Genomic DNA, 57,671 nt, shown 5'->3' on the forward strand with positions numbered 1-57,671 from the left:
TAAATATTACTTGGGCTTATTTTGACATTGGTGGTTATAAAGACGGTTACCCATACTTAAGTTACATTAATAAGTTCCACTCAAAACATGGTGACGCTTCTACTTTGGTAGTATTAAATATGCTTAACGGTATGTATTACAATCATGAAAACAATAACAAAAAAGCAGATTTATTTTTTAAAAAAGCAATAAAAATTGGTCGAGAAGGAAATGAAAAATCAGATTTATGTTTCACTTATCAAGAATATTCTAAGTTTTTATCAAAAATAGGAAAACCTAAAGAAGCCTATGACAATCTAGCTCTTTATACTACTTTAAACGAAGAACTAAATAATGAAGATAAATTACGAAAAGTAGATGTTGCTGGTCTTAATCTAGAAGTAGATCAATACAAAAGAGACATTGATAAAATAGAATCGCAGTACAAATCAAAACAACAATCTTTATTATTGGAGCAATCCCGTAACAAAAAAGTGGTTAGTATTATGGTTTCTCTATTTGTTATTAGTATCATCTTGTTTTATTTTTTCTATCAGAATACCAAACTGAAACAAAATAACAGACTAAAAGATATTCAAAGCAAAATACAACAAAACATAATCAATGCCAGTATCGACGGTCAGGAAAGTGAACGAAAGAAAATTGCTTTATTCTTACACGATAATATTAGTGCCTTATTATCTTCGGCAGGAATGCATTTAAATGTTTTTTCGACTCAAAACGAACCTGTTTCTGAAGAAATTCTTAAAACAAAATTCATTCTGCAAGAAGCTCATGATAAAGTACGTGATTTATCTCATGAACTTTTACCTACACTATTAGTTCGATTTGGCTTGTTTTATGCGCTGGAAGATTTATGCGAAAAGAATTCTAATTCGACGATACTTTTTGAGTATTCTTGTGCTATTCCATCAAAAACCCGATACAATGAAAAATTTGAAATGAGAATCTATTTCATCATTTCGGAACTTTTAAACAACATTATAAAACATAGTGAAGCTTCTCTTGCTAGTATTTCTTTAGTTGAAGAAAATGGCAACCTGATTGTCAATGTAAATGATAACGGCAAAGGATATAAAACAAATAAATTTCATATCGACGAAGGCTTTGGTCTAAACCAAATTAGAGCCAGAATAAAGAATTTAAAAGGTGAAATAGCAGTTATATCTAAAATTGATATTGGTACCTCGATTAGAATAGAAGTTCCAATAGTAAACCTGGTATAAATTAATTACGTTTCTCGATTTCTATAATTTCTAAATCTTTTATTTTATCTCCGTCTATCACAAATCGCAACATCGTGCGTACTTGATGAAAACCACTTTTACCCGCAGCTCCAGGATTCATATGCAGCAAATTATTCTTTTTATCGAACATTACTTTTAAGATATGTGAATGTCCGCAGATAAATAATTTAGGAGGATCAGAAGCCATTTCTGCTTTTATAGCAGGACTATACTTTCCGGGATAACCACCAATATGAGTAATCCAAACCGAAACATCTTCGCACATAAAACGATTGTTTAAAGGAAATTCTAATCGTGCCTTGGCATCATCAATATTTCCATAAACACAACGTAATGGTTTTACTTTTTTTATAGCATCGGTAACCGATAAATCTCCAATATCTCCCGCATGCCACACTTCATCGGCTTGGGAAACGTATTTTAAAATTGTATCATCAATATGGCTGTGCGTATCGGAAAGTAGGAGGATTTTTTTCATTAATAGGTACAAAGGTTCAAAATTGCAAAGGTACAAAGGTTTTTTTGTAGAGGCGCACCGCAGTGCGTCTTTCGTACGGTTTTCTTTTATTGTTGAACATAAAAAAATCCGATTCGCTTTCGCAAATCGGATTTAAAACTTTGTGTTAGTCGCACTGCGGTGCGTCTCTACGTTATACGATGTCTTTTACATTTCATCTCTAACGTTTTACATTTACAATAGCTACTGTTTCTTAGGATTTTTAACATCTTTAGAATCTTTGGTATCTATCATTTCCATTAGTTTTAATCCTAACAAACCACTAATAGAACCATCAGAACCACCGTTTCCGGAAATTAAAACATCAGGAATTATTTTGATGTTTCCTTTTCCAATTTCCTCGGTAACTTTATATCTGGTAAAATTATCTCCACCCATCGCGCTAACCTGAAGTTGGTACGATTCTGCAGTCGATTTACCAATTGCCATAATTTTCTCTGCTTCGGCTAAACCTGTTTTAGAAATCCTTTCCGCTTCTGCACTTGCGTTCAATTTGGTAGCCTCAGCTTGTGCTCCTGCTCTTGCTTTTGTTGCTTCGGCTTCTGCATTGGCACGCATTTTTGTAGCTTCGGCTTCGGCGTTTACATTCAGTTTTAAACTGGTTGCATCTCCTTCGGCTTTCTTCACGGTTGCATCTGCGGTACGTTGTGCAATTTCTACACTTTGCGAAGCACGCACAATTTCTTTCTGCATATCTGCAATCGCGGTTTCTTTCTCCATTCCCTGGCGTTGTTCCTGCGCCATTCTTTGAGTTTGATATGTTTTTTGCTCCTCTTCTGCTAATTTTCTATCTGTCAAAGTTTTCATCAATGAATCTGGCGGAACGATATCTCCAATCAAAGTATCAACAGCATTTACGTTATATTCATCAAGAACTAATTTAATATGATTTTTAGCCGATTCCTGACGTTCTTTTCTTGTAGACAAGAAAGAAATAACATCACTATCCTGAGCCGAGTTTCTGAAATAGTTACCAATTGTAGGCTCTAAAACCTGAGAAACTAAGTTATTCATGCTTCCAAAACGAGCAATTACTTTTGGCGCTTCGGCAGCCGGAACGTGAATAATTTGTGCCACATCCAGATTAAATGGGAAACCATCTTTTGAACGAACTGTAATCGTAGAAAGATTTTTATCTAAATCATGCGACTCACTTCTGGCATTAGCCCAGTTCAAAACCAAGTTGGTTGTTGGAACTGCTTCTAACTTAGTCGTATATTTATTTAAGGCATATTTTCCAGGTCCAAAAGGTTCCATCCAAACACCACGTTGTCCTTTTGAAACAATGTTTCCGTGTTTAAAAGTATCTCCGGTAACATCTTGACCATCTTCTCCAATATACGAAATAACAACTCCAACATATCCAATAGGCACATCGGTCATTGGGTTTTGTTCTATCAAGATTCCCCATGTATTAATATAGTACGATCCTGCCAACATTACCTGAGGCTGTAAACCACGATTTCCGCCAGTATCCAAAAACTTGTCAAAATCCTGAAAGTTATTGTGACCTTCTACAAATTTCCCCGCAATTTGTCCTTGCGGAATTGGTTCTCCGTCAAGAGCTGTTACAATACCAATCATGTTCTCATAAATCTTGATTTGGTCTGCAATTACAATTTCGAACAAGAACGTATTTATACGATACGAACCTGTGGTAATAAAAGCGGTCTGACGTCCTTTTTGTCCGCCATTGTCCAGGAAAAAAGTAGCATCCTGAAAGTTGTCACTTTCTACTTTTCGGGCTAAGATTCGACCGGTTGGAATTTCCTTTCCGTCTTTACTTAAAACGAGTCCAATTTTTCCTTCTGGAATAACTGTAAATCCAGTCATATCTATCGAATATTGCCAGATCCACATTCCCCAGTATAAACCCGGAGCAAGCGTTTTTGCCTGATAACCTGCTTCTCCTTTTGTCGCAATAATACGACCATCAGGAAGCGATTTATCGGTTCCAAACAAAACGAATTTTTTAGTCACAAGACCAATCTTATCCTCTGGAACCATCACCATCCCGAAGAAAACACGTAAAATAAATTTGTAAAAAACGATGGAGAATAAGATTAAAATTATCCACCAATAAGAAGTAATTTCATTCATAGTTTTGATATATTAGATTACAAACATAGTAGAAATACTTCCTGTTAAAATGAAATATTTTCAAAATTAACTTTTGTTAATTTTTCTTAAATAATGCTAAAAAAGCCCCTGATTAAATCGTTAGAATTGTCAATTTCTGACACGATTTTTTGCTAAACAAACTATGATTGGTATTTTTGATTTTAACAGTTTTTTGAGGAAGGTACATAGGTTCAGAGAAGCAAGGGTTCTTTAATTAGGTTCAAAGGAACAGAGATGCAAAGGTACTGAGGTACTAAGGTTTTCTGTAGAGGCGCACCGCAGTGCGTCTTCACAAGGTGTTTTTACAAAACAATATTCAATTAGAACGTAAAAACTTTGGCGGGAGACGCACTGCGGTGCGTCTCTACAATGCGTCCCTAAAAAAACCTTAGTACCTCAGTACCTTTGCATCTATGTTCCTTTGAACCTTTTTTGTACCTTTGCATCTTAGAACCTCTGCACCTTAAAATGAGATATTTTATACAATTTGCATACAACGGCACGCATTATCATGGTTGGCAATTTCAACCTAATGCGTCATCAGTTCAGGAAACTTTAAACAAAGCACTTTCTGTTTTATTAAATACTCCTATTAATTTAATGGGGGCTGGTCGTACTGATACTGGTGTTCATGCCAAAGAAATGTTTGCTCATTTTGATTATGATTCTCCTATTGTCGTTCCGAATTTGGTTCACAAACTCAATTCTTATTTACCAAAAGACATTGCTATTTATGATGTTATCTTGGTTCAGGACGAAGCCCATTGTCGTTTTGACGCAACCAAACGTACTTATGAATATCATATTAATACAGTGAAAGATCCTTTTCTGGAGGAACTGAGTTGGTATTTTCATCAATATTTAGATGTTGCTTTGATGAACGAAGCTGCTAAAATTTTGTTAAATCATACCGATTTCCAGTGCTTTTCGAAGGTGAACACTGATGTAAATACATTTGATTGTAGTATTTTTGAAGCGTATTGGAAAACCGAAGATAATAAGCTGATTTTTACCATTTCGGCCAATCGTTTTTTACGAAATATGGTTCGCGCCATTGTTGGCACTTTGATAAACATTGGTTTACACAAAATTACGCTGGATGATTTTGAAAATATCATTGCTAGTAAAAACCGAGACAAAGCTGGTTTTTCGGTTCCGGCTCACGGATTGTATTTAACTAAGGTTGTTTACGATTATTTATAGCTTTAAGCTATAGGCAGTAAGCCTAAAGTCTAAAGCCTAAAGCAAAAAAAATAAAATGAAAGCAAAAGCATTTGATACTGGCCTCTTCAAACGAATTCTTACTTATACTAAACCTTACAAATGGCGCTATAATGGTGTAATCATTTTTGCGGTTTCGCTCTCTATATTTGCCGCTCTTCGCCCCTATTTGCTTAAGCAAACGGTGGACGGATATATTAAAACGCACGACCAATTGGGTTTACTTTTTTATGTAACCTTAATGGGAATTGTGCTTTTACTGGAGGTTTTCTCGCAGTTTTATTTTGTGTATTGGGCAAACTGGTTGGGTCAGGATATTGTAAAGGATATCCGTACGAAGTTGTTTAAGCACATTTTGAGTTTTAGAATGAAATATTTTGACCTTGTCCCTGTAGGACAATTGGTTACTCGTTCGGTTTCGGACATTGAGTCAATTGCCAGAATCTTCAGCCAGGGTTTATTTATGATTATTAGCGACTTGATGAAAATGCTTGTTGTACTAATTTTTATGTTTTATATGAACTGGAAACTTACTTGGATTGTGGTTATTGCCATGCCTATTTTGGTTTACATCACTCGTATATTTCAGCGCAAAATGCAGGTTGCTTTTGAGGAAGTTCGAACTCAGATTGCCAACATGAACTCGTTTGTACAGGAGCGTGTTACGGGTATGAAGATTGTTCAACTTTTTAATCGTGAGAATGCTGAATACGAAAGTTTCAAGGAAATAAACGGTAAACATAAAAAAGCATGGATAAAAACGATCTTATATAACTCGATTTTCTTCCCGATTGCCGATATTATTTCGTCACTTACATTGGGTTGCATTGTCGTTTTTGGTGGATTTAAAATTCTGAATGGCGATAACTTTACGACTTTTGGAGATTTATTCTCCTACACGATGTTTATCGGAATGTTGTTTAATCCGTTGCGTCAGATTGCGGATAAATTTAACGAGATGCAATTAGGAATGATTGCTGCCAATCGTGTTTTTGATATTATCGATACACAAGACCATATTCAGGATACTGGAACTATCGAAGCACCTATTTTTAACGGAAGTATTGAATTTAAGGACGTTCGTTTTGGATATATTCCAGAGGAGGAAGTTATTAAAGGCATTGATTTATCGGTTGAAGCCGGACAAACTATTGCTATTGTAGGTTCGACTGGTGCTGGAAAATCGACTATTATAAACTTACTGAATCGCTTTTATGAAATTAATAGCGGAACAATCTGTATTGACGGTCATAATATAGAGAACTATACGCTGGCTTCATTACGCAAGCAAATTGCTGTAGTTTTGCAAGATGTATTCTTGTTTGCCGATACGATTTATAATAATATTACACTTAATAATCCTGAGATAACCAAGGCCCAAGTTGTGGAAGCTGCCAAAGTAATTGGTGTACATGATTTTATTATGAGCTTGCCAGATAATTATGACTTTGATGTAAAGGAACGCGGTGTAATGCTTTCTTCAGGTCAGCGCCAACTGATTGCTTTTTTGCGTTCATATGTAAGTAATCCGAGTATTTTAATATTAGATGAAGCAACTTCGTCTATAGATACCTACTCTGAAGAATTAATCCAGCGTGCTACCGAAACGATTACTAAAGGCAGAACTTCGATTGTTATTGCGCATCGATTGGCAACAATTGTAAATGCCGATAAAATTGTAGTTATGGATAAAGGTCTTATTGTAGAGCAAGGAACGCATCAGGAATTGATAAATCGTGCCGAAGGGTTTTACAAAAACTTATACGACTCGCAATTTGTGATAGCAAATTAATTTAGAACTCTGTTTTAATTACTGCTGTTTTCGTAAAATAAAGGTGATTATTTGCTTAATTTTAGCAAATTAAATCACTTTTATTTCAATCTCTGTGAAATAGCCAATGTAAATTGGCCTTGAAATAAAAATTAAACTTTTTTTTAAAATAAATCCTTAAATTCGCAATCTCTATTCATTGTTGAAAAATAGAAAATGAAATGCGTTTTTAACCGCTTTCAATTTTAAAAATAAAATAAATACTTAAAAAATGAAATACGACGTTATTGTTTTAGGAAGTGGTCCAGGCGGATATGTAACTGCCATTAGAGCATCACAATTAGGCTTTAAAGTAGCCGTAGTTGAAAAAGAAAACCTAGGTGGTGTATGCTTAAACTGGGGTTGTATTCCTACCAAAGCATTACTTAAATCGGCTCAGGTTTTTGATTATCTAAAACACGCTTCCGATTACGGATTGACTGTTTCTGAATTCGATAAAGATTTCCCTGCGGTTGTACAACGTAGCCGTGGTGTTGCGGAAGGAATGAGCAAAGGTGTTCAGTTCTTGATGAAGAAAAATAAAATTGACGTTATAGATGGTTTTGGTAAACTTAAACCAGGAAAAAAACTTGACGTTACTGATAAAGATAATAAAGTTACAGAATATAGCGCTGACCATATTATTATTGCTACTGGTGCTCGTTCTCGTGAGTTACCTAACTTACCTCAGGATGGAGTAAAAGTAATAGGATACCGTCAGGCAATGACTTTACCTACTCAGCCTAAATCGATGATTATCGTAGGTTCTGGAGCTATTGGAGTTGAGTTTGCACATTTTTATAACTCAATGGGAACTGAAGTTACTATTGTAGAATTTATGCCAAACGTTGTTCCTGTAGAAGACGAAGATATCTCTAAACAATTTGAGCGTTCTTTGAAAAAAGCTGGAATTAAAATCATGACTAACTCTTCTGTAGAGCGTATTGATACAACTGGTGCAGGTGTAAAAGCATTTGTTAAAACTGCAAAAGGTGAAGAAGTTCTTGAGGCTGACATCGTTCTTTCGGCTGTTGGAATTAAAACTAACATCGAAAACATTGGTCTTGAAGAAGTAGGTATCGCTGTAGACAGAGATAAAATCTTGGTAAATGCTTACAACCAAACTAATATCCCTGGATATTATGCTATTGGTGATGTTACTCCTGGACAAGCTTTGGCTCACGTAGCTTCTGCTGAAGGAATTAACTGTGTAGAAAAAATTGCTGGTTTACACGTAGATCCAATCGATTACGGAAACGTTCCTGGTTGTACTTACGCAACTCCAGAAATTGCATCTGTAGGTTTAACTGAAAAACAAGCTAAAGAAAAAGGATACGAATTAAAAATTGGTAAATTCCCATTCTCTGCTTCAGGAAAAGCTAAAGCTGCTGGAACTCCAGACGGTTTTGTAAAAGTAATTTTTGATGCTAAATATGGCGAATGGTTAGGATGCCACATGATTGGTGCTGGTGTTACAGATATGATTGCCGAGGCAGTTGTAGCTCGTAAACTAGAAACTACCGGACATGAAATCTTAAAATCTATTCACCCTCACCCTACAATGAGTGAGGCTGTTATGGAAGCTGTTGCTGATGCTTACGGCGAAGTAATTCACTTGTAATATTCCCTTAGTTAAGAATATAATTTCCAATCTAAAATCCGATTTGCGAAAGCAAGTCGGATTTTTTTTATGATTTACTTTTTTTAATTAATTCTAAAACCCTGCCTTAACACGTAATAAAAAAATTACTAGCACGTTCTTATTATATAATACTTAAATTTACTTAATCTAATAAAACTCAACTAAATGAAAAAGCAAATTGTAACACTGATAATGGTAGGGCTAATAATGGCAAGCTGTAAAGATAAAAATGCCGAGAAACAAGAAACAATTACGCCAGATACTGAGGTGACTCATGACGAGCATAACTCTGAAAATTCATTAGATTGGTCTGGTACTTATAAAGGTGTTATTCCATGTGCCGATTGCGAAGGAATTGAGCAGGAAATAACAATAAACGAAGACAAAACTTTTACATTAAAAGAAACCTATCTAGGTAAAACAAAAGATAATAAGTTTACCGAAACTGGAACTTTTACTTGGGATAAGGACGGAAGCATAATTACAACTATTACAAACGACAAGAGCAGAACAACATCTTACATAGTTGGAGAAAGAACGCTAACACAGCTTGATATGGACAATAAAGAGATTACTGGTCCTCTTGCTAAAAATTATATCCTAAATCAAGTAGAAGCTAAATAAGCTAGCTATTTTATAAAGAAATATTCAGAAATCCGATTTGCAAAAGCAAGTCGGATTTTTTTGTTCTTTTTACTTGGAAAAGTACAAGTTTTAATTCCGATTTTATTAATTCACAACATTCACACAAAAGCACTAAAATATTAACCTTTTAGTATAAAATGAGAGGATGATTTATGATAATAAAGTGTTATTTTCGCACCACCAAATCTAACCCTCAGTACTAATATGAAAAAGATATTCTTTATTATTACAATTACCCTATTTTCATTAAATAGTTTTTTTGCCCAAACAAAAAAAGCAGTTAGTTCACCCCCAGAAGTACAAAATGTTTTTTCGAAATCTTATGATTATGTAAATGACTTCGAAAAAATATTATCTCCAAGTCAAATAACAGCTTTAAAAAACACTTTAAAATCGTGTGAAACAAGCTCTGGTCATAAAATCATTCTTGTTACAACTCCATCCATAAAACCTTATTCTGATATTCCTGAATACTCATTAGATCTGAATACATACTTAGCCAATAACCTAAAACTAAACACATCCGTTTTAATTGTTTTTAGTAAAGAATTGAGACAGATTCAGATACAAGGTAGTGACCAAGTACGTAACACACTTAATTATGACGAAACCAAAGATATTATATCTAGCTATGCTTTACCCGAATTTAAAAAAGGTGATTTTTATAAAGGTTTAGAAGTATCTGTTTCTGAAATAATCAAAAAAATAAAATAGCGTTTTAAAAAATTCAATGCTATATAAAATCCGATTTGTGCAAACAAGTCGGATTTTTTTTATGGCGTGCCCCGCCGAAAAAAGCGGGTCAGGCTTTCGGCTTTATCTTTTGTTTTGCTCCGCCCACAAAAGGATATCGCCTCTATCCTTCACGCGAAACAATAATACAATCAAGTTTTATTTTCAAATATAAATTAATAATAAAAAAACTATATATTAGTCTCTTGATAAAAGTCCTATGTTGTTAATATAACCAATAAATCAATCAAGACTTTTGATAGAAAACACGCACCTTATAAATAGATATAACCAAATATGAATTCTAATCTTACCAAGAAGCTTAAATTAATTTTTGTTCCATTTTTAATTACGATGCTAGGCTTTTGTATTATTTATACTTTTTTAAACTGGCTGCTTTTAATCAAATTACAACTCTTTTCAGTCAAAGAAACGATAGTCAATTTTGTAATTCCATTGATGTTTCCTGTAATACCGATCATATTTTATTTACACAAGAGATTAAGCATTTTAAACCTAAAAGCGAAAAACGGAAAAACTTATACCGATTTTTATATTTTTATTCTTTGGCTTTCCATTTCGGTTCCAACAATAATTGCTCAAGATTATCTTAAAACAGCAACAGGAAAATTAACTCAGGTCGAGAATGTTTCTGCAATTTCCAAACAAGAACAAACAAAGTATTATAAAATAGACAGATTGTTCATAGACAAATCTAAGGCTTGCTCTCATACTTTATTTGAACTTAGTGGTAAAAACGATATAAATTTTAACATGTACATATATGTTGTTGTTCCTGTTTTTGATAAAAAATACGACGCATCAAACGCTACGAGTTGTAAGTATTGGTTAGGAGTAAGATATCATAATCAGGTTAGCAATAATCTTAGCCAGTCTAGAAAAGAAAGCGAATACCAAACCTTTGCAAACTTTAGCGAAACCGAATTTAATAAAACAGATTTAAATGATTTTGTATATCTGGAAAGAGTTGGTAACTCTGATAGTGGTGATGGTTATAAAGAAGCTTTAAAAAATTCTACCAAATTAAATACTACAGATTCAACCATTTTTATTGCTAGCAAAGAACCATTTGAAAATAGAAATGGAAATTCTTTTCTATGGTTTATCTGCACATTATTAGGAGGAATAGTTATATCACTAATTGCGATTTTAATTCCAAAATTTAACCCAAGAGAATTAAAGAACCTAGAAAGCGGAAAACCCCAAGAAAACAAAGATCTAAAAGAATTTTTGGAATTTATAAAACCAAGAGAAGGCTATTTTGTCACACCAATTTTAATATACCTAAATATTGCAATCTTTTTAGTAATGTTTCTATCAGGCTTAGGTTTTGTATCGTTTGGAGGTCAGGACTTATTAAATTGGGGCGCAAACTACCAACCTTATACAACCAATGGCCAATGGTGGCGACTTATTACAAGTGTATTTCTTCATGGTGGTTTTATGCATTTGTTATCGAATATGTTTGGGCTTTTATTTGTCGGATTGTTTCTAGAGCCTCTATTAGGACGAGAGAAATACCTAACAATTTACCTCATTACAGGAACTATTGCCAGTTTAGCCAGTATATGGTGGCATGACGCAACAATAAGTGTAGGTGCATCTGGTGCTATTTTTGGGCTTTATGGACTATTCCTAAGTTTGTTATTAACCAAAGTCTTCCCTCCTCAAATCAACAACGTTTTTCTAGTTACAACACTCATCTTTATAGGATATAATCTGGTAATGGGACTTACAGGAGGAATTGATAATGCAGCACATATCGGAGGACTTATCAGCGGTTTTGTAATTGGATTGATTATGAGTAATTCTTTAAAATCTGAAGAACAAAGAGTAACTAAAAGAAAGAATTGAAAAATGGAATACGGATTATAAACCTTTTTGCTAATCCTACCCTATTGATATAAATTGACAATAATCTTAAACAAACTATTATGGGTTTATTTGACTTTTTTAAAAAAGAAAACAAAGGAATTGAAAATTCTAAATTTTACTCCGAACAATTTCAACATGAAATTTGTGCGTTGGCATTATGGAAGCTTGAGGAAAACAATCTAAATCCAAATGTTGCAAAATATGAACTTAAAAAAATCGGTCTAAATGATGACCAAATTGATTATATAATAGACAAAACCAATCAATTTATAAAGAAAGAGAAAGTCACAAATACAGAGCATATAACAGGAATCGCCGAAAAGAAATTTCAAGAAGAAAGTTACCAAACAGAGATTTTAGATTTTGCTCAAAAAGCATATTTCCAAAACAAACATAGTTATGAGGCAGTAGAACAAAATCTTCTGCAGGAAGGATTAAATCATAATCAAGTAAATGAAATTATATCAAAATTAAAAAAACTAAATGCTGATATGGTTAATGCTTTTCAGCAAGATTTAGATTCAGGATTAATTTCAGAAATCAAAATAATTCCAAACGCAGAACATACAAAAGAGAATATCGAACCTGACCAAGTTGATAAATACATTGGCTTTGGAGCCTATCAGATGGACAGAGGAGATTTAGACAATGCACTAGAACTTTTTGATAAAGCAATAGCCCTAGACGAAAAAGCAACTTTAGCTTATGCCAATAAAGGGACTCTTTATTATAAAAAAGATGATAACGAAAAAGCTTTATTTTTTTACAATAAAGCTCTTCAAATAGAACCTGATAATTTAGTAATTTTAGAAAACAAAATGGATTTACTATGTGAGATTATGAATGAATCTAACGAAAGTGAGTTTATTGATACTGTAAAAACTATATTAAAAAATGATCCCGAAAATCCAAATGCATTAATTTATATAATTCAATTCTACGCAAAAGAAAATGATATTAGTAATGCATTAAAATCTATCAAAAAATTATTTTCTAATTATCATCGCGAAAGCATTGCCACACAATTATTACTAGATGTATTTGCAAGATTATCAAAAGATGAAGCCCTAAAAGAATTCGATACTTTTAAACAAGATATTAAAGAAGATGCAACATATCAATTAGACTATTGTAAGGGACTATATCTAAAAGGGATTAGAGAATATGATAAAGCTATTATATTGTTTGAGGATCTAAATAAAATTCAGGAATTCTCTTGGAACTATTATCAAATAGCAATCATGAAAAACCTGCAAAACAAGATTGATGAAAGTTTAGAGTTTTTGAAAATTACATTTGATATGGAGCCAGAACTAAAAAATGATGCGAAACAATTTCCAGAACTCCAAAATTTGTGGTCAAACGCTAAGTTTATCGAATTAGCAAAATAACACACATCACCAAAACTTAAAACCTCATCATGAAAAAACTCATTCTCCTTTTTTTCTTTGCAATCGGATTAAATTCTGCTCATGCCGAATGTGGAAGTGGCGGAATGCAATTTTTCCCTAAGAAAACAAACATAAGTTTAAATTCGATGTTTATCATACAAGGGTATTACATGAGCGAAAAAACCATCAATAGTTTCAAGAATCGAACAGTTTATCTGCAAAGTAAGAAAGGTGAATTAGTAAAACTTAATCTTGTTGAAATTCTAAAAGGTCAAATGAGTCTGACGCAAGCCGTTTTTAAACCCGCAAAGGAATTAAAACCTAATACCATTTATTTCTTAAAATACGCTAAACAAACAGAGCGTGAGACAGAAGAAATGACACAGTGGAATACTGAAACGAACCAAAATGAAAAAGTTTACTGGAAAACAACAAACAAAAATTCATCTGAATTATTAAATCCTGATCTGAAGATTAAATATCAAAAAACAGAAGTTAGAGAATATGGTTGTGGTCCTGCTGCAAATGCAATATTCAATGTTACCAATAAATCTGATTCTGAAATCTGGTACAAAACAGAAATGGTTGACCTTAATACAAACCAAAAAATTGTGTTTTATATCATAGAATGGGATGGAAAACTTAATGTAGGACATGGAATGTGTTCCGGAGCATTTACTTTTACCAAACTTGGAAAATATAAAGTCCGATTCACTCCAATGAATACGGATGGAAAGTCATTAAATACAACAAAGTGGATAAATTTTGAAAGTCCATTTAGGAATGATAAAAGCAGTTCTTAAAGAAAAACAATCAACCCGAAAAACCAGATTTGTAACAAATTATAAAAAATAGTGTCTATATAATAAAACCAATTATTAACAACCAAAAATAAATTTATGAAATCAAGAACTATTTGCTTAATCGGATTACTGCTTTTTGTTAGTAGTTATATCATGTTTTCACAAGGTTCTAAATTTGCTTATTTTCAAAAACCTATAGATTTTGCACACTGGTTTAATTTAATTGGAGCTGTATTGTTACTTTCTTTTAATGACGTATTCCCTAAGAATAAACTTAATTCAGTAGCTTCTTTTCTAACCATTTTAGGAGTTATAGGTCACGTTGGGCTTTGTACTATTGACTTCATAATGTGGAGTTTTGGAGATGACGAAATCTCAAAAACGGAATTAAGTAATCAGATAAGTAATACGCCATCTATTTTATATCCTTTTGTTATTATTGGTCCATCTTTACTTTTTATAGGATTAGCGGCGCATGCCTTAAATTTTATTAAAACTCATACCTTTAGTGCCTTAATGGTTATAATTGGAGCACCCGCAGTAGGTATTTCTTTCTTTGTATTAAAAAACGGATCGTATATGGTACTAAGTTGTATTCTTTTTGCTTTGGGATTGTTTTCATTGCTTTATAGAAATGATGACAGAACAATATTGACTGAATAGAAAACCACATTTCCTAAATTCATATACTACAACAGCACATTACTAATCTTCTTAAAAATGAAAAAACTTCTAATCCTTACCCTCTTATTATTAGAAACTGGAGTAGCCTTTTCTCAAATAAAAACGGAGAACTATCTTAAAAAACTCAGTGAGCAACATCAATTTGTAAAGATGGATAGCTTAAATAATAAAATTAGGACTAAAGATTATTATTTTTATAAAGCACTGTTTGCCAACGTATGTAATAAACCTGATTTATCAAACTTATATTTAGATAGCTTAAATAAAAGCCAAATCACCAAAGAATTCAGGTATTATAAATTAAAAAATGACAATTATATAAAGCTGTTTGATTATGCAAATGCTTTTAAAACATCTGGTATTTTAACCTCTACATTTTCAGAAAAATTCACAAAAGAAGAACGGGATGATGAACTGAATACAAGACGTATTTGGGAAGTTTTGAAGTTACAAAAACCTCAAATAATCGATTCCTTTTCTAATCTTTCAGTGGCAACAAAAAAAGATAAAGCAGGTTTAATTACCACTAATGTTTTAGCAAATACTATAGATACTGATTTTGTTTTTGATACTGGAGCCGGAATTAGTTGCATTACCGAAAGTTTAGCAAAGAAACTAGGCTTTATCATCTTACCAGATAACAACATCGAAGTTATGAGTTTTACTGGCGTTAAAAACAAAGTGCTTATGGGCATTGCACCAGTTTTAAATATCGGAGATATAAAAATTCATAACGCCGTCTTTTTGGTTTATCCTGATTCAGCATTTACATTTGCGAATGGTAAATATGTAATAAATGGTATCATCGGATTTCCTATTATTAAAGAATTAGGAACAGTTACAATTGAAGAAAATAGCCTTACTTTTTCTAAAAACAAAACGATCCAGAGCAACGACAAAAACTTATTCATAGATGAACTTCGTGCCATTGTAATGCTAAATTTTAAAGGTAAAACACTTCCTTTTAATTTTGATAGTGGTGCAAAAACAAGTTCATTTAATAAATCTTTCTACGAATTATTTAAAACTTATTTAGATAAAAATAGTACTCTAATTTCTGCAAAAACAGCCAGTGCAGGCGGACAAGAAATTACTTCAGAACTTTTGGAACTAAAAGATCAACAAATTCTATTAGGAAAAAATCAAATAAACGTACCTAAATTGCAAGTCGATAAATCTGATTATGGTGTTTATGGAAAAGTAAATTACGGCAATATCGGACAAGATATAATTGGTCAATTTAAGAAAGTCACCATTAGTTTTGATCATAATTATCTCAAATTAGAAAATTAATAATCTCCGTTAAAGCCTAAAACCTGGAAAACCATACAAAGTAAAATAACTATTAACAACATTATATCTTCGATAAAATTCCCTTTTTAAATTCGTATTTTCGTTTTAACAGAAAATGTTCAATTATTAATTTCTATTCACCGTAAATCAAAAACTCTAGATCTATGACCAACTTACCGAGTTTTAAAATTCAACCTCTTGGAGAAATTTCAAACGAATTTTTAAAAATCAATATTTCTACATTTAGTGATGCAACTCATTTTGTAGCAAATTTAAATTATGGGAGGAATCAGAATAAAAATGATTTAAAAACTGTATTTATTGACAATTGTGGAACTTGCAGTACAAAGCATGCATTACTAAAAAAACTTGCTGATGAAAATGGATTTAGCCAAGTAAAATTAATTCTTGGAATTTTTAAAATGAATTCTAAAAATACCGTTGCGATTTCTGAAACATTACAGAAAAACAATCTTGATTTTATTCCAGAAGCTCATAATTATTTAAAATTCGAGAATCAAATTTTCGACTTCACAAACCCTAACTCAAAGTCATCAGATTTTGAAAGCGACTTAATTATAGAAATTGAAATGCTCCCAAACCAAATTTCAAATTATAAAGTTGAATTTCACAAAAAGCAACTACAGGAATGGCTCAACAAAAATGAAGAAATAAAATTAGAATTAGAAGACATTTGGAAAATTCGCGAACAATGCATTCTTGATTTAATCAACCATAAGAACTAAAATAATTAACTTAGATTCTATAAAATTAAGTACTAATAAAATCTCTATTTAATTCGTATTTTCGTTAGGTAAAAAAACATTTCTATTTAAATACTAAATCCTACGAAAACATGAATGACACTTGGACTGAAAGATGGAATGACAGATATAGCGCAGATGAGTTTGCTTATGGCGAACAACCAAATAACTATTTAAGAGAACAATTAGAAAAAGGTAATCCCGGAACAATTCTTTTTCCTGCCGAAGGCGAAGGGCGCAATGCCATTTTTGCAGCCAAACTCGGTTGGACAGTTTCGGCATTTGATATAAGCATAGAAGGAAAAAACAAAGCCTTACGACTTGCCGAAGCAAATAATGTAACTATCGACTACCAAGTTGGCGAGTTACAAACATTAAATTATACTCCAGAACAATTTGATACAATTGCATTAATTTATGCGCATTTTCCTGGCGACATTAAATCTTCATACCACAAAACACTTAGTACGTTTTTACGAAAAGGTGGCTTGTTAATTTTTGAAGCTTTTAGCAAGAAACATATCGAATACAACTCTAAGAACGAAAAAATTGGTGGACCAAAAGAATTGGATATGTTATTTTCTATTGAAGAAATACAATCTGACTTTCCAGATTATGAGATCATCGAATTAGTAGAACAAGAAATCGAATTGAACGAAGGTCTTTTTCATAATGGGAAAGGCTCTGTAATACGATTCGTTGGTCGAAAAAAATAATAATGAAGAAACTAATAACATACCAGATTGATTCTTTTACCAAAGAAAAATTTAAAGGAAATCCTGCAGGAGTCGTAGTAAATGCCAACGGATTGAATGATTACGAAATGCAGCAAATTGCGAGAGAATTAAACAACTCCGAAACCACATTTCTTTTTCCTCCCGATAGTAATGATTGCAATGGAGTAATACGATACTTTACGCCAAGTACTGAAGTTCCTATTTGCGGACACGCTACTATTGCTGCAATGTATGCCAAAGCTGTCGAAGAAAATTTAGATTCATGTGTATTAAAATTCAAAACCAAAATTGGTACTCTTCCTTTTGAAATCATCAAAAATAATGGAGATTATCAAATTGTAATGACTCAGGGAAATTTTGAACTTAGTCCTGCATTCGATAAAGATATAAACATCAGAATGCTAACTGCATTAGGACTGCAAGAATCTGATTGGGATGAGAAATGCCCGATTCAGATAGCTTCTACAGGACATTCGAAAGTTATGATTGGTATTAAAAGCAGAGCAAAACTCAATGCTTTAACTCCAAACTACAATGCTCTCGCCGACTTAAGCAAAGTGATTAATTGCAATGGGTATTTTGTCTTTACATTCGACTCTGACGATAAAGATATATTGACCTACGGCAGAATGTTTGCCCCTGGAATTGGTATCAATGAAGACCCTGTTACTGGTAATGCAAATGGACCACTAGGAGGATATTTAATAGAAAACAAAATCGTTGATTTTAATGGTAATGAATTCGAATTTAACGGAAGACAAGGTGAAAAAATAGACCGCCTTGGTCTAATAAAAGTTAAAGTTAAGATTGAAAATAATAAACCATCATTGATTCAGATAAAAGGAGATGCTGTGGTAGTTTTTAGAACCGAAATTGAGATTTAAAATAAACTATATTAGTTAAAACCTTAAACTAAACAAACATGAAACAATTCTTTTTAAGTATAATTATTTTAGTGCTTGCGGCTTCTTGTAATTCCAATAGTAACGAAACTAGCAATGACGCTAAGGTAATGGCAATGGAAATACCGCCACCTCCTCCTCCACGTGTGGATTCTGGTTCTGATTCTGATTCTAAAGATAAAAAAGAAGAAGTATCTGAAAACAACAACCCTGAGCAAGAAACGATTAAACCTGTTGTAAAAGAAAAAAAGATAATAAAAGACGGAACTGTTTCGGTTAAAACAAATGACATTGCTGCAAGCAAGAAAAATATAGATGAATTAATAAAAAAACTTAACGGTTATTACGAAGTAGAAGACTTACAGAATACCGATCAGTCGATTTCATACGATTTAAAAATACGAGTTCCAGCCGATAATTTTGAGAAACTAATTTCTAGTATCGAAAATGGAAAAGATGAACTTACGAGCAAAAGCATACAAGCTAGGGATGTAACCGAAGAATTTGTTGATATTACAACTCGTTTGGCTAATAAAAGAGAATATTTAAAACGTTATAAAGAATTACTTTCCAAAGCTTCTACCGTAAAAGATATTCTTGCCATCGAGGAAAGTATAAGAGTAATCGAAGAAGAAATAGAAAGTACAGAAGGACGCTTAAAATACCTTAGCGACCAAGTATCTTTTAGTACACTGAATTTAAATTTATATAAAGAAAAAGAGTATATCTATAAAGCTCGAGAACAAGATAAATTTTCGGAAAGAATTAAAAATTCTATTAGCGAAGGATGGACTTCTATTGTTGATTTCCTATTGTGGCTATTTTCAATTTGGCCATTTATCATCCTAATAACTGGTATTGTATACATCGTTAGAAAAATTCGTAGAAAACGTAAAAACCAAGCACAATAATAAGTGTAGATGGAAATTGTAGAAATTAGAAAAAGTAACCTAGATTCTCTAAGGAAGATATTCTTAGAAGAAAGACAAACAACATTTTCGTGGATAGATTCAGCTACATTTCATTTGTATGATTTTGATACCGAAACCGAAGGTGAATATATTCTGGTTGCTATTCTCGATGATATTACAATTGGATTTATTTCTATTTGGCTGCCCGATAACTTTATTCACCATTTATATGTAGATAAAAAATATCATGGCAAAGGTATAGGAACTCAGTTGCTAAAAGCCGCTCTCAGGAAAACTAATTTTCCCGTTACTTTAAAATGTCTAGAAAATAACATCCAAGCAGTAAATTTTTATAAAAGAAAAGGCTTCATCGAGAAAGGAAAAGGAGAATCTAAGCAAGGAACTTTTATTCTATTTGAGTTAGTAAAGAATCCAGAATAATATGATTATAATTAATTTTAACACATAGTCTCAATCCCGAAGCACAATGTCATTAAGGTTAAGAAAAAAAACTGTAATACTGTGCCGAATAAATCTCTCGCAAAGTCGCCAAGCCGCCAAGTTTACACCTAAAATCTTTGCGCTTTTGCGACTTTGCGAGAAAATAATTAATTCTATTTTGCTTTAAAAACTTAATGCAAATCTAAAGGTTAAGAGAAAAATGATAAAAATATTTAAGATTTTTGACTAACGTCCCGAAGCGTCGGGATTGATTTCAGATGTATGAAACCTCAGAAAAATCGACAGTCTTATTATTTACAAACACTAAATCTAAAATCTCTTAACCTTAATGACATTGTCCGAAGCGTCGGAACGGGAGAAAATCCGTGTTTAATCCGTGTTTTCGCTATAGCGAATCCGCATCATCCGCGTTCCCTTATAGACAATCTTTGTTGAGAATATAATTAACCATAATTAGCTCAAAAAGGCCTAACTTAATGACATTGGCTGCGGGAATATGTGTTAAGTTTTTTTTCAAATCTTCATCTTAAAACAAACTTCATGAAAAAGATATGTATCGTTGAGTTTCCATCAAATTTGGGTTTAAAAGAACCTCAACCAGGAAAAGAACCTGGCGTAAAACTTTTACCAGATTGGTTAAAGAAACATAATTTGCATAACTTAATAAATCCAGAAAGGATTCTCAGGCTTGATTCTCCTGCATACAGCAACAAAAAAGATTCAGAAACTAAAATTCTCAACGCAAATTCTTTAGCAGATTATGCGATAAAACAAGCTAAATTAATACATAACCTAATCACAACAGATAAATTTCCATATGTAATTGGTGGAGATTGTAGCATTCTTTTGGGCGCAGCAATTGCCTTAAAACAAAACGGGAATTATGGTTTGTTTTACCTAGACGGACATACCGATTTTATAGATATTTCTTTGTCGGAAACTGGTGGTGTTGGCGGTATGGCTGCATCTATAGTAACTGGCAACGGACATAAAAAGTTAACCAATATCTTAAATCTATCTCCTTATATAAAAGAAGAAAACCTTTGGTGTGTGGGTAATCGTGAATACGATGACGAATATGAAAATGAAATTCGTAAATCGAACGCCACATATATTAGCCTGGATTTATTAAGAAAACGAGGTATTACAAATTGCATTCAATCGTTTCTTTTAGAAATTGAAAATAAAAATCTAGATGGATTTTGGCTCCATATCGATGTTGATGTTTTAAATGATTTGATAATGCCTTGCGTAGATAGCCGAACACCTGATGGTTTAGCGTATCAGGAATTTAACGAACTTACTTCCCTCCTATTCCAAAGCAAAAAACTTACTGGATTTGAGATAACAATCCTAGATCCCGATTTAGATACTACTGGAGAATATACGGCAGCTTTTGTAGATAATCTTGCTGCGACTTTTAATTCTACATGGTCCAAATAATTCCTAAGATAATCATATTTAAAATAAAAATTATATTTTTGTAGTTATATTCTGACTCAAATAGTTTTCTAACTAATTGCTTCTATTTTTAACAATTAAAAACAAAAATAATGAAAACAAGTATTTTAACTTTAGTAGTTGCAGTACTTTCTTTAGTAAGCTGTAAAAACAATGACAATCCAAAAACTGTAACTACAAATACAGATCGTAATTTGGCTCCTCTTGAAAAATTAACAACAGGAAATCAAAGATTTTTGAATGAGAAATCAATTCATCCACACCAAAACAAAAAATCTGTTCTTGAAAATCAGGATGGACAAAAACCATTTGCTGTTATCATAACCTGTTCTGATAGTAGAGTTTCCCCCGAAATTGTATTTGATCAAGGCATTGGCGATTTATTTGTGATTAGAAATGCTGGCAATCTAATTTCTGATATTGATATGGGAAGTATAGAATATGCCGTAGAACACTTGGATACAAAATTAATTGTCGTTTTGGGGCATACAGAATGTGGCGCCATAAAAGCATACATTAACGATAAAGATGGTGAATATAAAAAACACTTTAACCATATAGATGATATCGTAGAAATGATAGCAAAAGAAAATGAAGAAATAGAAGCTGATAAAATAACTCCTAAAGCAACTAATTATCTGGGAGCAATTAATGCCAACATTAAGCATTCGACAAGACTTATCCAGGAAAATAAAATCATTAAAGAACACAAAACACAAGTTGTATCTATGCAATATGATGTTCATACGGGAAAAATAATACAATTGTAGCAATACATAGAAATATACTTGCAAAAAGTAATAAAAAACTTATATATTTGTTTCTTTATCAAAGCTTAATTATAAAGAAACCATGAAAAAATTAACCAGTATTCTTCTGCTTCTAGCCTTTAATATTTGTTTCTCTCAATTCGGAATTATAAATGACCCTGATGGTTATGTTAATGTTAGAAATTCTGCAGGAAAATCGAACAAAATAATTGACAAATTAGATAATGGAGCAATCGTTTATAATTATGAACCAGATGGTAACTGGGTTAATATTGACTACAAAAAAGGTAAAGAAAACTTAAACGGATATGTCTATAAAGACCGAATAATCGATTTAACAAACTTCACAAAAATACCAGTTAGAGAAAATAAAAATGGAGTTATAAAACTCGAAAACAACAATGTTAAGGTAGCAATCACCGAAATTGCATTTAGCCCAAAAAACCACAAACTAAAATATAATAGTGAAAGTCCAACTTTATTAGAAACTATTGATGATCAGGTTATATTTGGAACTGATGGAAATATCCCTAAAAGGAAGTACAAATCAATTGAAATAGAAGTTGATAAAATTTTAATAAACGTACCCGAAAATGCTTTAAAAAATGCATTTGAACCTAATCTGGAACAAACTATGGTCAACTACGATTCTGTAAATGACATATTGTATATACAATCTTCCAATAGTGATGGCGCTGGTAGCTACGTGATATTATGGGTAATCGAGAAAAAGAAATTCAAAACCAGAGCTGAAGCCCGTCCTTTCTAAAAATCATAGAGCATTATAAAATTAAAAGTCCATGAAATACTTATTTTATATACTAATCCCTCTCATTATTTCGTGTCAAAATAGAGCAGAAACCAAGGAAGAAGATAGTAAAAAGAATAAAAACCTGATATACTTTAATTCTCATTTCATGGCAGACTTAGGCGATGATGAATGGTATAAACTACAACCTAAAATGGACTCACCTATTAAAGCGCAGTATCTGGATGATGTTATTTATGTAACAAAATATATTGACGTAAATGCTTGCGGAACCTATGTGGGAGATATAGAGATAAAGAATGATACTATTTACTTAATTCATAGATTAGTATCTGATGAAATCTGCGCTACGACCTCGATAAACAAGGTAATCTATATTATAAAAAATCCAAATCAAAAAAAGTACAAAATGATTATTCGCTATGAATAATTTAAAAAAACATTATAATTCTTACTTTTAATTATTACTTTTAGTTGTAAAACAATTACGAATAGTATTAACTCCTGTTTTAATTTTTAAATAAAAAATTACCGCTATGAAATATAAAAAATATTTAATTTGGAGTTTATTGTTTATCATGTTTTATGTATTGTTCGTTTCTTCTTTTCTTATGAACGCATGGGGATATATTTCTGATAAGAATTACCACTTACCAAAAGAATCAAACTTACTTATTTTTAATGCTACCACCATGCAAAGCCCTACTAGTGATATTTGGGTATATGGCGAAGATTATAATAACTATTATTACAATGCTGGTTTAAAAGCCGAAGATATTATTACGATATCCAAAGAAGATATGAAAAGCTGTCCAAACTTTAATCCATTAAATGTTAGTACTTGGTGTGGAGCCGAAATCCCCCATAAATAAAGTATAGATTAAAAAAAACAATTAAGCATACCCCAAAAAATGACAATAAACCAAATTATTGATGATCAAATGTTGGCTTTCAACAATAGAGACATCAAAAAAATGATGCCCTTATATAGTGATGAAATTAAAGTTTTTAATCACGCTGATAATACCATAACTATTGATGGCATAAATGAGTGTGAAAAAATGTTTATTACATTATTCGATAATTCCCCAAATCTTTACGCTGAGATAATTAAAACTATAAATTTTGATAATAAAGTAATTGTTCACGAATACGTATGTGGACGAAATGGAAGCGATGAAAAAACGGAACAAGTAGTTATTTTTGAAGTAAATAATCATAAAATAACACGAATGGATTTGATAAGAAAATAGATCTTATAAATTTTCAAAACAATAAACACCATTCACAAAATTAACGATGAAAACATTGCAGAATGAAATAATAATTGAGGTGCTAAATGCTATAGATGAATTTGAAACTATAGCAGAGCAATTAATTAATAAAGTTATCTCTGAAACAAAGCAACCTGAAATTGAAGCAATAAAAAAAGGTGATTATTTCGAAATTGAAAATGCCGATTTTATAAACGAAGAAGAAATATTATCTGATAATTGGCTTTATGATGTTCATGGAGAACATTGCATGTTTGAAAATAAAATAACTGGACAAACCCTGGAAGTTTCTCTTGGTAATAAAGAGCATATTGCAAATCTGGATCCTTATTTTTTCTATAATTTTCTTAAAACAACCAAACATCTTACACATCTTACCAAACATTTTGAAAGCCCTTTTAAAGATATGTTAGATTTATTTGAAGATCTTGAGCAGAAAAAATTATTAAAACATATTCATAAAATTGGATATAGAAAAATATAAATAGTTCCTCTTATTTGCATACAATAATCACAAAATCAAAGTATAGGATGATTATTAATTTATTTTCATAATTTCGTTTAATAAGGCAACACCTTTTTAAAACCCAAATATTATGAAATTAGATTTTACTGAATTTCCAAAACTCGAAACTCAAAGATTAGTTTTGAGAAATCTCGAAAATCAAGATTTCGAACTCATCCATAAATTGCATTCTGATCCAATTGTAAACGCATTTGTAGGCAGAGATAATTCCTCTAGTTTAGAAAAAGCAAAAGCATATATAATCAGAATGGATAATCTGGTTGCCAAAAACGAATGCATATATTGGGTAATCACAACAAAAGAAAGCAATGATTTAATAGGTTCTGTTTGTCTTTGGAATTTTGACATTGAGAACAAAATTGTCGAAATTGGTTACGAAATGTTATCGCAATACCAAGGAAAAGGTTTTATGACAGAAGCATTAAAAGAAGTTGTAAAACATGCTTTTGAAGAAATAAACTCTGCTATAATAACCGCTTTTCCTTCTTCTAACAATGTTAATTCGGTCTCCATTTTAAAGAAGCTTAATTTTCAATACGAAGACAAACCTTATAATAATACCCATCTAAATATAGAGAATTTGGTAACTTATACATTGAGAAAAGTATAAACAAAAACCTTAGCTACAAAAAAAAAATGCCACACATGAAACAAAATAAATACGACGACGAATCCTTTTTTGATAATTATAGCAAAATGCCTCGTTCTGCCGAAGGATTAAATGCTGCTGGCGAATGGTATATTTTACGCAAAATGTTTCCTGAATTTAAAGATAAAAATGTTCTTGATCTAGGATGTGGATATGGATGGCATTGTATTTATGCCAAAGAACAAGGCGCAAAAAAGGTTGTTGGTATCGATTTGTCCCAAAAAATGATTAAAAAAGCCAAAGAGAATTCGAAAGACTTAGTTATAGATTACAGACAAATGGCAATTGAAGATATCGATTTTAAACCCGAAGAATTTGATGTTGTGATTAGTTCACTAGCATTTCATTATGTAAAAAATCTAAAAGACATTTTTGATAAAATCAATACGTATATAAAAAAAGGCGGAAACTTTATTTTTTCAATGGAACATCCTGCATTTACCTCTCGACCAGAACAAGATTGGTTTACCGACTCAACAGGATATCGCTTGCACTGGCCAATAGATAATTATCAGGATGAAGGCATAAGACACACACAATTTTTAGGTCACGAAGTAATTAAATACCATCGAACTTTTGAAACTATTGTAAACACATTAATCAATGCTAACTTTACAATTAAACAAATATCCGAACCTAAACCTTCTGAAGAAATAGTAGAGAAATATCCTGAAATGATTGACGAAGCCAGAAGACCAATTTTTATATTGATATCAGCAGTTAAAAATTAAACTTGATACTTAAACCAAGTAATTGTCTGGATAGTAGAATATAGACATTATGATTTTTTGTAACAAAAAAATTCATATTACGTCATATAAAAAAATCATCAATCATGACAATCAAAACAATCAACCGTTATTTATTACTGCTATTCTTTCTAGCATCGCTCTCATTATCAGCTCAGGTTGATAAAAACTCCGATTTATACAAAACCATCATTTCCAGAGACAGCTTGCTCTTTAAAGTTGGTTTTAATACTTGCGACATCAATCAATTTGAAACTTTATTAACCGAAGATTTTGAGTTTTTTCATGACGAAGACAGTATATCTAATAAAAAGAAATTCATTTATAACCTTCGCAACGGATTATGTGCTTCTACTAAGACATATCAGTTAAGAAGAGATTTAATTGCAGGAAGTACCGAGATTTACCCACTTTATAAAGACAAAGTACTCTATGGAGCAATACAAATCGGAATCCATAAATTTTACAGAATAACTTCTGACAAAAAAGAAACTCCGGGAAGTAGCGCTCGATTTACCCATTTATGGCTGCTACAAAAAGATACTTGGAGACTAGCTCGCGCTCTTAGTTACGATCATGATAATACTACAACTACTGCTAATAAAACTGCTATTTTTGACAATGATACCGAAATTGAAAAATGGCTTAAAGAAAACAATGTTCCAACTCTTGGATTAGGAATCATCAATGATGGCAAACTACAACAGATTAAAGTTTTTGGCGAACTAAAAAAAGGAGTCACAGCACCATACAATACCATTTTTAATGTTGCATCACTTACCAAACCAATCACTGCGATGGTAACCCTAAAATTGGTTAGTTTAGGCAAATGGGATCTGGATGAACCTCTTTATAAATATTGGATTGATCCTGATATTGCAAATGATCCCAAAACAAAAAAAATTACAACAAGACAAGTTTTAAGTCATCAAACTGGTTTTCCTAATTGGCGCTGGAACAGTCCTGATAAAAAACTACACTTTGAGTCTGAGCCGGGAACAAAATACCAATACTCTGGTGAAGGGTTTGAATATCTTAGAAAAGCATTAGAAAAAAAGTTTAATAAAACCCTGGATCAATTAGCAAAAGAACTACTATTTACTCCGTTGCAAATGAACGATACCAATTATATCTGGGACAAAAAAACTGACGAATCCCGCTTTGCAATTGGATATGATCCGAAAGGAAATGCATACGAAACAGAGAAGAGAAAAACTGCAAATGCTGCCGATGATGTATTAACAACTATCGAAGATTATGGGAAATTTTTGATTAGTGTTATGAATGGTGACGGATTATCTAAAAAAGTTTTTGATGAAATGAAAACTAATCAAATAGAAATGAAAGCCAAAGAGTATTATGGTTTAGGATTGGTTATCTACGATTTAGGAAATGGAGAAATAGCATTGTCTCATGGTGGTGCAGACCAAGGAGTACAAACAATCTTTTTTATTCTCCCAAAAACAAAACAAGGAATACTAATTTTTACCAATGTCGATGATGGTTATAAAGTATATGAAAAACTACTTTTCCATTATTTAGGAGATAACGGAAGAAAAATATTCGAAATTGAAACCAAAAATTAACCCGAAACTAAAACCATGAACACTATCAATCAAGACAACCAAATTAGATGTCCAAAATGTCATTCGACCCAAATATATGTAGATAAAAAAGGCTTTAGCGGAAAAAAAGCGTGTTGCGGAGCAATTCTGGCTGGACCTTTAGGGCTCTTATGTGGCACTCATAAATCGAATAAAGTTAGAATGACTTGTTTAAATTGTAAACGTACCTGGTAAATGAAACTAGATGATTTTACTTTAGGTTGTCACGGAATCCCCGAGAGGTGTTATAAAATTAATGACAAGCACATGCCTTTTTGTGCAAGATGTTTGGGTGCAAGCATCGGACATATTTTTTGTGCTATTTGTTACTTTTTTTATTTCCTCCCTCCTTTTTACTTTTCGATAATTGGTTTAGCATTAATGCTTGCAGATTGGTATTCCCAAAATTCATTACACAAATACCATAGCAACTTTATGAGACTTTTGACAGGTACAATAGGAGGCTTTTCGATGGGTATAATCATTTGGAAAACGGTTGATTTTATACTAAAAATGATTTAGAAAAAACAGCTCCTTTGCTTATCTTTATTGATAATTTCAATCTTATCATTGACCTAAGCATCACTATTTTTTTAGCTATAAAAACAAAAACTATGTTGAACCATTTAAATCACAATGAATCCTTTTGGGAAGCTTCGAAAGATTTTTTTTACTCTGAGAAATTAAAATCAAAAACGGTATTACTGAGCGAAGGAGAAATTTCTAAAAAAATGTTTTATGTAGAAAAAGGATGTCTACGAGTTTGGTTCAATAGCAACGGAAAAGAAATCACCTTTCAGTTTTTCTTTGAAGGACAAATGGTTTCCTCATTTGAAAGTTTTTGGACAGGACAACCCAGTTTATATAGCATCGAAACCATCGAAGATAGCATAATTCATACTATAAAAAGAAGTGATTTTCAAGAAGTCCTCGATAGCAACCCGAGTACAAAAAAAGATTTTGAAAATTATATTTACAAACGTCTCGGCAACTATGTGAAACTTTTTCTTTCCCGAATTGCAGACAAACCCGAACAACGGTATAAGGAATTATTAAAAACCAATCCTGAAATTTTACAGCGCATTCCACAACATTATATTGCCTCTTATCTAGGAATATCGGCAGTATCGCTAAGCAGAATTAGGAATAGGCGTTAATACATTAATTAACAATTGTTATCGTTGGACTATTTTTAAATGAAGAATTTTGTCATTCACATTTAAAAATAAAACAATGAAACCAGAAGACATTTTAAAAGAAAACGAAAATTTTGTAACGATACAAGGACAAGAAATCCGCAAAGGTTCCATAGGTGCATTTATGGAAAATTGCAAAATTATTAATCAAAACAATCAAAATTCAGAAGAATACAAAACAGCAATTCAAGATATAAAAGTGCAAGCACATTTGTTGAAAAAAATTGGCTTATTTGATATATTTGAATTAAAATCCTCGAGATTAAAAGAAATAATTGAACTAAATTAAAGAATACCTCTTCTTTATAATTGAGGTATTTTGTTATCTAAAAAAATAATGGCTGTACCTCAAAATAAAACCGAACTTTTAAAAGAGATTGAAATAACATATGTAAAACTTCGAGAGGATTTAAAAACAATTCCTGTTGAACTTACTGCAAAGGAAACACTCGAAGGACATTCTAAAAACACCATGATGAGCGTGAATAATTTAGTTTCATACCTAATAGGTTGGGGAGAATTAGTCCTAAAATGGCATCATAAAAAGAATAATAACGAAGCTGTAGATTTTCCAGAAACAGGCTATAAATGGAACGAGTTAGGCAAACTTGCACAGAAGTTCTATGCCGATTATCAAGATTTAGATTTTATCACATTACAAGAAAAACTAGATGCAACAGTAACTCAGTTACAAATCCTGATAGAAAGCCACAACAATGAAACTCTTTATGAGCAAGCATGGTATGAAAAATGGACAATGGGAAGAATGATACAATTTAATACCTCATCACCATATAAAAATGCCCGAGCACGAATAAGAAAATGGAAAAAAGAAAATAACCTGAAATAAAGAGCGCAATGCATCATCCCAATCCGTATCACACAGTTGAAACCGTGTGCTATGATAAAAATAAATAAAACCTTCTCCCATTGCTAACGCGAGCGCAATGTCATTAAGTTAAGAAAAAACAGTTGCAATACTGTACGTGTATAAATCTCACGCAAAGATGCAAAAGCGCAAAGGTTTGTCTTTTCGACGAAGGAGAAATCTCCTCGAGAAGCTCGACAAAGATTGGATTCCCGCTGCAGAGTTACTTACGGAGATTTCTCCTTCGTCGAAATTGTAAATGTTAGATATTTCGGTAACAAAATTTAACTTTAATAAATTTTGTTACGATGAGAAATAATAGTCAAGATTCCACTTTAGAGCGAAACTATTTAGAAAAGTATCGTTTTTTAATAAAAGAATATGAACAGGTGAAAAACAAAACTCATCCTTTGCATAAAAAAGCAATGGATTTTTATACGGCAAATGACACTTGTCGAAAGAGTTTTTTAAAGTATTATAATCGCTATAAACAAAGTGGGAAATCTATAGATTTACTACCCCAAAAGCGAGGGCCACGTTACAAAACCAGACGTCCTTTACCTTTTATCGAACAAAAAGTAATTGAATTAAGAGAAAAAGGAAACAATAAATATGAAATTGTTAGTATCTTAAGACCCAAATTAGGAAAGCATACACCTTCCTATTCAGGAGTTTATAACATCTTAAAACGAAATAAAATAAATAGATTAACTCCGAAGATTAAAAAGAATCATCAAAAAATAATCAAGGAAAGAATGGGACAACTTGGTCATATTGATTGCCATTATTTAAGTAAAAGTGTCATTAAAGGAGAAAGCAAAAAGCTTTATTTAGTCTGTGTAATTGATGATTACAGCCGAATTGCCTGGGCTGAATTAGTTTCTGATATCACCAGTTTAACTGTTATGTTTGCTGCATTAAAATGCTTAAACATTCTAAGTGATCATTATGAAATAAAATTTGAAGAGATATTATCTGATAACGGAGCTGAATTTGGCCCTAAAACAAGTAAAGTAAAAAGTAATCATCCTTTTGAGAGAATGCTAATGGAATTAGGAATTATCCACAGATATACAAAACCATACAGACCGCAAACCAATGGTAAAGTAGAACGTTTCTGGAGGACTCTAGAAGATGATTTATTAAGAGATACAGATTTCGATACACAAGAAGAATTAAAAGAAGAATTATTACAATATTTATATTATTATAATCATGAAAGACCACATCAAGGAATTGACGGAAAAAAACCAATCGAAATGATTAATCCGTTACCGAAATAAGTAACCTTTACAGAAATGACAAGATGGAGTAAAACATTCCTTTTAGTTTGAGAAAATGATATTCAAAGCCAGAATGAATTTGTGCTAATTTGTGAATTCGTGGCGAAAAAAATTCGTATTTTTCTTAAACCCAATGCATCGTAATTTTGATTAAATTTGTAACATTGATAATATTAGTAATACTGAAAAGATGGAAATTAAAAATTTATCTAAATATAGTGATGCAGAAAAAATTGTTTTGGCTGAACAACTATGGGATAGTGTTTCTAAAGAGAATTTAGAAGTTTCTGATGATGTGAAGAGGGAATTAGATATTCGTATTCAGAATTTAGAAGAGGGGAAAACTGAGTTATATACTTGGAATGAGGTTAAGGCTCATTTAAGATCGATTAGATAATGCGTAGGATTAGGTTTATTAAAGAAGCGTTATTTGATGTTGAAGATGTTGTTATTTGGTATGAAGAACAAAGAATAGGGCTTTCGTATGATTTTGAGCTTTGTCTGGAAGCGGGACTTGATGAAATCTCAAGAAACCCGAATGCTTTTCAAAAGAAATATAAAAATGTAAAAATCAGATTTATTTCAAGATTCCCTTATGGGATTCATTATCGATTTGAGAAAGATGAAATTGTTGTTATAGGAGTATTTCACACATCGCGTTCTCCTAAAAACTGGTCTAAAAGACTAAGGTTATAAAATCTCATTTTCTTTGCAATTAAGTGTCATGAAAATTTCACAATGCAATAGTGAATGTGCAGAAGTTGTCTGTAGTAAATTAATAAAGAAAGCCATCATTAAGATGGTTTTTTTATGGGAAATCCTTTTGTAGGTAAAATTTATGAAATAATAATGCTCCATAAATGGATGAAAAGAATTGATTAAATTTGTAAAAAAACAATAGTAATGAGTTATCCGGTTTTAGAAATTGCACATAAAATTATTGCACACACAGACGCTAGTCAAGGAGAGATTATTTCTAACTTAAAACTGCAAAAAATACTGTATTATATGCAAGGTTTTTTTATTGCTGTATATGATAAGAAATTATTTGAAGAAGAATTTGAAGCTTGGCAATATGGTCCTGTAGTGAGGGATATGTTTGACCATTTTAAAGATTTTGGTTCGGGTGCCATAACGCTAAACGAAGATGTACAAATTATTGAATTGACTGAGGAAGAAAATGAATTGTTTAAGGAAGTAATGACGGAATTTGGACAATTTTCTGCTATAAAGTTGATGGAAATGACACATGCAGAGTTACCATGGAAGAAAATTTTTCATGAAAATCCTCAAGGAGAAATCTCTTATGACTTGTTGAGAGAGTATTTTAAAACTCAAATCATCGAGTAGATGGGTAAAATTAAAAAGAGAGATATTAAGGAAAGTAAAATTACGGTTCCTACTCAAAATAATACCGAATTAAACTATCCGATTTTTTGCTTCAAGTATTTGCAGACGGAGCCAAATAAAGATTATAAGTTTTATGCGGACTTTGTGGAGAGGTTAAAGAAACTATCTAATTTGTCCTGGGGTCAGATAAATGTGGCTCAAAAACATGGCTTTGGAACTGAAAAAATACCTGTAGCACAAATAAAACCAGATTTACCTAAATTTGTTTCACCAGATGTAACGGATTTAATTGTTTTTAGAGCAAATGGGGATAATCGACCTTTTCTGGGTTTAAGAAAACAAAACGTTTTTCATATAATATTCTTGGAAGAGAAGTTTGGAGACATCTATAATCACTAATTAGCAATTGGTTAAATCGCATTTTAAAGCTGATTTATTTAAATATCTTACAAAATTGAGCTTATTTGTTAAGAAATCCTTTTTTGTTTCATAAAATGTATTATTTTTTTTGGTGCAGTAAAAATAATTTATACATTCGCAGAGAATTTATTGAAAAACACAAACAAAATGTCAAGCAACCGTTTTTATTTTAGCAACTCTTTTTATTTCTTCTTTAGTAGAAGTGAGGATTGTGCTATGGTTATTTGAGAAAATTTAAAAGACAAATAAAACTAATATACAATCCTGATGCAAATCAGGATTTTTTTTTGAGTATATGACAACAAAAATTGCAATACAAGGTATTAAAGGTTCATTTCATCATCAGGTAGTGAATGAGTATTTCTCTGAAAACGTGGATATTGACGAATGTTTATCATTTGAAGAATTAATTGATAGCGTACTTTCGGGAAAATCAGATCAGGCTGTAATGGCGATTGAAAACTCGATTGCGGGACCAATTATTCCGAATTATGCCTTGATAGATAAGAACAATTTGCACATAATTGGCGAGCATTATTTAAATATATCTCAGAATTTAATGGCATTAAAAGGCCAAAAAGTGGAAGATATTACAGAGGTTCATTCGCACCCAATGGCATTGTTACAATGTATGGATTTCCTAAAAAAATATCCAAATATTAAATTGGTAGAGGATAAAGATACTGCCGAAACAGCAAGAAGAATCCAAGAGAAACAATTAAAAGGGATTGCAGCAATTGCAAGTAAAGCGGCTTCGGTAATGTATGATTTAGAAATTCTGGCACCAGAAATTCAGACAATCAAAAACAACATGACCCGTTTTGTGATTATCAAGAAAGAGAATTCGTTTTTGCCTACAACTGAGATCAATAGAGCGTCGATTAAATTTGAACTGAATCACAAAAGAGGAAGTCTGGCAGCAGTTTTAAACGTAATGAGCGATTGCAAACTGAATTTAACAAAGATTCAATCATTGCCAAAAATTGAGACACCTTGGAAATATTCATTTTTTGTAGATGTAACTTTTGAGGATTATGAAGATTATGCTAAAGCAAAAAGATTAACAGAAATAATGGCTGAGTATTTTAAAGTTTTAGGAGAATATAAGAATACAAAACCATAAAACACGGAATTTTCAAATTCCAAATTCCAAACCTTCGGGACGCTCAGGATGACAAAAAAATAAAATTAGGAAAGTATAAAGCTTACGGTTTAAAGCCTAAAGCAAAAACAAAAGAACCATGATAACAACAGCAAAAAGATTAGATGTCGTAGAGGAATACTACTTTTCTTCGAAGCTTAGAGAAGTAAGACAATTACAATCTGAAGGAAAGCCAATCATTAATATGGGAATTGGAAGTCCGGATTTAAACCCTTCTAAAGCAGTTGTAGAAGCAGTAGTTTCGGCAATGCAAGATGAAAATGCACATCAATATCAAAGTTATCAGGGGTTGCCAGAATTGAGAAAAGGAATGGCCGATTTTTATCAGGATAATTATGGAGTTGCTTTAAATCCTGTTAATGAGATTTTACCATTAATGGGTTCGAAAGAAGGAATTATGCATATTTCATTGGCTTTCTTAAATGAGGGAGATCATGTTTTAATTCCGAATCCAGGATATCCAACATATACTTCGGTTACAAATTTGGTTGGTGCAGTTCCTGTTTATTATGATTTGAAAGAGGATAATAACTGGGAACCAGATTTTGAAGCTTTAGAGAAATTAGAGCTGGAGAAAGTAAAGATTATGTGGTTGGGTTATCCGCACATGCCAACTGGAGCAAGAGGTAGTTTAGCGTTATTTGAAAAATTGGTTGCTTTTGCTAAAAGACATAACATTTTATTGATTAATGATAATCCGTATAGTTTTGTTTTGAATGATAAACCAATGAGTTTATTACAAGTAGAAGGAGCAAAGGATGTAGCATTAGAGCTTAATTCATTGAGTAAGACCTTTAACATGGCTGGCTGGAGAGTTGGAATGGTTTTAGGAAATCCTGAAATTATAGATGCTGTTCTGAAAGTAAAAAGCAATATGGACAGCGGTATGTTCTACGGAATACAAAAAGGTGCTGTTGCTGCATTAAATTGTGATAAATCATGGTTTGAGGAGCAAAATGTAATTTACAGACGCCGTCGTGAATTAACCAATAAACTGGCTGAAAAGCTAGGTTGCAAAGTATATGCTGAGGGAGTTGGATTATTTGTTTGGGCAAAATTACCAGAAGGTATAGCATCTGCAGAAGATTTTATCGACCAGATATTATATGAGAAACATATTTTTATTACGCCGGGAACTATTTTTGGTAGTAATGGCGAAGGATACATAAGATTTGCTCTTTGTGTAAAAGAAGAAAAAATACAAGAGGCAATAGAGAGATTTTAAATTGTCATTGCGAGGAACGAAGCAATCTCTGATGCTGAATCAATTGCTAGTATGATTGCTTCGTACCTCGCAATGACAAACGTCTTGAAAAAACGAAAAGTTTAGCCCTGATGGAAGCGGCATCCTTTTTCTTGCTTCTTTAGAAAGAAAAAGATATAGCGGACAGCAGGATTAGCTTTAAATAAAAAATAAAAATGAACATACACGTAATAGGAATAGGGTTAATAGGAGGTTCAATGGTTTTAGATATCAAAGAATTATATCCGGAGGCTACTATTTACGGAATTGATAATAACGAAGCGCACTTACAAGAAGCAATTGCGTTGGGTGTTATCGATAAAGCGTCGACTTTTGAAGATTTGGTAACCGCCGATTTTGTAATTGTTTCGGTTCCTGTAGATGTTGCGCTTACTGTTTTGCCTAAAGTATTGGATGTAATTGGCGAAAACACGATTGTTTTTGAAGTAGGTTCTACTAAAAAACCAATTTGTGAAGCGGTTGCCAATCACCCAAGAAGAAGAAACTTTATAGCAACTCATCCGATTGCGGGAACGGAATTCTCTGGTCCTTCGGCGGCGATAAAAGGTCTTTTTAAAGGGAAAACGAATATAATTTGTGAGGTGGAAAAAACCACTTTTAAACTACAGGAAAAAGCCTTGCAACTTTTTACAGCAATTGGAATGCGTATACGATATATGGAGCCAAAATCGCATGATAAACATATTGCTTATGTATCGCATTTGTCTCATATAAGCTCGTTTATGCTTGGTAAAACGGTAATAAATAAGGAGAAAGACGAACAGGATATTTTTGATATGGCGGGAAGTGGATTTGAAAGTACTGTACGTTTAGCAAAAAGTTCTCCAGCAATGTGGACTCCGATTTTTAAACAGAATAAAAAACAGGTAATCGAAACCCTGGAAGAATATATATCAAATCTTACCCAGTTTAAAGATTTGCTGGCTGCAGATGATTATAATGCCATTTATGAGGAAATGGAAAGCGTGAATAAAATAAAAGAAATCTTAAACGGAATAACAATAAAAAAATAAAAAAAATGGAAAACAAGAAAGAAATGAGAAATTGGTTAAATGATTTCAATTTAACTCATCCGCTTGTAATTGCAGGACCTTGTAGTGCTGAAACTGAAGAACAAGTATTGAAAATTGCTCATGAATTAAAAGACTCTGACGTAAGTATATTCAGAGCTGGAATCTGGAAACCAAGAACGCGTCCGGGAGGATTTGAAGGTGTTGGAGAAATTGGTTTGAAATGGTTACAAAAAGCTAAAAAAGAAACTGGTTTATTAATGGGAACTGAAGTTGCGACTGCTGCTCATTGTAAACTTGCTTTGGAACATGATATTGATGTTTTATGGGTTGGTGCTCGTACTACAGCAAATCCATTTGCAGTTCAGGAAATTGCAGATACTCTTAAAGGAACTGATAAAATCGTTTTGATTAAAAACCCTGTTAACCCAGATTTATCTTTGTGGTTAGGTGGTGTTGAACGTTTACATATGGCGGGAATCGAAAAACTAGGTGTAATACACAGAGGATTTTCGACTTACGAAAAAACTAAATACAGAAACATTCCAGAATGGCAGATTGCTATCGAATTACAAAATAAATTCCCTGATTTACCTTTAATCATTGATCCATCTCATATTACTGGAGATCGTAAAATGATTCTTGAAGTGACGCAAGAAGCTTTGGATTTAAATTATGATGGTATGATTATCGAAACTCATACTGATCCTGATAATGCATGGAGTGATGCTGCACAACAAGTTACACCAGATGCTTTGAAACAAATTTTTAAAGATTTGAGAGTAAGAAAGACTGATGATAAGACTGACGAATACAGCCAGAAAATGTCTAAATTAAGAGCTAATATCGACGTTCTTGATGCTAATTTATTAGACTTATTAGGAAAACGTATGAAGGTTGCTGACGAAATTGGTCAGGTGAAAAAAGATGCAAACGTTGCTATTCTTCAAAACAATCGTTGGAACGAAATTCTAGGTAAAATGATCCTGGAAGGAGAGAAAAAAGGATTGTCGGAAGAATTTGTTCTTAAAATGTTTAAAGCAATTCACCAGGAAAGTATTAGTCACCAAGAAAGAATATTGAACGCATAAGTCGTTTTAAATCATATAAGAGGTATAAGTTCGGATAAGGGTTTGTAAGAATTAAACTTAGATGTACTTATACTGCTTAAATGGTTAATAATTCTCGAAAATAGAATCTTCATCACTTTTAATTAAGAGATGGAGATTTTTTGTTTATAGAGATTTACAAAAAAAATAGACTTTGAACTTTTAACGAAAACAATCATTTATCTTTGCAAAGATTTTGGTTTTGAATCTAAAATCTAAAATCAGAATATCTAAAATTAAAAAATGACAGGAACCGTTTACAAATCTACAGGAAGTTGGTACACCGTAAAATCTGAAAAAGGAGATTTTATAGAGTGTAGAATGAAAGGAAAGTTTAGGATTAAGGGTATTAAAAGTACTAATCCTATTGCTGTAGGAGATGTTGTGGATTATGAACTCGAAGAAAGTTCGGATACTGTAACAGGAACGATTCATAATATTCACGAAAGAAAAAATTATATCGTTCGTAAATCGGTGAATTTATCCCACCAGATGCATATTATTGCGTCTAATATTGATTGTGTTTTTTTATTGGTAACGATCAATAATCCTCCAACGACATTTAATTTCATTGACCGTTTCTTGGTTACGGCCGAAGCATATGGAATTGAAACAATATTAATTTTTAATAAAATCGATACTTTTGATGAAGCTACGCTCGACGAGCAATTGTATATGCAGTATGTATATGAGCAAATAGGATATAAATGTTTGCGTGTTTCATCGACAGAAGGAAAAGGTGTTGAGGAATTAAAAGATATGATGATTGGTAAAGTAACGATGTTCTCAGGACATTCTGGAGTTGGTAAATCGACTCTTGTAAATGCAATGGAACCTAGCTTACATCTTAAAACCAAAATGATTTCGACAGCCAGTAAACAAGGACAGCATACAACAACATTTGCAGAAATGTTTGATTTGTCTTTTGGTGCTCGTATTATTGATACTCCAGGAATTAAAGGTTTTGGTATTGTCGATATGGAGAAAGAAGAAGTTAGTGGTTATTTCCCTGAGTTTTTTAAATTAAAAGACCAGTGTAAATTTAACAACTGTTTACATAAAGACGAACCTCATTGTGCTATTAAAGCTGCTCTGGAAAGAGATGAAATTGCTTGGTCACGTTATAATAGTTATCTTAAAATCTTAGAAGGAGAAGATGAACATTATCGTACAGATATTCATAATGAAGATCGCGCGGCAAGCGATGAAACTAGGAAATAATTGTGAATTATTAATTGTGAATTGTGAATTATGGCAGAGAATATAATAAAGACAAAGTCATTTAGCTTTGCCCTAAGAATTATTAAATTATTTCAATTCTTAAATCAAGAAAAGAAAGAGTTTATTTTGAGTAAACAATTACTTCGTAGCGGTACATCAATTGGAGCATTAGTTCGAGAATCGGAACAAGCAGAAAGCAAAAAAGATTTTATTCATAAGCTTGCAATAGCTCAAAAAGAAGCTAATGAAACAGATTATTGGTTAGAATTGTTGTTTCAGTCAGATTATTTAAATGAAACTCAATTTAAATCTATAAAATTTGATATTGTAGAAATAAATAAAATTTTAGCTTCTATAATAATAACTACTAAACAAAAAATAGAAGCGAAATGAATTCACAATTAACCATTTATAATTCACAATTACCTTGAGAGTTGTTCTTCAAAGAGTTTCTTCAGCTTCGGTAGTGGTTGAAGGTAATAAAGTAGCCGATATCCAAAAAGGACTACTTGTTTTTGTTGGTATTGAAGATGCCGATACACAGGAAGATATTGACTGGTTGGCTGGAAAAATAACCAAAATTAGAATTTTTGGCGACGAAAATGATGTCATGAACTGTTCTGTTCAGGATATTAAAGGCGAAATTATAGCTGTAAGCCAGTTTACACTTCATGCTGGGACGAAAAAAGGTAATCGTCCGTCTTACATAAAAGCTTCAAAGCCAGATGTTGCAATTCCGCTTTATGAAAGTTTTGTAGCAACGCTGGAAAAGGAATTTGGAAATAAAATTCAGACAGGAATTTTTGGTGCTGATATGAAAATCAGCCTATTAAATGATGGTCCTGTAACAATAATAATAGATAGTAAAAATAGAGAGTAAAAAGAACGAACATTTGTTAAAGATTTCTAAAAATGATATATATTTGGCGAAATTACTTATAAAATGAAATCGATTTTCTGTTCTCTATTTTTTATTTTGTTTACTTTTTCTTCAACTGCTCAAAAAGGAGAATACATTGCTGCAAGTATTTCTGATAGTCTTAAAGAAAATGCAGAAGCTGTTATTCGTTTAAATCAAATAGATATTGTAATTGCTTCTCAAAGAAGTATGAAAACGAAGCACAAAAGAGTTATAACAGTATTTAATGAAAAAGGGTTAAGTGCAATTGATGCTACTGAATATTACGATAAATCGGTAACGGTTAAAAATATTGAAGCTACAGTTTTTGATGCCTTAGGCAAAGAAATAAAGAAAATAAAACGTAAAGATTTTCGAGATCAGAGTGTTATAAGTGGCGGGACATTGTTCTCTGAAAGTCGCTACATTTATTTAGATTATACTCCTGTTCAATATCCGTTTACTTTAGTATACGAAAGCGAAGTTGAAACTTCTACAACTGCTTTTATTCCAAAATGGTTACCTCTTGATAATTATTACACGAGTGTAGAAAAAAGTATCTTAAATGTAACGTATCCAAACAATTTAGGATTTAAGAAAAAAGAACTCCATTTCTCTGGATTTGATGTAAAAAAGACAAAAGATACCGATACGCAACTTTCTTATGTGGCAACTAATATTCTGGCTCAAAAAAGAGAAGATTATAGTCCTGCATTTAGCGATATTTTCCCTTGTGCTATGATGGGATTAGAGAATTTTCATCTCGAAGGTGTAGATGGAAGTGCAACAACATGGGAAGCTTTTGGGAAATGGTATGCCGATAAAATTTTATTAGGTACGATAGATTTGTCCGATGAAACAAAAACAAAAATTAAAGCCCTTGTTGGAACGGAAAAAGATCCTGTTAAAAAGGCTAAAATAGTATATGACTATGTACAGAAAAAATCAAGATATGTAAATATTGCGATTGGTATTGGTGGATGGAAACCGATGTTTGCAAATGATGTAGATAGATTAGGATATGGAGATTGTAAAGCATTAACTAATTATACAAAAGCACTTCTGGAAGCTGTTGGCGTTCCTTCTTATAATACAATTTTATATGGGAATCCATATAAAATGAATATAGATTCAGACTTTGTTTCTATGCAGGGAAATCACATGATATTATCTATTCCGAACGGAGATAAATATATTTGGCTTGAATGTACAAGTCAAGACGACCCTTTTGGGTATCAAGGTACTTTTACAGATGATAGAGATGTATTAATAATTAAACCAGAAGGAGGAGTAATTGTTAGAACAACTATTTATGATGATAAAAATAATACGCAGATAAGTAAAGGAAATTACGCTTTATCCGATGAAGGTAATTTATCTGGAGCAATCGCAATAGTTTCAGGAGGTTCTCAGTACAGTAAAAAAATGGGAGTTGAGAAGATGCCACCTACTGATAAAGATGCACATTATAAAGATTACTGGGATAATATTAATAATCTGAAAATAAATAAGAGCATTTTTTCTAACGACAAAGAGAATGTAAAATTCACTGAAGATGTCCAAATAAACGCTTCTAATTATGGTGTTATTTCAGGAAGTAAAATGATGTTTGTGGTAGATGCTTTTAATCAATACACAGGAAGTATAAAGAGAATTAGAAATCGAAAAAGTCCATTAGAAATACAAAGGGGTTATTTTGATACTGATGAAATAGAAATTAATTTACCAGCAAGTTTTACAATCGAATTTTTACCAGCAAGTTTTGAACTGAAAGGTAAATTTGGAGAATATAAAACTGAGATAATTAAAAAGGAGAATAATAAGTTGCTCTATAAGCGTTCCATGCTTCTAAATAAAGGAAAATATTCGGCTAAAGAATACGATGAATATCGCCTTTTTATGGAGCAAATTAATAGAAATGATAATGCCAAAATTATACTAACCAAGAACTAAACCAATGAAATTTTACCAACTAACAATCGTTTTATTTGTTGTGCTTTCCTTTTCAAAAATTACAGCACAAGAATTTAAATTAGGGAAAGTATCCATTCCAGAATTACAGGAAAAAGTACATGCCAAAGATACTTCAGCTTCGGCTGCAATTTTATTCAGAAAAGGGACCTCTTATTTTGAATATGATCCGGTTGATGGTTTTGTAATTATAACTGAGGTTGAAAGCCGAATTAAAATCTATAAAAAAGAAGGTTACGAATGGGCTAATCAAGGCGTAAGGTATTACATAGGTGATTCTAATACAAAGGAAAGTGTTTCGTTTTCTGATGCGGTTACTTATAATCTTGTTGATGGAAAAATAGAGAAAACTAAACTTAAAAGTGATGGGACTTTTGATGAGAATTTTAATAAATATTATAATAAGAAAAAGATAACAATGCCTAATGTAAAAGAAGGTTCTGTTATTGAATTTAAATATAGAATAAAAGCTTTGACAATTGGTTCCATGAGGGATTGGTATTTTCAAACTTCTATTCCGGTTAACTATTCTGAATTTATAACCCGAATTCCAGAATATTTTGTTTACAATAATAAGCAAAAAGGGTATATTTTTCCTAAAGTTAATAAAGAAACAAATACGAAGTATATTGTATTTAATAATAAAGAAAGATCAGGAGGGGATGTTTCGACAACCAGTTATTCTCAGAATAAACGAGAATATCAGGAAGAGAAAACTACTTATACAGCAGAGAATTTGCCAGCGATGAAAGAAGAGGCGTATGTTAATAATATTAATAATTATACCTCCTGTCTGGAGCTAGAATTGTCTATGACAAAATATCCTAATCAACCAATAAATTTATATTCAACTGATTGGAATTCAGTTGTGAAAACAATATATAATTATGAGAGCTTTGGCCCAGAATTAAATAAAACAGGATATTTTGAAGATGATTTAAAAACATTACTTGCAGGCGTAGATGTGCAAGATGATAGAATTAATCTAATATTAAATTTCGTAAAAGCAAGAGTTAAATGGAATGGTTATACTGATTATGGATGTGATAATGGGGTAAAAAAAGCTTATAAAGAAAAAACAGGGAATGTGGCAGATATAAATCTTATGTTAACAGCTATGTTGAGACATTCAGGATTAACAGCAAATCCTGTTTTAGTAAGTACACGTTCTAACGGAATCTCAATATTTCCTAATAGAACAGCTTTTAATTATGTAATTGCAGCTGTTGAAACTCCTAATGGAATTATTTTACTAGATGCTTCAGATAAGTATTCAACCCCAAATATATTACCATTTAGAGCTTTAAACTGGATGGGTAGATTAATACGTAAAGATGGGACTTCTGAGGAGATTGATTTAATGCCTAAAATAGTATCTGCCAACAATGTGTCTATGATTTATAATGTAGATGCTAGTGGGAATGTGAGTGGAAAAACTAGAAAGCAGTATACAAATTACAATGCCATGATGTTTAGGGATAATATTGGTGATGTGAAAGAAGATGCATATCTTGAAAAATTAGAAAATGATAATAATAAAATTGAGATAAGCGAGTATTCCAGAACAAATGAAAAAGATTTATTATTGCCTGTAATCGAGACCTTTTCGTTTTCGGGTAATAACCTTTGCGAAATAATTGGTGATAAAATTTATATAGATCCAATGTTGTTTCTTACCGATAAGAAGAATCCTTTTACACAAGAGAATCGCGAATATCCTGTAGATTATGGTTTTCCATCTTCTGATAAGTATAGTATTAATATCACTATTCCAGATGGGTTTGCTGTTGAAACTTTGCCAGCTTCGGGAGGATTTGCTATGGAAAATGATTTAGGTTTATTTAAGTTTATTAGTTCTGTAAATGGAAACATTTTACAAGTGGTAATAACACACCAGATAAATGAGCCAGTAATACTACCAGATGATTACTCAGTGTTAAAAGAGTATTACAAAGGGATGATTGCTAAAGAGAATGAAAAAATAGTTTTAAAAAGAATATAATATGAGGTTTTGGAGTTTAGTAATGGTTGTTTTTCTGTTTTTTTATTTTTCAAAAATTGAAGCACAAGAATTTAAATTAGGAAAAGTATCTATTTCTGAATTACAGGAAAAAATATATGCCAAAGACACTTCGGCAGCAGCAGCAATTTTATATAAAAAAGGTGTTTCTCGTCTTGAATATGATATGACAGACGGATTTATAATTATGACAGAGGTCGAAAGCCGAATTAAGATTTATAAAAAAGAAGGTTATGATTGGGCAAATCAAAACATATCATATTATATAGGGGCTTCTGGTTTAAAAGAGAATGTTACTTTTTCAGATGCGGTTACTTATAACCTTGTAGATGGAAAAATCGAGAAAACTAAACTTAAAAGCGATGGGGTATTTGATGAGAACTTTAATAAATATTTTAATAGAAAGAAGATAACAATGCCTAATGTAAAAGAAGGTTCTGTTATTGAATATAAGTACACCATAAAATCACCAAGTATAAGCTCAATGAGAGATTGGTATTTCCAAGCCTCTATACCAGTAAACTATTCTGAATTTGTAACTAAAATTCCAGAATTTTATGTTTTTAATGCAAAGCAAAAAGGATATATTTTTCCAGAGGTAAATGTCGAGAAAAATACTAGGTCTATCATGTTTGTGAGTAAAGAGCAATCACGAGGTGGTGGGTTTAACGTGGCTCAAACTAGTTATTCCAATGAGAAAGTTGATTATTTGGAAAACAAAACTACCTATACAGCAAAGAATTTACCTGCTATGAAAGAAGAGAGGTATGTTAATAATATACGTAATTATACTTCGTGTATTGAGCATGAATTGTCTGCGAAGAAATTTCCTAATCAACCAGTTAAATCATTTTCAACCGATTGGAATTCAGTTGTAAAAACAATATATAATTATGAGAGCTTTGGCCCAGAATTAAATAAAACAGGATATTTTGAAGATGATTTAAAAACATTGCTTGCAGGCGTAGATACTCAAGATGAAAGAATTTATCGAATATTAAATTTCGTAAAAAACAGAGTTAAATGGAATGGTTATACTGATTATGGATGTGATAACGGGGTAAAAAAAGCTTATAAAGAAAAAACAGGGAATGTGGCTGATATAAATCTTATGTTAACAGCTATGTTGAGGTATTCAGGATTAACTGCAAATCCAGTTTTAGTAAGTACACGTTCTAATGGAATTGCAATTTCTCCTAATAGAACGGCTTTTAACTATGTAATTGCGGCTGTTGAAACGGCCAATGGAATTATTTTACTAGATGCTTCAGATAAATATTCAAATCCAAATATATTACCTTTTAGAGCTTTAAATTGGATGGGGAGATTAATACGTAAAGACGGAACCTCAGAAGAAATTAATTTAATGCCTAAAATAGTATCTGCAAATAATGTATCTATGAGTTATAATGTAGATGCTAGCGGGAATGTGAGCGGAAAAACAAGAAGGCAGTATACAAATTACAATGCCATGATGTTTAGGAATAATATTGGTAATGTGAAAGAAGATGTATATCTTGAAAAATTAGAAAATGATAATAATAAAATTGAGGTAAGCGAGTATTCAAGAACAAATGAAAAGGAATTGTTACTGCCTGTGATAGAGACTTTTTCGTTTTCAGGTAATAATCTTTGTGAAGTTATTGGAGGTAAAATTTATATAGATCCAATGTTATTCTTTACAAATAAGCAAAATCCTTTTACACAAGAGAATCGTGAATATCCTGTAGATTATGGTTTTCCATCTTCAGATAAGTATAGTATTAATATCACTATTCCAGAAGGATTTGCAGTTGAATCGATGCCAGTATCAGGAGGATTTGCTATGGAAAATGATTTAGGTTTATTTAAGTTTATGAGTACTGTAAATCAAAACGTATTACAGATAGTAATGACACACCAGATAAATGAAGCAATAATACTAGCTGAATATTATCCTATGTTAAAAGGTTATTACAAAGGAATGATTGCTAAAGAGAATGAAAAAATAGTTTTAAAAAGAATATAAAATGGATTTAAAAAATGCCCAACTAGATGTCGATACCTGGATAAAAGAACATGGAGTTCGTTATTTTAATGAATTGACTAATATGGCACAACTTACAGAGGAAGTAGGGGAAGTTGCCAGAATTATTGCGCGTCGTTATGGAGAGCAATCAGAGAAAGAAAGCGATAAGAATAAAGACCTTGGCGAAGAATTAGCCGATGTTGTTTTTGTGGTTTTATGCTTGGCAAATCAAACAGGAATTGATCTTCAGTCTGCATTTGATAAAAAAATGGATTTGAAATCTGTTCGAGATAAAGACCGTCATAAAAACAACGATAAACTAAAATAATGTGATAAGTTAGGGTAAAGCTTTGGAGTATCCTTTTTTTAAAATAAATTTGCAAAAACGCACAAAACAATTACCCTATAATGAATTTACTATTAAAAACATCTCAAGCTAATTTACAAGGACAAATTGCAGTAACTGGCTCAAAAAGCGAAACCAATCGATTATTATTATTGCAAGCATTGTTTCCGAATATTACTTTGGCAAATACATCAAACTCTGATGATAGCGAAGTAATGCAAAAAGCATTAGTTGGTAATGAAGAAATAGTAGATATTCATCATGCAGGAACAGCAATGCGTTTTTTAACAGCCTATTTTGCGGTTAAAGATGGTAGAGAAGTTGTAATGACGGGTTCTAGCAGAATGCAAGAGCGTCCGATTAAAATTTTGGTAGAAGCTTTAGCTCAGTTAGGGGTAGAGATTTCATATTTAAAAGAAGAAGGATATCCGCCAATTCGCATTAAAGGAAAAAAAATCACAGCTTCAAAAGTTACCTTGGCTGCCAATGTAAGTAGTCAGTATATTTCGGCATTATTACTTGTAGCTTCTAAATTAGAAAATGGTTTAGAGTTAACATTAGAAGGAGAAATTACTTCTATTCCATATATCAAAATGACTTTGGCTTTGCTTAATGATTTAGAAATTCAAACTAGCTTTGAAGGAAATGTAATCAAAGTATATCCAAAAGCTGAGGTGGTTGCAAAAGAAATGGTTGTAGAGTCTGATTGGAGTTCGGCTTCTTATTTTTTTAGTTTAGCAGCACTTGCAGATACAGCTTCGATAACACTTAGTAGTTACAAAGAAAATAGCCTACAAGGAGATTCAGCTTTAATATCACTTTATGAGAAAATGGGTGTTGAGACTACGTTTCAGGGAAATAAAATGACTTTGGTTAAGCAGCCAAATTTTAAATTCGGAACGGTAAATTTTGATCTGAACAATACCCCAGACATTGCACAGACAATTGTAGTGACTTGTCTTGGCTTAGGAATTGGTTGTCATTTAACAGGTTTGCACACTCTAAAAATTAAAGAAACAGATAGATTGGAAGCTTTAAGGATTGAGTTAACTAAATTAGGAGCTAATATTTCGGTTACTAATGATAGTTTAACGCTTGTTGCTACAAATGAAATAAATTCTAATGTAAAAATTGCTACTTATAATGACCACCGTATGGCAATGGCATTTGCTCCATTGGCATTAAAAGTGCCAATAATAATCGAAGATGCAGGAGTAGTTTCTAAATCTTATCCAGATTTTTGGAAAGATTTAACAAATTTAGGTTTTGAGACAACAGAAATAGGTGCATAATAATCAATGTTTACGGCTAAAATCAGGAATAAATTTTGAAGTTTGCAATTTTCTAACTAAATAAAAGCCAAAACACTTGACAACGCCTATCTCACAATCGTATATTTGCACTCTAAATAAATAGACTACATGAAATTATCTCATTTTCAATTTAATTTACCAAAAGAACTTTTAGCTGAATTCCCTGCTGAAAACAGAGATGAGTCTCGTTTGATGGTAATTGATCGTAAAAAACAAACTATAGAGCACAAAATGTTCAAAGATGTAATCAATTACTTTGATGATGGTGATGTTCTTATATTAAATAACACTAAAGTTTTCCCTGCTCGTTTGTATGGAAACAAAGAAAAAACTGGAGCAAGAATCGAAGTTTTCTTATTAAGAGAACTAAATTCAGAGCAACGTCTTTGGGATGTTTTGGTAGATCCAGCTCGTAAAATCCGTATCGGAAATAAATTATATTTTGGTGATGACGATTCGTTAGTTGCTGAGGTTATCGACAATACTACTTCTCGTGGTAGAACATTGCGTTTTCTTTACGATGGCTCTTACGAAGAATTCAGAAATAAACTAACAGAACTTGGAGAAACTCCAATTCCTAAATATATCAGCAGAGAGGTAACTCCAGAAGATGCTGAAAGATACCAAACGATTTATGCTAAAGAAGAAGGAGCTGTTGCAGCACCAACTGCTGGATTGCATTTCTCGAAACACCTTTTGAAAAAATTGGAAATTAAAGGAGTAAACTTTGCAGAAGTTACACTTCACGTAGGTTTAGGAACTTTTAATCCAGTTGAGGTTGAAGATTTATCAAAACACAAAATGGATTCAGAAGAGTTAATCATTACTGAAGAAGCTTGTGAAATTGTAAATCATGCAAAACAAAACAAGAAACGTATCTGTGCTGTAGGAACAACTTCAATGCGTGCTATTGAAAGTTCAGTTTCATCACAAAATACATTAAATCCTTTTGAAGGTTGGACTAATAAATTTATTTTCCCTCCTCATGATTTTAGTATTGCAAACTGTATGATTACAAACTTCCATACACCAAAATCAACATTGTTAATGATGATTTCTGCATTCTGTGGACATGATTTAATGAAAAGAGCATATGAAGAAGCTATAAAAGAAGGATACAAATTCTACTCTTATGGTGATGCAATGCTTATCATCTAAGAAATATAAAATAAGGTTAATTCAAAAATCTCGCTAGTAATAGCGAGATTTTTTTTTGAAATCTAGTTAACCTGATATACTAGTTTTACGGTAATATTAGCCGTTTTGTTTTTAGAGGTTGTATTAAATGATCCTCCATAAGAAAAGTCTTCAGATGAATTTTGCCCTGTAATTTGGAAAACTCCCATGTCTGATTTTTTTAATTTCCCTAAAGAAGCATCTGCATTTTCAGCAATGCTTTTGGCTCTGGAACTAGCATCTTTAGTTGCCTCAGCAATCATTTTTATTTTAAGTTCAGCTAGTTTGGTATAATAATACTCAGGAGGATTAGAATAGAATTCGACTCCGGAATTTATTAATTCGCTAGATTGTCTGGAAATTTCCTCAATTTTATTTACTTCTTTAGATTGAATAGTTACACTTTGGGTTAATGTAAATCCCGTAAAAACTTGTTGTTTTGGTGTTCCATTTTCATTGTATGAAGTGTCAAAATCTTTATTGAAGTTTATTGCAGAGAAAACCATTTCTGAAGCTTTGATTCCTTTGCTAGCCAAGTAGTTTTTTATTTTCTCTCTATCGCTGTCTAATGATGCATAAGCTTCTTTTAGCGTAAGACTCTTTTTAGAGAATGAACCACTCCAGACAATTAAATCCGAAACAAAATCTTTTTTCCCCAGACCTGTAACACTAATAGTATCATTGCTTTTATTTCTATTTTGGAATGCATTAGAAAACAAATAGGCAGAGATAATCACTGCTAAAGAAATAATAATAACATTTAAATTGTTTTTGAACATGGCATATAATTTTAAATTCAATCAAATATATCGAATTAATTGTGTTCATTTTTAACACAGGCTTATATTTTTCTCCTTTTGTCTTCGTTGTTTTTTTTCTACATTTACCAAACAAAATTCAAACAATGACTTTCGAAAACACACGTGAATTTGCACAAAAACTTGATTCACAAGATATATTGCATAAATACCAAGACGAATTTATTTTTCCTGAAGTAAATAATAAAAAGGTTATTTATTTTACAGGAAACTCTTTGGGATTACAGCCAAAGCGTACAAAATCCTATGTTGATGAAGTAATGGCAGATTGGGCAAATCTTGCTGTTGAAGGGCATTTTTATGCCGAAAAACCTTGGTGGGATTATCAGGAACGTTTTGCCAAACCACTTAGTAAAATTGTAGGTGCTTTGCCAAGCGAAGTTACTGTGATGAATACATTAACGGTTAACCTTCATTTATTGATGGTGTCTTTTTACAGACCAACTGCAACCAGATATAAGATTATTTGTGAGGAAAAAGCATTTCCTTCAGATCAGTATATGTTTCAGAGTCAGGTACATTTTCATGGTTATAAAACAGAAGATGCTATTGTAGAGATCAAGCGTCGCGAAGGAGAACATAATATTCGACTAGAAGATGTTTTGGCCAAAATTGAAGAAGTTGGAGATCAATTGGCTTTAGTCTTAATTGGTGGAGTGAATTATTATACAGGACAAGTTTTTGATATGAAAACCATTACTGCGGCTGGACAAAAAGTAGGAGCCAAAGTAGGTTGGGATTTAGCGCACGCAGCAGGAAATATAAAATTAGAATTGCACGATTGGAATGTCGATTTTGCAGCTTGGTGTAGTTATAAATACATGAACTCTGGACCAGGAAATGCATCTGGTTGTTTTGTACATGAAAAGCATCATAATAACCCCGATTTACCTCGTTTTGCAGGTTGGTGGGGACATAATAAGGAACGCCGTTTTAAGATGGAACCTAATTTTGACCCAGTTCATGGAGCTGATGGGTGGCAAATAAGTAATTTACCAGTGCTTTCTTTAGCGCCTTACCTAGCATCAGTAGAAATGTTTGATGAAGTAGGAATGGATGCTTTAATTGCAAAAAGAGATAAAATAACAGCTTATCTGGAGTTTATCTTACATGAAATAGATAAAGAAGTAAAAGGTAATTTTGAAGTTATTACTCCAGCTGATCCTAAGGAAAGAGCGTCGCAATTGTCAGTGTTTTTGCATGGAGAAGGACGTAGCTTATTTGATTATTTGATGAAAAATGGAGTTATTACAGATTGGCGCGAACCTAATGTTATTCGTTTAGCTCCAGTTCCTTTGTATTGTTCTTTTGAAGACATGTATGAGTTTGGACAAATTTTAAAAAGAGGAATTTTAGAATAGTCTAAACCTAAATAAATAAAATATTTTAAAGTCAGCTAATTCAGATTGTTATGAATTGGCTGACTTTTTTTGCGTAGTTTAATTTTGTAACGATCTCTTAAAATTATGTAATTCCAGACAAAAGTTTAGGCTTTACTTTGTTATGTTATAAATACCTAAATTTTACAATCATGAAAACATTATATTTAGTATTATTTTCTTTTGCGATTATCTCGTGTCAGAATCAAGGGAAAATAGATATTCAAAAAGCCAAGCAAGCGAGTATTGACTCTATGAAAGTTGAAATTAATAAACAAAAAGTTATTGATTCAATGAAAACAGAGATGGCAAAAGTTCAAGAAGAAAAAGAGCAAGTTCAAGCCCAGGCAGAATTAGCACCTCAAAAAGTGGTTGTTGTAAATCAGCAAGCGCCAGCTGCTGCCGCGCCAAAGAAAAAAGGATGGAGTTCGACTGCAAAAGGAGCTGTAATTGGTGCTGGAGTTGGAGCTGTTACAGGAGCAATTATCAGTAAGAAAAAAGGCGAAGGAGCAATAATAGGAGGGTTAGCAGGTGCTGGTGTTGGTGCAGGAACTGGAGCAATTATAGATGGAAAAAAGAAAAAAGAATAGAGTAGACCGCTATTCTTCGAATAAATGTTAGTTATATTCAAATTAGAAAAACCACCTCAAATTAATTTTAGAGGTGGTTTTTTGCATAATAAAGAAATGTGGTATTATTGTCTTATGATGGAATAGCTATAGCAATAAGCTTAGTTCTATAATCATTAAATTGATTTTGAATTTCTGCTTTATCATTCTTAAAATAAGAAGAAGCTGCAAGCAGATTTTCGTAATATGCAATTCCGCTTAAAAGATTGTCTTTAAAAGCTTGTAATTTTTTAGTTTGTGCAGCTGTTATTTCTGCCGAAATATTCTCGATATCTTTCTTAAAATAATCCAGATACATCTTTAATTCTTTTACGAATAAATTCGGACGATTTTTAACGCGTATAACCGACTTGTTTCCGTAAATATGCTGTACCATATCGTTCAGAGATACTTCTTGATCAAAATAGGCCATATTTGGACCAGGGCATATAACAACACCTTGAGCTTGTCCTTTTATTTTAATATCGTTCTCTATATAAGATGCATTTGCGAGTCCTACACATAAACATGATTTTTCGGTAATAGCAGCTTTTAATTTTTCAAAAGATTCTGGCGAAATAGTATCTTTTATAGTTTCTAATTCGGCTAATTTTAAATCTTGGTATTTTTTTGAAGCCGAACAAGTTCCTTTTGGATCGTATTCTTTGCTTAACGCCAAAAATTTCTTCGGGCAAGAACTTCCTGCTTTATTATCGTGAATACGTTTTTGTTTCAGGATTTCGTTAGAGGTTCCTCTTAAGGTATTAAACGGTACGCCTAAAGGAGAAATATGACTTAAATATAAATCCTCTTCTTGGGCTTTCATTAATAAGTTGCGAGTAGGCTGATCTACAGATGTCGCTTCTGGAACTAGTAAAAAAGGAGTTCCCCAACCTACAGAATCTACACTATAGTTATCTAATAAAAACTCGTGTTCTTCGGCAGTTCCCACACCACCTTGTACGGTAATTTTAAGAGGTAAAGGATTTTCGGGAACTAGAAATTGTTTTTGCTGTAATGCTTTTACCATTAAATCATGAGAAGATTGAATCAATTGGTCTTTTTTCTGCTTGAATTCTTCTAAGATAGGACCTAATAATAAACCTTCGGTTGCAAATGCATGTCCACCACAGTTTAATCCTGATTCTATACGATACTCAGAAACCCAAAGTCCTTTTTTTGCCAAAAAGTTACCTTGAATCATGGCTGATCTAAAATCACTTACTTTTAGTATAATTTTCTTTTTAAGCTCATTATTGCTGTTTGGAAAAAAGTCTGGAAAATTCTCAAAGTAGCTATATAGTCTAGGATTCATTCCAGCAGAAAGAACTAAAGAAGATTCTAGATTACTATTTGCAAAACCTCGAAGAGCTGCATGAGCATCATTAAATTCAATAGGTAATTGTTCGTCTTTGATAAAGTTATCTTTATCAAGTTTTGTCATAATATTTACATCAATTGCTCCTGCAGAAAGATGTGATTCGATATAATTTTGGATGTTTTCTTTAAACGAAATACCATCTTCCATTAAGTTTAAAAAACCTTTTTTTATCTCAGAACTATTAGGCAGCATCGAGATATAGTTTTCCAGTGCTTGTTTGCTCTCAGATAATTCGGTTTTAAAATTTTCAAATTTTTGTTTTACGATTTTATCTACTAAGTTTAAGTAGGTTGTAATACGTTTGGCTCTGTAATCGTGAATTTTTTGGCTTATTTCCTGATAAGAAGAATTGAATTTTTCAGAATAAAAAGCAGTCATCTTTTCAATTAACTCATCATCTGCAATCGAGATTACCGATGAAATACCATATTTAGCTACTCGAATCGGGCTGTCAATAGTATAAGCGAGTCCCATTACAGGGATATGAAAAGAGTGTATGGGGTTTTTTGTCATTTGAGATTATTATAAAATTTAATAAATGACAAATGTTGTAAAATCATTTTATAAAAAAACTGATATATATCATGTTTATAGCGGATTAAGTTTGTTTTTTGGTGTGATTAAATTAAAATTTTCTTAAAAGATTCAGCTATACTTCTCCATAAAAAATTATAAAAAGACTTTTCCTGAATTCGTTCTAATTCTATTTCAGTTTTTTTAGCTTCATTATCAGAGTCTTTTTTAAGGATTAAATTAGCTAAAGAAGTTTTTAATTTTGCCTCTTTTTCAGGATCTTTCTTTTTGTATAAAGTAACTTTTAAGTCTTTATATTTTAAGCTTGCATTTCCTATAGCTTTTTTGTCATTTCCAGTAATATCAAAATGGTAATCATCAAAAGTTCCTTTAAACGAAGTATTAGTATATGGTTTTGTGAAAGCATACATGGCCTGAACATCAAATTTGGCAATACTCCCTTTTATACGGAAACCATCGTTTTTGTCTAGTACATTTAATGTCCAATGCACTTTTAAAGGTGAATTTTTCATAAAAAGACAATTGATTTTAATATCTAAATCGGGTGCTTTTTTTAATCCAAAACCACTCTGCAGATTTGTAGCGTTTAAGTTAAAACGACTGAAAGTTAATATCGCAGGTCCTTTCTGGAAATTGATTTCTTCTTCATATACTAATTTTGAATTTCGGATAGAAAGGGTGTCAATTTTTAGTGGAAACGGAATTTTTCGGAGTAAAGCATTATATAATGGTTTCTTACTTAAATCATCTGCGGGTATTTTATTTCGATAGATATTTGCATCTAAATCATCAAAAACAATAGAATTTGCATTAAAGAAAAACACATCATTTTTAAATCCCCAATTCATCGAATTGATATTTATATCAGTTGCCTTTATGGTAAAAAGATCTTTTTCTTTAGCTGATTTCTGTACAAATTGATGACGAGAATACAAAGGGATATAACTGAAGTTTTTTACTTTTAAAGAATGATTATTAGTTGTTATTTGCGACGCATTAATGGTGTAAAAAGGGTTTGGTTTGTAATATATACTATCACAATTTAGGGCGTATTTTTGATACGAAAAAGGGATTTTCTGTTTAAGAATTTCATCATTAATTACAATTCCTTCTAATACAATAGCGATATTTCGAGTGTATAAAATAGGCTTATTTGTTTTGGTAGACATGATGTCTAAACTTGCTTCATTGAGATAAATATTAGAAACAACAATTATTTTCTGGAAAGGTTCAATTACTTGTGTACGAATACTATTGCTGTTGTCAATTGCATTTTCATCTTTTTTATACAAGATTACTCGCGCATGATCTATCGTGATGCTTTTTGCACGTAACACATCATTAAATACAAGATTCCAGATGCTGAAATCATTTATGGCAACTGTTTTTATTTTAGAATAAATCCCAATTTTAGTAGTATCGTTTTTTGGTGCATTTTTAGGATTAATAACAATATTAGATGCATAAATATCTGCTGCCCAAAGATCGATTTTTATTGTTTCGTATGTAATTTGATACGGCGTTTTATTATTGTCCTGAATGATTTTTGGGAGTTGTTTTTTTACCCAAAAATTTAGCCCAGTATTTATTAAAAACAAAAGGGCTAAAAACGAAATGATTCCTATGATTATTTTTTTATTTAAAGACATTTAGTGCATATTTTATTTTAAATATATAAATTTAAAGACTTAAAAGGAATAACTTTTGGATACAATTGTGATTTTGATAATAATACATTTCATTAAAATATTTATTTATACAATTTAGAAACATGAAAAAAATCAAAAAAATACTGCTTGTTTTGTTCTTGATACTTGTTGTTTTAGGAATCGGTTTATGTACTTATATTTTTCATTTAAAACCGAAATATGAAGGAGAAGTAAAACTGAAAAACATTCAAAAAGAGACAACGGTATATTTTGATGATTTTGGAGTGCCACATATTTATGCAAATTCACAAAAAGAAGCCATGACAGTTTTGGGTTATGTACACGCTCAGGATCGTTTGTGGCAAATGGAGTTGATGCGTCGTATTGCATCAGGGAGATTGTCGGAAATTTTTGGTTCGGTAATGCTAAAGAACGATAAGTTTTTTTCGGGATTAGGAATAGAAGAAGCTTCGGCGAAAGCAATTGCGCAATTGGATAAAAATAGCCCGAGTTATCAATTAACGATGGCTTATCTGGACGGAATTAATCAATATTTGGAAGAAGGTGTTACGCCAATAGAATTTCAGTTGGTTGGAGTGAAAAAAGAAAAATTCACGATAAAAGATGTTTATAATATTTTTGGGTATATGTCTTTCAGTTTTGCAATGGCACAAAAGACAGATCCTTTAATGACTGATATTCGTAATAAATACGGAAATGAATATTTAAAAGATTTTGGTTTAAATGGAGAATTTAATACGACTCAGATAAAAAATGCAAAAGAGAACCCGGAAGAATTTGCAGTGATTTCAAAATCTGTCGCTTCTCTTCTTGAAAAATCTCCAATTCCCCCTTTTATAGGAAGTAATAGTTGGGTGGTTTCTCCTCAGAAAACGAAAAACGGAAAGGTTATTTTTGCTAATGATCCGCATATCGGATTTTCGCAACCAGGAACTTGGTATGAGGCACATTTAATAACTCCGGATTTTGAATTATATGGTTGTTATCTTGCTGGAACGCCATATCCTTTATTAGGTCATAATCGTGATTATGCATACGGATTAACAATGTTCGAAAATGATGATATCGATTTTTATCAAGAAGAAAATAAATCGGGAGATGCTAATGAATATAAAACGCCAAATGGTTTTGAAAAATATGAAACCAGAAAGAAGGTTATAAAGGTTAAAGATTCATCGGATGTTATTGTAGATGTAAAAATAAGCCGTCATGGTCCTGTTATGAATGGCTTGATCGAAGATTTAAAGAATAGTAATAAACCTATAGCAATGTCTTGGGTTTATACGCAACAGCCTATAAAAATTTTGGATGCTGTTTACGGACTTTCGCATGCAAAGAATAAAAATGATTTTAAGAAAGCAGTTTCACTTGTTGCTGCTCCGGGCTTAAATGTAATGTATGGTGATGCAAAAGGTAATGTAGGATGGTGGGCAACCGGAACTTTATACAAGCATAATAAAGGTGTAAATCCTAATTTTATTCTGGATGGGGCAAGTGGTAAAGATGATATTGCCGAATATTTGGATTTCTCCAAAAATCCATCGGCAGAAAACCCAAAATGGGGTTATGTATATTCGGCCAATAATCAGCCAGAAGCTATCGATGGATTTTTATATCCTGGATATTATTTGCCAGAAGATCGTGCTAAAAGAATTACGCAATTGCTTGATGCAAAATCTGATTGGGATAAAGAAGCGATTAGTAAAATGATTTTTGATAATACATCTCCAGTTGCTCCAACGGTGGTTCAGAATTTACTTTTGAATGTAAAAAATGAATCGCTTACGGCAAATGAAAAACAGGCATTATCTATTCTTAAGGATTGGAAAGGAACTAATAATCTGGAAGATGTTGCGCCTACGATTTACAATAAATGGGTGTATGCGTATTTAAAAAACACTTTTGAAGATGAATTGAGAGAGGAAAATTTTAAAAATTTCTTAGAAACACATCTTGTAAAACAAATTATAGCGAAACAAATACAAAACGAAAACTCGGTTTGGTGGGACAATATATTGACCAAAAATGTAAAAGAAACTAAGAAAGATATTTTAACAAAATCATTTCATGAAGCAATTGCGGGACTTGAGAAGCAATTAGGGAATACGGTTCAAGACTGGAAATGGGAGAAAGTACATACTGTAGAGTATCATCATCCTTTAGGGCAAGTGGCTGCTTTAAGAGGAATCTTTAATGCTGGACCTTTTGCGGTTTCTGGCTCAACTGAAGTAATCAATAATCAGTTTTTTGATTTTACTGATAAAGGAGTTTATAATGTAAAAGGCGGACCATCGACAAGAAGGATTATTGACTTCTCGGATATAGAAAATAGTTGGAGTATTTTGCCAACAGGGCAATCTGGGAATCCATTTAGTAAACATTATAAGGATCAAGCGGAGCTTTATAATGCAGGAAAGTTCCGAAAAATGAAATTAAATAAGGAGGAGATTGTTAAAACTTCGACTAAACTGGTTTTTAAACCTATATAGAAAACGGAAGGTTTTATGCCTGGATTTATTTCATTATCTAACTGATTGCGTGAAGGATTGAAGTGAAAATCCTTTTTTGAGGAACGAAAAAAAGATTGTAGCGAAAAGCCTGACCCGACCTTTTTGGGAGGGGCACGCCCAAATATTTCTTTGATTTATAGCCTATTCTATAGATTATATACTTATTTTTACGAGCGTATAATCACATTTTTTTTTGATGCAAACTCCACTTAAAATTGCTATTGTAGGTTCTGGATTGGTTGGCTCATTGTTGGCAATTTATCTTAAAAAGGAAGGTCATGAAGTTCATGTTTATGATCGAAGCCCAGATATTCGTAAAATTAATTTTTCGGGACGATCGATAAATTTGGCAATGTCTAATCGAGGCTGGAAAGCACTAGATGGCGTTGGTGTAGGAGATGCTGTTCGAGAAATTGCTATTCCGATGGATAAGCGAGCCATACATTTGGTTGATAAACTTAATTTTCAGAATTACGGACAAGAAGGCGAAAGTATTTATTCGATTTCGAGAGGAACCTTAAATCGTAAAATGATTGATTTGGCAGAAAATGCCGGAGCCGATTTTTTCTTTGAGCA

General features: G+C 32.0%; 58 protein-coding genes (2 of these 58 only partly in view). 53 read left to right on the top strand and 5 right to left on the bottom strand.

Going from position 1 to position 57,671, the window contains the following annotated elements; translation table 11 throughout:
* Positions 1-1,226, top strand: the 3' portion of a protein-coding gene (locus tag OA93_RS09125) for a tetratricopeptide repeat-containing sensor histidine kinase (protein WP_039112867.1). 472 nt of this gene lie to the left of the window's left edge; only the last 1,226 of its 1,698 coding nucleotides appear in the window; its start codon lies off the left edge, out of view; the stop codon is at positions 1,224-1,226.
* Position 1,227: 1 nt separating this feature from the next.
* Here the strand turns inward: OA93_RS09125 and OA93_RS09130 are convergent, their stop codons facing one another.
* Together OA93_RS09130 and OA93_RS09135 are read right to left on the bottom strand one after the other, a co-directional pair.
* Positions 1,228-1,725, bottom strand: coding sequence for a metallophosphoesterase family protein (locus OA93_RS09130; RefSeq protein WP_039112868.1), 498 nt, complete (start codon positions 1,723-1,725; stop codon positions 1,228-1,230).
* 222 nt (positions 1,726-1,947) lie between these two features.
* Positions 1,948-3,864: an SPFH domain-containing protein gene (locus OA93_RS09135; RefSeq protein ID WP_039112869.1), complete on the bottom strand. Its 1,917-nt coding sequence runs from the start codon at positions 3,862-3,864 to the stop codon at positions 1,948-1,950.
* Between the two features lie 489 nt (positions 3,865-4,353).
* Here OA93_RS09135 and truA point away from each other — a divergent pair, with 489 nt between their 5' ends.
* The 48 genes from truA to queA all read left to right on the top strand — a co-directional run bounded on the left by truA (position 4,354) and on the right by queA (position 48,177).
* Entirely contained in the window at positions 4,354-5,088 is a 735-nt protein-coding gene (truA, locus tag OA93_RS09140) for a tRNA pseudouridine(38-40) synthase TruA (protein WP_039112870.1), read from the top strand.
* 55 nt (positions 5,089-5,143) lie between these two features.
* Positions 5,144-6,898, top strand: coding sequence for an ABC transporter ATP-binding protein (locus tag OA93_RS09145; protein WP_039112871.1), 1,755 nt, complete (start codon positions 5,144-5,146; stop codon positions 6,896-6,898).
* 250 nt (positions 6,899-7,148) lie between these two features.
* The gene (gene lpdA, locus OA93_RS09150; RefSeq protein WP_039112873.1) at positions 7,149-8,537 is read left to right on the top strand and encodes a dihydrolipoyl dehydrogenase; all 1,389 of its coding nucleotides are present in this window, start codon (positions 7,149-7,151) and stop codon (positions 8,535-8,537) included.
* Positions 8,538-8,723: 186 nt separating this feature from the next.
* Positions 8,724-9,182: a copper resistance protein NlpE gene (locus OA93_RS09155; protein WP_039112874.1), complete on the top strand. Its 459-nt coding sequence runs from the start codon at positions 8,724-8,726 to the stop codon at positions 9,180-9,182.
* A gap of 225 nt (positions 9,183-9,407) precedes the next feature.
* Positions 9,408-9,917 carry a TPM domain-containing protein gene (locus OA93_RS09160; protein ID WP_039112875.1) on the top strand — a complete coding sequence of 170 codons (510 nt, stop codon included), beginning with the start codon at positions 9,408-9,410 and terminating at the stop codon, positions 9,915-9,917.
* Positions 9,918-10,232: 315 nt separating this feature from the next.
* A complete protein-coding gene (locus OA93_RS09165; RefSeq protein ID WP_082001799.1) occupies positions 10,233-11,810 on the top strand; it encodes a rhomboid family intramembrane serine protease in 1,578 nt (525 codons plus the stop codon).
* 80 nt (positions 11,811-11,890) lie between these two features.
* On the top strand, positions 11,891-13,222 hold the full coding sequence (locus OA93_RS09170) for a tetratricopeptide repeat protein (protein ID WP_039112876.1): 1,332 nt from the start codon (positions 11,891-11,893) through the stop codon (positions 13,220-13,222).
* Positions 13,223-13,251: 29 nt separating this feature from the next.
* Positions 13,252-14,025: a hypothetical protein gene (locus OA93_RS09175; protein WP_039112878.1), complete on the top strand. Its 774-nt coding sequence runs from the start codon at positions 13,252-13,254 to the stop codon at positions 14,023-14,025.
* Positions 14,026-14,121: 96 nt separating this feature from the next.
* Positions 14,122-14,688 (top strand): hypothetical protein, encoded by a 567-nt coding sequence (locus OA93_RS09180; protein WP_039112879.1) that lies wholly within the window; start codon positions 14,122-14,124, stop codon positions 14,686-14,688.
* Between the two features lie 57 nt (positions 14,689-14,745).
* Positions 14,746-16,002, top strand: a complete 1,257-nt coding sequence (locus OA93_RS09185; RefSeq protein WP_039112880.1) for a retropepsin-like aspartic protease — start codon at positions 14,746-14,748, stop codon at positions 16,000-16,002.
* Between the two features lie 164 nt (positions 16,003-16,166).
* On the top strand, positions 16,167-16,748 hold the full coding sequence (locus OA93_RS09190) for a hypothetical protein (protein WP_039112881.1): 582 nt from the start codon (positions 16,167-16,169) through the stop codon (positions 16,746-16,748).
* A 110-nt stretch (positions 16,749-16,858) separates the two neighbouring features.
* Positions 16,859-17,482, top strand: a complete 624-nt coding sequence (locus OA93_RS09195) for a class I SAM-dependent methyltransferase (RefSeq protein WP_039112882.1) — start codon at positions 16,859-16,861, stop codon at positions 17,480-17,482.
* A 2-nt stretch (positions 17,483-17,484) separates the two neighbouring features.
* Entirely contained in the window at positions 17,485-18,387 is a 903-nt protein-coding gene (locus OA93_RS09200; RefSeq protein ID WP_082001800.1) for a PhzF family isomerase, read from the top strand.
* Between the two features lie 38 nt (positions 18,388-18,425).
* On the top strand, positions 18,426-19,316 hold the full coding sequence (locus OA93_RS09205) for a DUF4349 domain-containing protein (RefSeq protein ID WP_052259413.1): 891 nt from the start codon (positions 18,426-18,428) through the stop codon (positions 19,314-19,316).
* Positions 19,317-19,325: 9 nt separating this feature from the next.
* Complete coding sequence (locus OA93_RS09210) at positions 19,326-19,757, top strand: GNAT family N-acetyltransferase (RefSeq protein ID WP_039112884.1); 432 nt, start codon at positions 19,326-19,328, stop codon at positions 19,755-19,757.
* Positions 19,758-20,318: 561 nt separating this feature from the next.
* The gene (locus OA93_RS09215) at positions 20,319-21,221 is read left to right on the top strand and encodes an arginase family protein (RefSeq protein ID WP_039112886.1); all 903 of its coding nucleotides are present in this window, start codon (positions 20,319-20,321) and stop codon (positions 21,219-21,221) included.
* Between the two features lie 110 nt (positions 21,222-21,331).
* Positions 21,332-22,009, top strand: a complete 678-nt coding sequence (locus tag OA93_RS09220) for a carbonic anhydrase (protein WP_039112887.1) — start codon at positions 21,332-21,334, stop codon at positions 22,007-22,009.
* Positions 22,010-22,091: 82 nt separating this feature from the next.
* Positions 22,092-22,778 carry an SH3 domain-containing protein gene (locus tag OA93_RS09225; protein WP_052259414.1) on the top strand — a complete coding sequence of 229 codons (687 nt, stop codon included), beginning with the start codon at positions 22,092-22,094 and terminating at the stop codon, positions 22,776-22,778.
* Between the two features lie 31 nt (positions 22,779-22,809).
* Positions 22,810-23,208, top strand: a complete 399-nt coding sequence (locus OA93_RS09230) for a hypothetical protein (protein WP_039112888.1) — start codon at positions 22,810-22,812, stop codon at positions 23,206-23,208.
* Between the two features lie 106 nt (positions 23,209-23,314).
* A complete protein-coding gene (locus OA93_RS09235) occupies positions 23,315-23,650 on the top strand; it encodes a hypothetical protein (RefSeq protein ID WP_039112889.1) in 336 nt (111 codons plus the stop codon).
* 39 nt (positions 23,651-23,689) lie between these two features.
* Entirely contained in the window at positions 23,690-24,031 is a 342-nt protein-coding gene (locus tag OA93_RS09240; RefSeq protein WP_039112890.1) for a nuclear transport factor 2 family protein, read from the top strand.
* 46 nt (positions 24,032-24,077) lie between these two features.
* A complete protein-coding gene (locus tag OA93_RS09245; protein ID WP_039112891.1) occupies positions 24,078-24,536 on the top strand; it encodes a hypothetical protein in 459 nt (152 codons plus the stop codon).
* Between the two features lie 112 nt (positions 24,537-24,648).
* Positions 24,649-25,188, top strand: coding sequence for a GNAT family N-acetyltransferase (locus OA93_RS09250; protein ID WP_052259415.1), 540 nt, complete (start codon positions 24,649-24,651; stop codon positions 25,186-25,188).
* 35 nt (positions 25,189-25,223) lie between these two features.
* Complete coding sequence (locus OA93_RS09255; RefSeq protein WP_039112893.1) at positions 25,224-25,958, top strand: class I SAM-dependent methyltransferase; 735 nt, start codon at positions 25,224-25,226, stop codon at positions 25,956-25,958.
* A gap of 104 nt (positions 25,959-26,062) precedes the next feature.
* Entirely contained in the window at positions 26,063-27,562 is a 1,500-nt protein-coding gene (locus OA93_RS09260; RefSeq protein ID WP_039112895.1) for a serine hydrolase, read from the top strand.
* Positions 27,563-27,577: 15 nt separating this feature from the next.
* Positions 27,578-27,775, top strand: coding sequence for a hypothetical protein (locus OA93_RS24935; RefSeq protein ID WP_123912066.1), 198 nt, complete (start codon positions 27,578-27,580; stop codon positions 27,773-27,775).
* The gene (locus OA93_RS09270) at positions 27,776-28,102 is read left to right on the top strand and encodes a DUF2085 domain-containing protein (protein WP_039112896.1); all 327 of its coding nucleotides are present in this window, start codon (positions 27,776-27,778) and stop codon (positions 28,100-28,102) included. It abuts the gene before it with no gap.
* A 92-nt stretch (positions 28,103-28,194) separates the two neighbouring features.
* Positions 28,195-28,737, top strand: a complete 543-nt coding sequence (locus tag OA93_RS09275; protein WP_039112897.1) for a Crp/Fnr family transcriptional regulator — start codon at positions 28,195-28,197, stop codon at positions 28,735-28,737.
* 76 nt (positions 28,738-28,813) lie between these two features.
* Positions 28,814-29,065: a hypothetical protein gene (locus OA93_RS09280; protein WP_039112898.1), complete on the top strand. Its 252-nt coding sequence runs from the start codon at positions 28,814-28,816 to the stop codon at positions 29,063-29,065.
* 45 nt (positions 29,066-29,110) lie between these two features.
* Positions 29,111-29,626, top strand: a complete 516-nt coding sequence (locus OA93_RS09285) for a ClbS/DfsB family four-helix bundle protein (protein WP_346425746.1) — start codon at positions 29,111-29,113, stop codon at positions 29,624-29,626.
* 326 nt (positions 29,627-29,952) lie between these two features.
* Entirely contained in the window at positions 29,953-30,927 is a 975-nt protein-coding gene (locus OA93_RS24080) for an integrase core domain-containing protein (RefSeq protein WP_052259416.1), read from the top strand.
* 190 nt (positions 30,928-31,117) lie between these two features.
* Positions 31,118-31,324, top strand: coding sequence for an addiction module protein (locus tag OA93_RS09295; protein WP_039112900.1), 207 nt, complete (start codon positions 31,118-31,120; stop codon positions 31,322-31,324).
* Positions 31,324-31,623: a type II toxin-antitoxin system RelE/ParE family toxin gene (locus OA93_RS09300; RefSeq protein WP_039112901.1), complete on the top strand. Its 300-nt coding sequence runs from the start codon at positions 31,324-31,326 to the stop codon at positions 31,621-31,623. The genes OA93_RS09295 and OA93_RS09300 overlap by 1 nt, the downstream gene beginning before the upstream one ends.
* Positions 31,624-31,830: 207 nt before the next feature.
* A complete protein-coding gene (locus OA93_RS09305) occupies positions 31,831-32,277 on the top strand; it encodes a type II toxin-antitoxin system antitoxin SocA domain-containing protein (RefSeq protein ID WP_039112902.1) in 447 nt (148 codons plus the stop codon).
* Positions 32,278-32,676, top strand: a complete 399-nt coding sequence (locus OA93_RS09310) for a hypothetical protein (protein WP_039112904.1) — start codon at positions 32,278-32,280, stop codon at positions 32,674-32,676.
* A 316-nt stretch (positions 32,677-32,992) separates the two neighbouring features.
* Positions 32,993-33,820, top strand: a complete 828-nt coding sequence (locus OA93_RS09315; RefSeq protein ID WP_039112905.1) for a prephenate dehydratase — start codon at positions 32,993-32,995, stop codon at positions 33,818-33,820.
* Positions 33,821-33,938: 118 nt separating this feature from the next.
* Positions 33,939-35,084 (top strand): aminotransferase class I/II-fold pyridoxal phosphate-dependent enzyme, encoded by a 1,146-nt coding sequence (locus OA93_RS09320; RefSeq protein WP_039112906.1) that lies wholly within the window; start codon positions 33,939-33,941, stop codon positions 35,082-35,084.
* Between the two features lie 194 nt (positions 35,085-35,278).
* Positions 35,279-36,136, top strand: coding sequence for a prephenate dehydrogenase (locus OA93_RS09325; protein WP_039112907.1), 858 nt, complete (start codon positions 35,279-35,281; stop codon positions 36,134-36,136).
* Positions 36,137-36,141: 5 nt separating this feature from the next.
* A complete protein-coding gene (locus OA93_RS09330; protein WP_039112909.1) occupies positions 36,142-37,224 on the top strand; it encodes a bifunctional 3-deoxy-7-phosphoheptulonate synthase/chorismate mutase type II in 1,083 nt (360 codons plus the stop codon).
* 261 nt (positions 37,225-37,485) lie between these two features.
* A complete protein-coding gene (rsgA, locus tag OA93_RS09335; RefSeq protein ID WP_039112910.1) occupies positions 37,486-38,463 on the top strand; it encodes a ribosome small subunit-dependent GTPase A in 978 nt (325 codons plus the stop codon).
* A gap of 30 nt (positions 38,464-38,493) precedes the next feature.
* Complete coding sequence (locus OA93_RS09340) at positions 38,494-38,856, top strand: four helix bundle protein (protein WP_039112911.1); 363 nt, start codon at positions 38,494-38,496, stop codon at positions 38,854-38,856.
* 34 nt (positions 38,857-38,890) lie between these two features.
* Complete coding sequence (gene dtd, locus OA93_RS09345; RefSeq protein ID WP_039112912.1) at positions 38,891-39,343, top strand: D-aminoacyl-tRNA deacylase; 453 nt, start codon at positions 38,891-38,893, stop codon at positions 39,341-39,343.
* Between the two features lie 63 nt (positions 39,344-39,406).
* The gene (locus OA93_RS09350) at positions 39,407-41,314 is read left to right on the top strand and encodes a DUF3857 domain-containing protein (protein WP_039112913.1); all 1,908 of its coding nucleotides are present in this window, start codon (positions 39,407-39,409) and stop codon (positions 41,312-41,314) included.
* 4 nt (positions 41,315-41,318) lie between these two features.
* A complete protein-coding gene (locus OA93_RS09355) occupies positions 41,319-43,334 on the top strand; it encodes a DUF3857 domain-containing protein (protein ID WP_039112914.1) in 2,016 nt (671 codons plus the stop codon).
* A 1-nt stretch (position 43,335) separates the two neighbouring features.
* On the top strand, positions 43,336-45,360 hold the full coding sequence (locus tag OA93_RS09360) for a DUF3857 domain-containing protein (protein ID WP_039112915.1): 2,025 nt from the start codon (positions 43,336-43,338) through the stop codon (positions 45,358-45,360).
* Position 45,361: 1 nt separating this feature from the next.
* The gene (locus OA93_RS09365; RefSeq protein WP_039112916.1) at positions 45,362-45,688 is read left to right on the top strand and encodes a nucleotide pyrophosphohydrolase; all 327 of its coding nucleotides are present in this window, start codon (positions 45,362-45,364) and stop codon (positions 45,686-45,688) included.
* A gap of 80 nt (positions 45,689-45,768) precedes the next feature.
* Positions 45,769-46,998 carry a 3-phosphoshikimate 1-carboxyvinyltransferase gene (gene aroA, locus OA93_RS09370; RefSeq protein WP_039112917.1) on the top strand — a complete coding sequence of 410 codons (1,230 nt, stop codon included), beginning with the start codon at positions 45,769-45,771 and terminating at the stop codon, positions 46,996-46,998.
* 129 nt (positions 46,999-47,127) lie between these two features.
* Entirely contained in the window at positions 47,128-48,177 is a 1,050-nt protein-coding gene (gene queA / locus OA93_RS09375; protein WP_039112918.1) for a tRNA preQ1(34) S-adenosylmethionine ribosyltransferase-isomerase QueA, read from the top strand.
* 62 nt (positions 48,178-48,239) lie between these two features.
* Here the strand turns inward: queA and OA93_RS09380 are convergent, their stop codons facing one another.
* Complete coding sequence (locus OA93_RS09380) at positions 48,240-48,974, bottom strand: SIMPL domain-containing protein (protein WP_039112919.1); 735 nt, start codon at positions 48,972-48,974, stop codon at positions 48,240-48,242.
* 125 nt (positions 48,975-49,099) lie between these two features.
* On the opposite strand from OA93_RS09380, the gene kynU reads away from it, so the two are divergent.
* Positions 49,100-50,374 carry a kynureninase gene (gene kynU, locus OA93_RS09385; protein ID WP_039112920.1) on the top strand — a complete coding sequence of 425 codons (1,275 nt, stop codon included), beginning with the start codon at positions 49,100-49,102 and terminating at the stop codon, positions 50,372-50,374.
* Between the two features lie 170 nt (positions 50,375-50,544).
* The gene (locus tag OA93_RS09390; RefSeq protein WP_039112921.1) at positions 50,545-50,982 is read left to right on the top strand and encodes a glycine zipper family protein; all 438 of its coding nucleotides are present in this window, start codon (positions 50,545-50,547) and stop codon (positions 50,980-50,982) included.
* A 112-nt stretch (positions 50,983-51,094) separates the two neighbouring features.
* On the opposite strand, the gene OA93_RS09395 is transcribed toward OA93_RS09390, so the two are convergent.
* Positions 51,095-52,894 carry a hypothetical protein gene (locus OA93_RS09395; protein WP_039112922.1) on the bottom strand — a complete coding sequence of 600 codons (1,800 nt, stop codon included), beginning with the start codon at positions 52,892-52,894 and terminating at the stop codon, positions 51,095-51,097.
* Positions 52,895-53,001: 107 nt separating this feature from the next.
* A complete protein-coding gene (locus OA93_RS09400; RefSeq protein ID WP_039112923.1) occupies positions 53,002-54,564 on the bottom strand; it encodes a hypothetical protein in 1,563 nt (520 codons plus the stop codon).
* A 122-nt stretch (positions 54,565-54,686) separates the two neighbouring features.
* Here OA93_RS09400 and OA93_RS09405 point away from each other — a divergent pair, with 122 nt between their 5' ends.
* Positions 54,687-57,074 carry a penicillin acylase family protein gene (locus OA93_RS09405; RefSeq protein WP_039112924.1) on the top strand — a complete coding sequence of 796 codons (2,388 nt, stop codon included), beginning with the start codon at positions 54,687-54,689 and terminating at the stop codon, positions 57,072-57,074.
* 217 nt (positions 57,075-57,291) lie between these two features.
* A protein-coding gene (locus tag OA93_RS09410; RefSeq protein WP_039112925.1) for an NAD(P)/FAD-dependent oxidoreductase crosses the window boundary here: on the top strand, positions 57,292-57,671 show its beginning. 958 nt of this gene lie beyond the right edge of the window; the window shows 380 of its 1,338 coding nt (coding positions 1-380); its start codon is at positions 57,292-57,294; its stop codon lies beyond the right edge, outside the window.

This window comes from Flavobacterium sp. KMS, from assembly GCF_000813005.1.
GTDB lineage: Bacteria > Bacteroidota > Bacteroidia > Flavobacteriales > Flavobacteriaceae > Flavobacterium.

What these genes read in the sequence shown, in the direction of transcription:
- OA93_RS24080 (WP_052259416.1), top strand. Translation starts at nt 29,953, where the DNA reads ATGAGAAATAATAGTCAAGATTCCACTTTAGAGCGAAACTATTTAGAA.
- OA93_RS09330 (WP_039112909.1), top strand. Translation starts at nt 36,142, where the DNA reads ATGGAAAACAAGAAAGAAATGAGAAATTGGTTAAATGATTTCAATTTA.
- OA93_RS09315 (WP_039112905.1), top strand. Translation starts at nt 32,993, where the DNA reads ATGACAACAAAAATTGCAATACAAGGTATTAAAGGTTCATTTCATCAT.
- OA93_RS09145 (WP_039112871.1), top strand. Translation starts at nt 5,144, where the DNA reads ATGAAAGCAAAAGCATTTGATACTGGCCTCTTCAAACGAATTCTTACT.
- OA93_RS09190 (WP_039112881.1), top strand. Translation starts at nt 16,167, where the DNA reads ATGACCAACTTACCGAGTTTTAAAATTCAACCTCTTGGAGAAATTTCA.
- OA93_RS09220 (WP_039112887.1), top strand. Translation starts at nt 21,332, where the DNA reads ATGAAAACAAGTATTTTAACTTTAGTAGTTGCAGTACTTTCTTTAGTA.
- OA93_RS09130 (WP_039112868.1), bottom strand. Translation starts at nt 1,725, where the DNA reads ATGAAAAAAATCCTCCTACTTTCCGATACGCACAGCCATATTGATGAT.
- OA93_RS09175 (WP_039112878.1), top strand. Translation starts at nt 13,252, where the DNA reads ATGAAAAAACTCATTCTCCTTTTTTTCTTTGCAATCGGATTAAATTCT.
- OA93_RS09380 (WP_039112919.1), bottom strand. Translation starts at nt 48,974, where the DNA reads ATGTTCAAAAACAATTTAAATGTTATTATTATTTCTTTAGCAGTGATT.
- OA93_RS09195 (WP_039112882.1), top strand. Translation starts at nt 16,859, where the DNA reads ATGAATGACACTTGGACTGAAAGATGGAATGACAGATATAGCGCAGAT.
- OA93_RS09135 (WP_039112869.1), bottom strand. Translation starts at nt 3,864, where the DNA reads ATGAATGAAATTACTTCTTATTGGTGGATAATTTTAATCTTATTCTCC.
- OA93_RS09160 (WP_039112875.1), top strand. Translation starts at nt 9,408, where the DNA reads ATGAAAAAGATATTCTTTATTATTACAATTACCCTATTTTCATTAAAT.
- OA93_RS09155 (WP_039112874.1), top strand. Translation starts at nt 8,724, where the DNA reads ATGAAAAAGCAAATTGTAACACTGATAATGGTAGGGCTAATAATGGCA.
- queA (WP_039112918.1), top strand. Translation starts at nt 47,128, where the DNA reads ATGAAATTATCTCATTTTCAATTTAATTTACCAAAAGAACTTTTAGCT.
- OA93_RS09405 (WP_039112924.1), top strand. Translation starts at nt 54,687, where the DNA reads ATGAAAAAAATCAAAAAAATACTGCTTGTTTTGTTCTTGATACTTGTT.
- OA93_RS09350 (WP_039112913.1), top strand. Translation starts at nt 39,407, where the DNA reads ATGAAATCGATTTTCTGTTCTCTATTTTTTATTTTGTTTACTTTTTCT.
- OA93_RS09320 (WP_039112906.1), top strand. Translation starts at nt 33,939, where the DNA reads ATGATAACAACAGCAAAAAGATTAGATGTCGTAGAGGAATACTACTTT.
- OA93_RS09280 (WP_039112898.1), top strand. Translation starts at nt 28,814, where the DNA reads ATGAAACCAGAAGACATTTTAAAAGAAAACGAAAATTTTGTAACGATA.
- OA93_RS09340 (WP_039112911.1), top strand. Translation starts at nt 38,494, where the DNA reads ATGGCAGAGAATATAATAAAGACAAAGTCATTTAGCTTTGCCCTAAGA.
- rsgA (WP_039112910.1), top strand. Translation starts at nt 37,486, where the DNA reads ATGACAGGAACCGTTTACAAATCTACAGGAAGTTGGTACACCGTAAAA.
- OA93_RS09205 (WP_052259413.1), top strand. Translation starts at nt 18,426, where the DNA reads ATGAAACAATTCTTTTTAAGTATAATTATTTTAGTGCTTGCGGCTTCT.
- OA93_RS09270 (WP_039112896.1), top strand. Translation starts at nt 27,776, where the DNA reads ATGAAACTAGATGATTTTACTTTAGGTTGTCACGGAATCCCCGAGAGG.
- aroA (WP_039112917.1), top strand. Translation starts at nt 45,769, where the DNA reads ATGAATTTACTATTAAAAACATCTCAAGCTAATTTACAAGGACAAATT.
- OA93_RS09325 (WP_039112907.1), top strand. Translation starts at nt 35,279, where the DNA reads ATGAACATACACGTAATAGGAATAGGGTTAATAGGAGGTTCAATGGTT.
- kynU (WP_039112920.1), top strand. Translation starts at nt 49,100, where the DNA reads ATGACTTTCGAAAACACACGTGAATTTGCACAAAAACTTGATTCACAA.
- OA93_RS09230 (WP_039112888.1), top strand. Translation starts at nt 22,810, where the DNA reads ATGAAATACTTATTTTATATACTAATCCCTCTCATTATTTCGTGTCAA.
- OA93_RS09355 (WP_039112914.1), top strand. Translation starts at nt 41,319, where the DNA reads ATGAAATTTTACCAACTAACAATCGTTTTATTTGTTGTGCTTTCCTTT.
- OA93_RS09180 (WP_039112879.1), top strand. Translation starts at nt 14,122, where the DNA reads ATGAAATCAAGAACTATTTGCTTAATCGGATTACTGCTTTTTGTTAGT.
- OA93_RS09300 (WP_039112901.1), top strand. Translation starts at nt 31,324, where the DNA reads ATGCGTAGGATTAGGTTTATTAAAGAAGCGTTATTTGATGTTGAAGAT.
- OA93_RS09165 (WP_082001799.1), top strand. Translation starts at nt 10,233, where the DNA reads ATGAATTCTAATCTTACCAAGAAGCTTAAATTAATTTTTGTTCCATTT.
- OA93_RS09240 (WP_039112890.1), top strand. Translation starts at nt 23,690, where the DNA reads ATGACAATAAACCAAATTATTGATGATCAAATGTTGGCTTTCAACAAT.
- truA (WP_039112870.1), top strand. Translation starts at nt 4,354, where the DNA reads ATGAGATATTTTATACAATTTGCATACAACGGCACGCATTATCATGGT.
- OA93_RS09215 (WP_039112886.1), top strand. Translation starts at nt 20,319, where the DNA reads ATGAAAAAGATATGTATCGTTGAGTTTCCATCAAATTTGGGTTTAAAA.
- OA93_RS24935 (WP_123912066.1), top strand. Translation starts at nt 27,578, where the DNA reads ATGAACACTATCAATCAAGACAACCAAATTAGATGTCCAAAATGTCAT.
- OA93_RS09250 (WP_052259415.1), top strand. Translation starts at nt 24,649, where the DNA reads ATGAAATTAGATTTTACTGAATTTCCAAAACTCGAAACTCAAAGATTA.
- OA93_RS09245 (WP_039112891.1), top strand. Translation starts at nt 24,078, where the DNA reads ATGAAAACATTGCAGAATGAAATAATAATTGAGGTGCTAAATGCTATA.
- OA93_RS09305 (WP_039112902.1), top strand. Translation starts at nt 31,831, where the DNA reads ATGAGTTATCCGGTTTTAGAAATTGCACATAAAATTATTGCACACACA.
- OA93_RS09400 (WP_039112923.1), bottom strand. Translation starts at nt 54,564, where the DNA reads ATGTCTTTAAATAAAAAAATAATCATAGGAATCATTTCGTTTTTAGCC.
- OA93_RS09310 (WP_039112904.1), top strand. Translation starts at nt 32,278, where the DNA reads ATGGGTAAAATTAAAAAGAGAGATATTAAGGAAAGTAAAATTACGGTT.
- OA93_RS09365 (WP_039112916.1), top strand. Translation starts at nt 45,362, where the DNA reads ATGGATTTAAAAAATGCCCAACTAGATGTCGATACCTGGATAAAAGAA.
- OA93_RS09200 (WP_082001800.1), top strand. Translation starts at nt 17,485, where the DNA reads ATGAAGAAACTAATAACATACCAGATTGATTCTTTTACCAAAGAAAAA.
- OA93_RS09295 (WP_039112900.1), top strand. Translation starts at nt 31,118, where the DNA reads ATGGAAATTAAAAATTTATCTAAATATAGTGATGCAGAAAAAATTGTT.
- OA93_RS09395 (WP_039112922.1), bottom strand. Translation starts at nt 52,894, where the DNA reads ATGACAAAAAACCCCATACACTCTTTTCATATCCCTGTAATGGGACTC.
- OA93_RS09170 (WP_039112876.1), top strand. Translation starts at nt 11,891, where the DNA reads ATGGGTTTATTTGACTTTTTTAAAAAAGAAAACAAAGGAATTGAAAAT.
- OA93_RS09255 (WP_039112893.1), top strand. Translation starts at nt 25,224, where the DNA reads ATGAAACAAAATAAATACGACGACGAATCCTTTTTTGATAATTATAGC.
- OA93_RS09275 (WP_039112897.1), top strand. Translation starts at nt 28,195, where the DNA reads ATGTTGAACCATTTAAATCACAATGAATCCTTTTGGGAAGCTTCGAAA.
- OA93_RS09235 (WP_039112889.1), top strand. Translation starts at nt 23,315, where the DNA reads ATGAAATATAAAAAATATTTAATTTGGAGTTTATTGTTTATCATGTTT.
- OA93_RS09390 (WP_039112921.1), top strand. Translation starts at nt 50,545, where the DNA reads ATGAAAACATTATATTTAGTATTATTTTCTTTTGCGATTATCTCGTGT.
- lpdA (WP_039112873.1), top strand. Translation starts at nt 7,149, where the DNA reads ATGAAATACGACGTTATTGTTTTAGGAAGTGGTCCAGGCGGATATGTA.
- OA93_RS09260 (WP_039112895.1), top strand. Translation starts at nt 26,063, where the DNA reads ATGACAATCAAAACAATCAACCGTTATTTATTACTGCTATTCTTTCTA.
- OA93_RS09360 (WP_039112915.1), top strand. Translation starts at nt 43,336, where the DNA reads ATGAGGTTTTGGAGTTTAGTAATGGTTGTTTTTCTGTTTTTTTATTTT.
- OA93_RS09185 (WP_039112880.1), top strand. Translation starts at nt 14,746, where the DNA reads ATGAAAAAACTTCTAATCCTTACCCTCTTATTATTAGAAACTGGAGTA.
- OA93_RS09210 (WP_039112884.1), top strand. Translation starts at nt 19,326, where the DNA reads ATGGAAATTGTAGAAATTAGAAAAAGTAACCTAGATTCTCTAAGGAAG.
- OA93_RS09225 (WP_052259414.1), top strand. Translation starts at nt 22,092, where the DNA reads ATGAAAAAATTAACCAGTATTCTTCTGCTTCTAGCCTTTAATATTTGT.